We start from the raw sequence: 45,882 nt of genomic DNA, 5'->3' as shown, positions 1-45,882 counted from the left end.
GAAAGCCGTCACCAGCCGCTGGCTCGACCCCGCCAAGCACGGCGGCATCAACCTCGGCTTCCCCGAAAACGACTAACGGCCGGGGCCGCGCGGCGGCGCGGCGGGACAAAGTTGTGGCGGAGTGCACTCCGCAAGCGCGGGAGCAGCACTTCGCCACAACTGCGCGGCCCGGAATGCACGCGCATCCACTCAACCTCGTCGCGGCATGCTCGGCGACCGGCTGCGCGCGGTCGGCGTGCAGGAGGCGGGCGTGCAGGCGTCACGCGGAAAGACCAGGCAGGATGCGCTCGTGCGCATCCTCCTGAAGCTCGAACTCGACTGCCCCACCGAACTGCTCGCCGACGCCCTGCAGCGCCCTGAAGCGTTCCGCGCGGTCGCCGCACCGCTGGCCCAAGTGCGATCGCTCGAACCGGGCGGCTTCCCAGAGCGGTGGAATCCGGACAGCCCCCACCGCGTCGAAATCAGCCTCCTCGGCAAGGTGCCGTTAGGAACACAGGTCATCGACGGGCAGTACCGAGACCTCGGCGACGGGATGCACGAACTGCGCGACCGCGGTTACCCCGAGTCGGGGCTGCTTGCCGTGATGACCACGTTCGAGCACACGATGGTCGTCTCCCCGCTGCCAGGCGGACGCACGCTCTACCGCGACCAGTTGCGGCTCGGCGCCGGCCTGCTCTCCCCGTTTGTCTGGCTCGGCATGTGGGCGTTCTGGCAGAAACGAGCCCTGAGCATGCGCCAGCTGGCGGCGAAGCTCCGGGCCGAGCAGTAATCCGGTCCGGACCAGCACCTTCGGAGGGGCCGCGGCCCGGAGCCCACCAGTATCTCCGAATTCCATACCCCGAATCCCGGACCCTGCACTCCGTGGCCCGCACCGCAACCGCGCGGCCTCGCGCCACGCGGCTGCAGGTCACGCGTCGTCGAGCAGTCGCATCGCGGACCAAACCTCAGCGCGTCCCGCGAAGGTCTGCAGGTCGATGCCGAGCAGCTGCTCCGCGGTCGTGACCCGGCTGCGCAGCGTGTGTCGGTGGATGCCGAGCGATTTCGCGACCGGGTCCCAGGCGCAGTTCCCCTCAGTCCACGCGGCGAGGGTATCGAGCAGCAGACGACCCTGGTCGCCGTGCTCCAGCAGCGGCTGCAGCACGCGGCCGGCAGTGACGCGACCGTCGGCGGCCTCGAGCGCGCCGAGCATCCCGGTCGTCGCGAGTTCCTCGAACCGCACTGACGGCCGTGCCGGCGTGCTGCGTTCAGCGGCCTTCCGCGCTTCCGACAGGAGCCGCGGCAGCTCCGGCCAGTCGCCAGGTGCGGATGCGCCCGCCGAGAACCCGGCGTCCGTCAGGGCGTCGAGGAGCGCGGCGCCGCCCGCGGCCGGAACGACGGCGACGAGCTCCCCCTCGCGGGCCGCGAAGAACAGCGGCTCATCGCCCGACCCGGCGAGGCGCTCTAGGCGATCCAGCAGTGCCTGCCCGGGCTCCCCGCCGCGTGCACGCATCACTCGGATCGGAGCCACGGGCAGTTCACCCCACACTGTCTGCGCGGTCCGGGTCGCCACCTCCATCTCTCCCGCGAGCAGCAGCTCAAGCAAGCCGACCCGCAGGTACCCGCGTGCCGCATCCAGTTCCCGGTTCTGCTCGAGCGCGATCGAGGCGTGCCCGATCGCACTGGCGACGAGATCGTTGCCAGCGAGATCGAGCGGCGCCCGCCCGCCGACGGCGAGGACCCCGCGCAGCTGACCGTGCTGACCGACCGTCTGCAACGTCACATCACCGCTCACCCCGTGTAGCCGCGCGCCGGATCGGCCACCCCGCGCCAACAGGCTCTGCACCATGCGCTCGATTTCCGGGGCCTCACTCGTCGGCACCTGGATGCGCGTCTGCGCTTCCACACGCATCCCCGTCGAGTCGTACAGTGCCACCCAGCTCTCGAGCTGGCGTTCCAGCTCGACGAGAATCGCACCGAGGCCGCCGGGCCTGAGCGCCGCCCGCGCCAGCTTCCGCTGCGCCTGCAGCGACCACTCGAGCCTCGCGCGCTGCTCGAGGGCCCGCTGGTCTGCGAGGTACCGGATGATGCCGATAAACGGTGTTCGATCGGCGACTTCGATCAGCGTCAGGCCGTGACGCTCGCACGCGGCGATGAGGGCTGCCGGCACCTCGACGTGAATCACCTCGGTCGCGAAGCCCAGCGCAGCCACCCCCGCCTCGCGCAGTCGCGCCACGTACGCGTCGAAGACGCCCTCGCTGGCGAGCGCCTGGAACCGAACCGTCGCCGTCGCCGAGACCGGCGAACGCGACTCCGCCTCCTCCGGCTCGGCGCCGCCCTGGTCCGGAGCCTCCGGAACCGTGAACTGCATGCCATCCGTCAACAGCAGCTGGCCCGCCTCGAGCCACGGCGTCGGGTCGACCAGGTCAGAGCTGTGCGCCCACACCAACGCGCGGTCGAGCGCTACGCCATCCGCGGCATGCAGCACCCGCAACTTGAATTCGGTCGCCTCCACGAGCTCGCGCAACGTGACACTCACGACAGCCCCCTGTCCGCCAGACCAACCTGACGCTTTTGTCGAGTCATGCCACCCATTCTCACCGATTTGCTCACCGCCGACGCGCGGCCGGGGGCACAGAGTGGACGCATGGACGCTCCAACCCTCAGCACCGCCCCCAGCAACGCCGACATCCGCGAGCGCGACCTCGCCTCGGTGTTCCACTCCTGGTCAGCCCAGGGGAAGATCTCACCCCTGCCCATCGCACGCGGCGAGGGCGCCAAACTCTGGGACTTCGACGGCAACGAGTACCTCGACTTCTCCAGCCAGCTCGTCAACGTGACCATCGGCTATCAGCACCCAAAGGTCATCGCCGCCATCCAGGAGCAGGCTGCGCAGCTCGTCACGATCGCGCCAGCGCACGCCAACGAAACCCGAGCGCGAGCCGCAGAGCTCATCCTGTCGCACGCCCCGGCCGGCTTCTCGAAGGTGTTCTTCACAAACGGCGGAGCGGATGCGATCGAGAACGCCATCCGCATGGCGCGACTCGCAACGGGTCGCGACAAGATCGTCTCCCTGTACCGCAGCTACCACGGCAACACTGGCGCGGCGATCGTCGCGACCGGCGACTGGCGGCGCATCCCCAACGAATACGCGCGCGCCCACGTGCACGCCTTCGGCCCCTACCTGTACCGCTCGGAGTTCTGGGCCGAAACGGCCGAGCAGGAGAGCGCCCGCGCCCTGCACCACCTCGAACGCGTCATCCAAGCCGAGGGACCCGCGTCGGTAGCGGCGATCCTCATGGAAAGCATCCCGGGAACCGCCGGCGTGCTCGTACCGCCACCCGGCTACCTCGCCGGTGTGCGCGAAATCTGCGACCGCTACGGTGTGCGCCTCATCCTCGACGAAGTCATGGCCGGATTCGGCCGCACCGGCGAATGGTTCGCATTCGACGCCTTCGACGTTCGCCCCGATCTCATCACCTTCGCCAAGGGCGTCAACTCTGGCTACGTTCCCGTTGGGGGCGTCGTCATCTCCGAGGAGATCGCCGCGCACTTCGACGAGCAGGTCTTCCCCGGTGGCCTCACGTACTCGGGCCATCCGCTCGCCGCCGCTTCCATCATTGCGACCCTCGAGACCATGGAAGAGGAGGGCATCGTCGAAAACGCCGCCCGCCTCGGACGCGACGTCATCGGTCCGGCGCTGGCGGAGCTCGCCGAACGCCACGACGTCATCGGCGAAGTCCGCGGCAAGGGAGTCTTCTGGGCCATCGAGCTCGTCAGCGACCCCGAGACGCGCGCACCACTAGCCGCGGCCGACATGGCGACGATCAAGTCGCAGCTCATCGCCCACGGGCTTCTGCCGTTCATCGCCGACAACCGCATTCACGTCGTGCCGCCCGCCGTCATCACCGATGCAGATGCCCGACGCGGCATCGCCATCATCGACGAGGTGCTCGCCGGCTTCTGACCCCGGAACCGGAAGGACGGGACCGGCCCTCCGCTAGTTGTCCCTGGGCGGCGGGATGAGCGCCAGCAGCGCCGTGAGGCCACCGATGACCAGACCAGTCTTGGTGTGCGCCGCGACGACGCCGCGCTCAGCTCGCCGCTCGCCGAATCGGTAGATGCCGCGCTCGGCGGCGGCGATGGCGGCGGCCGTCCCGACCGCACCGGCGACGCCGAGGGCGCCAAACGCCACTCGCCCCGCTGAGGGCAACGCGATCCAGAAGTCCGAGAACGTCTTCTCGTTGCTCTCCCCGTCCGAGCCGAACGGCAAGTTATCGGGATGCGGCTCGTCGTTCTCGGAACTGGAGCCCCCGATGAGTTCGCCAGGCGCCTGCGCGGCAGGCTGCACGAGCAGATCAGAGTCGTCGCCCCGATTGCCGGGCTTCATGTCGTACTCGGAGAAGGCCAGCGCAGTCACGCCCGCCGCGAGCAGCGTCTTCACGACACCGCGGACGCCCCTCGACGAGATGAAGTCCGGCGTGGCGTAGTAGACGGCAGTCAACACCCCCTGGCCACCCGAGAGCATCGCGCGCTTGCGGAGGTCCGTTCCCTGAAAGCTCATGCGCGCCATTCTTCCCACCCCACCTGACCGGATGCTCCGGGCGCCAAGCACCACGGGCGGCGGTTCCGCCGGCCGTCGGCATCGCAACCAGAGTGACGTCACGACGCACACGAACTCGATACGGCCAACTCAGGCCGCCACGTCACGCTGAGTGCGCGACCGTGCGATCGAACAACGTGCGACTGCACGCACGCGACCAAGCGCCGCGCGCCACCAGTCGACGCGCGCGGCAGCGTCGAGATCGCAGCCAGAGTGACGTCACGACGCACACGAACCCGATACGGCCAAGTCAGGCCCCCACGTCACTGTGATTGTGCAACCGTGCGTCTGCGCGCACGCGGCAAACCGCCACTGCATACCGACAACGACAGCGCGGAGCGGCAACAGCGAAAGCGCGGAGCGGCGCAACGGCTGTTTGAGATGCGCGAAGGCGCGGCGCGAGCCGAGGCTGGCGCCGCGCCCGTGGAGTTGGGTGGGCTACGCGGCTCCGCCGGCGGCCATGCGCATGAGGTCGGAATTCAGCTCGATGCCGAGCTCGGTGCCACCCGCGCTGCCGAGTTCGTGCTGGTAGCCGCCCCAGTTGTCGCCGCGGATCGTCTGCTCGATACCGGCTTCCATGAGTGCAAGTAGTTCGACGGACGCGCGCTCAATGCGGGAGCCGAGGCCGGAGTCCTGCCAGTCCTCGGTCGAGGCGAAGAGCGACGTGGGCACGGTCATGCTGCGGAGGTACGCGAACATGGAGCGCATCTGCTCGTCGACGACGAGGGCGTGGCGTGCGGTGCCGGCTGTGGCGGCGAGCACGACGGGCTTCGCAATAAGGAGGTCGTTGTCGAGGGTCTGGAAGAAGGACGTGAAGAGCCCACTGGGCCCGGCCTTGTAGACGGGGGCAGCTGCGACGATGCCGTCGGCGTCACGGAGCGCCGCGACGGCGCGCTCGAACTGTGGCCCGTAGCTCTGCGAGCCGAGTGCGGCGGGTAGTTCCGGCAGCAGGAGCCGCAGGTCGATGTGGGTCGATGCGATGTCTCGGCCGCGGGTGGCGGCAGTCTTAGCGATGCCGCGCTCGATGCGGTCCGCGAGCAGCTTGGTCGACGAGGGGTCGCTGATGCCGGCGTTGACGACGACGACGCGGTAGGCGCCTTGTGCGTTGGTCATGGGGGTCCTTCGGTGCGGCGGTGACGCGCTGATGAGATGCGGTGAGGTGGTTGTCGGATGCGCGGGGCGACTGGCATGTCTCGCCCCGCGCATCCGCAGGGGGGTGCGTTATGCGACGAGCTCGGTGTCCTGGTAGGGCGAGGAGCCGGTGACGTTGTCGCCGCGGTTCTCGTTGGGGCGTGGCTGGCGCGGGGTGGCGTCGCCGTACTTGGCGAGGACAAGCGACTCGTGGGTGGGCGCGTCTGGCACCTCGGCGGGGCGGAGCGCCTCGAGCTCGCGACGCAGCACGGGCACGACTTCGGAGCCGAGCAGTTCGAGCTGGTCGAGCACCATGCCAAGCGGGAGGCCGGCGTGGTCCATGAGGAACAGCTGGCGCTGGTAGTCGCCGAAGTGCTCGCGGAAGGTCAGCGTCTTGTCGATGACTTCCTGCGGGCTGCCAACGGACAGCGGGGTCTGCTGCATGAAGTCCTCCATGCGCGGGCCGTGGCCGTAGACGGGGGCTTCGTTGAAGTAGGGACGGAACTGGTCTTTTGCGTCCTGTGAGTTCTTCGCGATGAAGGCCTGACCGCCGAGGCCGACGATCGCCTGCGATGCCTTGCCGTGGCCGTAATGCTCGTAGCGCTGGCGGTAGAAGTCGATGAGCCGCATGTAGTGCTCCTTCGGCCAGAAGATGTTGTTGGCGAAGAATCCGTCACCGTAGAACGCGGCCTGTTCGGCGATCTCCGGGGTGCGGATGGAGCCGTGCCAGACGAAGGGTGCGACGTCGTCGAGGGGGCGGGGTGTGGAGGTGAAGCCCTGGAGCGGGGTGCGGAACTTGCCTTCCCAGTCGACCACGTCTTCGCGCCAGAGGCGGTGCAGAAGGTTGTAGTTCTCGAGGGCGAGGGGGAGGCCGGAGCGGATGTCCTTGCCGAACCACGGGTAGACGGGGGCGGTGTTGCCTCGGCCGAGCATGAGGTCCATGCGCCCCTTGGAAAGGTGCTGCAGCATGGCGTATTCCTCGGCGATGCGCACGGGGTCGTTGGTCGTGATGAGTGTGGTCGAGGTGGAGACGCGCAGGGTCTTGGTGAGTGCGGCGATGTGGGAGAGCAGCACTGCGGGTGAGGAGGAGAAGAACGGCGGGTTGTGGTGCTCGCCGATGGCGAAGACGTCGAGGCCGACTTCTTCGGTCTTCTGGGCGATCTTGACGATCGCGTCGATGCGCTCGGCTTCGCTTGGCGTCTCGCCGGTGACCGGGTTCCGTGTGATGTCGCTGACGGAGAAGATTCCGAACTGCATGATCAGCCCTTTCGTTGTGGATGCACGGGGCCGGTGGGTCCGGAATGGGTGTGGATCCTGAATCCCAACTCCATGCATATGCATACAACGTACCGCGTCAGGATCTATTCCCGCACCTGGACCGACCCCTCTGAAGCCTCTCCACTGACCCTCGCGATGCGCCTCCCCCACTCCTGCAACGAACGGACAAGCTCTGGCGGGCCGACGACCTCACTCGGCGCGTCGAGCCTCGCGAGCAGGTAAACGACGTAGTCGAGCTCATCAGTGCGCATGCGCACCTCACTCCGGCCGTCCTCGAGCTCGAACACCTCACCCCACTGCCCAACTTCCGCTCGCACCTGCTCGGCATGCACCTCCACTCGCACGACAGCCTCATAGCGGGCGGGAAGGTTGCGGATGCTCGACTGCACGAACGCCTCGGCGTCGCCGCCCGGCACGGGTCGCGAACCGAAGCGTTTCGGGTGTGGCTCGACGCCGCGCATCCGATCGAGCCTGAAGGTGCGCCAGTCGCCCGCCGCCGGGTCAAAGGCAACGAGGTACCACCGCCTCGCGACGGAAACGAGCGCGTGCGGCTCTGCGAGGCGGCTCGAAACGGATCGATCGCGCTTCTCGTAGTCGAAGGCCAGCATGGTCCGATCTCGGCAGGCGGTGGCGACACTCGCGAGCACGGCGATCTCGACCTGCGGGGCACCCTCACGAGTCTGGCCGGTCGTGACCGTCGATCCGATGCCGGCAGCGAGCCTGCGCACGTGCGTGGGCAGCACCGGCACGATCTTGGCGAGCGCGCCTACCGCCGCATCCTGCACCCCCTGCACTCCGCTTGCGGTCACTGCCCTCAGTCCGAGGACGATTGCGAGCGCCTCCTCGTCGCTAACCATCAGCGGCGGCAGCGAACCGCCAGCGCTCAGCCGATAGCCACCCCCGACTCCGCGAGTGGTCTCGACTGGGTAGCCGAGCTCTCGCAACTGCTCCACGTCGCGACGCAGGGTGCGCGGGCTGACCTCGAGCTTCGCAGCGAGCTCCTCGCCAGCCCAGAATCGGTGGTTCTGGAGAAGGGTGAGCAGCTGCAGCATGCGGGAACCGGTCGACACCTTTCCATCGTACGAACATTGCGGCCAGTATTCGGCCGCAATTGCTGAGATCGTCGGAGTATCGACCGAGAGAGGCCAGCATGACCGACACAAACGACCCCACCGCTCCAGTCCAGCCCGCACCGAGTGCAGTGCCGGCCCTGCCCGTCGGCTCCAACACCATCAACCCCTTCCTCTTCACCGAGGACGCCGCGACGCTCATCTCGTTTCTGATTGAGGTCTTCGACGCTTCCGAGGTGATGGAAGCACGCACCACCGACACTGACGGACTGGTGCTCCATTCGGAGCTCCGCATTGGCGATTCCGTGCTGGTCGTCGCCGACCGCAAGCCCAACTGGCCATTCACGCCAGCTTTCACCCAGGTGTACGTCGACGACGTGGATGCCGTGCTCACGCGGGCGAAAGCGCTCGGGGCCGAGATCGTGACGAACCCAACCGAGTTCTGGGGCGACACGCTCTCGCGGTTCGCCGACCAGCAGGGGAACCTGTGGTGGGTGCAACGGCACGTGGTCAGCGGGGACGCGGTCTGGGATGCAGTGCTGCCAGAAGGCGCCGACGCGACCCCCGTGTGGAGCACCTCTGACGAGAGCGAGGAGGACGAGCGCGGCGGCGCCGAAACGTGGGAGTCATTCACGACTCCCGAGCTCGAGTACATCCACTCGACGCTCATGGAGGCGATGGCGCGGCTGCGCGACCCTCGCAGCTGAGCTGCCGACGCGGCCTCCGCTCACCACCTTCATCATTCAGGCAACCATCACCCGACAGCCTTCCGAATGTCGGTGGCCGGGTGAATGATGAGATCACCGATTCACGAGACCAGGAACACTCATGACTGATAGGTCAAGTCCGCCCACCTCAGGCGAGCGCCCCGTGGGCGTTGGTCCACTCGCGGCGAATGTGCCGACGACAGAGACCACCCTTCCCGCACTGCCGCACCAAGACGTGCCGACGCTCGCGACGTTGCGCAGCTTCTACCAGGTGCTTGTCAACACGCTCATCGCCAACGTCACCACGAGCTACCTCTGGTTCGCACTCACGTTTTGGGCGTATCTCGAGACCGGGTCGGTGTTGGCCACCTCGATCATCGGCGGCAGCTACATGTTGCTGGTCGCCGCGTTCGGCATGATCTTCGGCGCGATCGTCGACCACATGAAGAAGAAGGCCGTCATGCTCATCTCGAGCGCGGTCACTCTCATCACGTACCTGCTTGCAGGCGTCCTGTACCTAAGCTTCCCGGAAGAAACGCTGGTCAACTGGAACGGCATCTGGTTCTGGATGTTCGCGGGCGTCATTCTGGTCGGCGGCGTCGTCGAGAACCTGCGCAACATCGCGCTCTCGACGACCGTCACGCTGCTGGTCCCGGCTGACCGACGCGACAAGGCGAACGGGCTTGTCGGAACCGTGCAGGGCATCGCCTTCATGGTCACGAGCGTCTTCTCGGGACTCTCCGTCGGCCTGCTCGGCATGGGACCGACCGTGCTCATCGCCATCGTCGCAACGGCGGTCGCGTTTGCGCACCTCCTGTTCGTGTCAATCCCGGAACGCGGCATCGCGCACGACCCAGCGGCCGGAGCCGCGAAGGTCAACTTCCGCGGCGCCATCCCCGCCGTCATGCTCGTGCCGGGCCTACTGGCGCTCATCCTGTTCACGACGCTCAACAACCTGGTCGGTGGCGTCTTCATGGCACTCATGGACCCGTACGGCCTCACGCTCTTCTCGGTCGAAATGTGGGGTGTCTGGCTGGGTGTCACGAGCATCGGATTCATCGTCGGCGGCGGCTTGGTCGCGAAGTTCGGGCTCGGCAAGAACCCGGTGCGCACCCTGCTGCTAGTGAACATCGGGGTCGCCCTGCTCGGCGCGACGTTCACGATCCGCGAGTACGGCTGGCTGTTCATCATTGGCATGTTCCTCTTCATGGCGATCATGCCCATCGCCGAGGCGGCTGAGCAGACCGTCATCCAGCGGGTGGTGCCCTTCGAGAAGCAGGGGCGAGTGTTCGGCTTCGCGGCGACGGTCGAATCGGCTTCCACTCCGATCAGCGCGTTCATGATCGGCCCGATCGCCGAGTTCTGGCTGATCCCGTATATGGAGACTCGCGAGGGCCAGGAATCGCTCGGGTGGATGCTGGGCGACGGCGATGCGCGCGGCATCGCGCTCGTCTTCCTCATCGCGAGCATCCTGCTGCTCGGGCTGGTGATTGTCGCGTTCGCGTCGCCGCAGTACCGGCTGTTGTCGAAGACCTACGCAGAGACCCCACCGCCGAACTCGGAGGAGGCCGACGGGCCGCCAGCCGAGGCCGGAGCTGCCGACGAGGCCGAAGCAGTCGTCGCTGCCGAAGGCGAACAGGCCGCCGAGGCTGAGCTGCCGAGCGCGATCGCTGACGCGCCCGGAGCCGCCTCACGGGGAGGTCGCGGAGAATCCCGATTATGAGCGACCGCGTCTCCCCCAAGCAGTTCCGGCAGGCCGAGGGCACCGACGATTGGCGTGTGGTCGGCGACGGCGCCCGCGCGAACTTCACGACCGGCGACTTCGCAACGGGCGCCGCGTTCGTCGCCGAGATCGCGCGCGCCGCCGACGCCGCAGATCATCACCCCGACGTCGACCTCCGCTACGGCTCCGTCATGGTGCGCCTCATCAGCCACGACGTCGGCGACCTCAGCGAACGCGACATCGCCATGGCCTCGCGTATCTCCCAGATCGCGCGCCGCTTAGGGATCGACGCAACCCCGGGCACCGTGCAGAGCATCCAGATCGCCATCGATGCGGTCGACCTCGACGCAGTGCTGCCCTTCTGGGAGGCGGTGCTCGCGTACAAGCGACGAGGCGGCGAGGACCTCGCAGACCCCATCGCCGTCGGACCGAACGTGTGGATCCAGCAGATCGACGCACCCCGCTCCGAGCGGAACACGATGCACGCCGACGTTTACGTGCCGCGCGATCAGGTTGACGCCCGACTCGAAGCGGCCCTCACCGCGGGCGGTCGAGTCGTCAACGACGAGTACGCGCCCGACTACTGGACACTCGCGGACCCCGAGGGCAACGAGGTCGACCTCGCCCCGTGGCGAGACGACAGCCCCTGGCAACCAGACGAAGACGCAGCCACCCACTGACCAGCGGCAGGCGAGCGCATCCCGAACACCGTTCGCCCTGCGACGAAACATGCAGCCTCGAGACCTCAAGCGACGCCCGAAGACACCGACGGTGTCGCTCTCGGCGAACCGCACGTACGTTGGCCCGACCGTGCCCCGCGCCAACGATGTGAGGAGTCCCGATGTCCGCGTTACCCAAACCCACCGCCCGGATGTCGTCAGGCGTGCTGAGGCTGGTCCCTACACCCGAGCAGCGGCCCCCAGAGTCGCGCACCACGCACCCACCCACCCAGTCACCACGCGCGCTAAACGACGCACGGCTGCTCGACGAGGTCCTCACGCTCCGACGCGAGAACGCGGCCCTGTGCGATCGGCTCAACGACACCGAGTCCAAGCTCAAAGTGCTGCAGCAGAAGCTGCGCGGCCTGCAGAGAAGTTCCCGCGCAGCCGTGACGAAGAACGCCAACATCGAGTTCGCCAACGCGGAAGAGTGGGCCCGGCACCACATCCACCTCGCCTGGCTCGAGAGTTACCTTGCCGCAGACCGTGCCGCGCATCCGCTCGGCGACTACGTCGTCGGCCCTGCATTCGCGGAGTCCGTTCGGTCACTCGCGCCGCAGCTGCAAGCGAAAGCGTGGCGGGCCGCCGTCGACATCGTTACGGTCCGCGGACGCCACCTGCACTCGCGGGGCGCGCATCCGCTGCGCAGCGGCAACGGGCCGCACGCGCACGACGTCGTCCGGGCCGCGGACAACGCGAGATGCTTCCGCTACTCGGTGGGGTTCAAAGCCGCCGGCGCCAGACGGATGCACGCGTGGCACCTGCCGGACGGACGCGTGGAACTGAGCCGAGTCGTCACGCACGGCGACATGTCGCCCTAATCCATCGGGCACCCAACCATGACTGCGACGACGCGTTCGATCGGTCAGCTGACGTAGAACGGAAGTGCAGGGTCGTTGTACGAGTTGCCAGGCTGAGGGTTGTAAAAGGCGCTGTAGCCGTTGTAGCTCGGCGGCACCGCCTGGTAGGCCGGCTGGTTCAGGATCGCGCACGTGCGGTTGCGGTTCTGGCTGAGGTACCAGGCGTCCATCGTGAACATGTCGTCGGTGCCGACCGTGCGCACGGACCCGGTGCGGAGCGTGATCGTGAACGTGATGACAGTGTCTTTCGGAAGGTCCGCGGTAAGCCGGTACCGGAAGTAGTTGTTCTCGTACCAGGGGTCAGTCTGGCGGGCCACGCTGACATTCGGGGTGTCGCAGCTCACTGCGAGCACACGCGACCCAGGATTCGCCTCGATGTTCTGGAACCCAAGGTCGCCCCAGGAGTTCTGGATGCCGATGGAACCCAGGGTGAGCCGGTAGACGAACGTCACCGAGGTGTTCCGAGGGAGCGTGCGCGAGGCGCCACCGGGATACGTCGCGTGCCAGGTTCCGACACCGGTGAGTTGCGGATTCGCGGAGTCGCAGCGTTCGGACGCTGAGGCAGCTGGCGCCGCGACGGCCAACGCGATGACGGGAGCCGACCAAGCGGCCCCCTTGAGCACGGCGCGGCGTTGCGCGCCCCGGGCGAGATCTGCGGACATGGCGGCCTTTCGGAGAGAGTCTTCGCTGGATTCAAGGCGCTCGCAGATGGGAACGAGCGTGCACTTGCCCTGGCCCCCTGAGCGCCTCCACGACGCTAAGTGGGCGCTGCGACCGAAGGGTCGGGAGGCTCGAAAACGAACGCCCGATGCTCGATAACCAATCTCTGGATCGGTCCAGGTCGAGTCCCACGAATTCCGCCTGCCACGATGGGCGGGCCGCGGCACACTGACTCCTCTCGCACCGCAACCGCCGCCCACGCAGATAAGGAACATTCGTGCCCGAAGCCGGTCCAGCGACCTCGCTGGCAGATCACCGCAGCGACCGGAAAACGTCGCTGAGCGGCCAGAATGCAGTCGACTGGCTCGCCAGCATCGGCTTCACGTCGCGGTTCCTCGGCAATGCCTCGATTCACTTCGACCTCGAGCAGGACGGCCTCTTCGCCTACGCCAGGGCGCACCACGCTCCGATGGAGGTGCGTGTCGCGGAGTTCGGCGGGAGCGAGGTCGTCTTCGCGTTCGTGATCCTCAAGGGCAGCGTGCATCTGCTCGAGGATGCGACGGGTCGCGAGTACACGCTCGGGCCCGGGGACTCCTACGCCTTCCCGTCGTCGGTGCAGGTGACGCAGGTCAACCCGACGCCGATCGCGAAGATCGGTGTCTCGCTCGACAGCGAGAGCATCGCAATGTCGTCGCTCCCCGGACTCACGGTCGTCCGCTCGCACGAGAGCGACGGCCTTGCCCGCGTGGTCGTCGTGCTCGTCAACGCGCTGCTGGCGGTGAAGATGAGCGCGGATGAGGCGAGGCGGCGAAACCTGCGCGCGGCCGTCGAGCACGCGGTCATCGCGCTGTACCGGAGGATCCTGGACCATGCCGCGCTGACCGCGCGCGGCCCGGACAGGCTCGTGCGCCGAGCCCTCGACCGGATTGACCGGTTCGATCAGGTGAGGAAGTACTCGGTCGCCGAGCTCGCGGCGGATCTCAACGTGTCGGATGCGCACTTGCGGCGCGTGTTCCGGAGCGCGGGCTCGTCGCCGTCTGCGGCGCTCACCCGCGCTCGAGTCGCCAGGGCGCAGGCGTTGCTCCGCGTGGGAGCGGAGCAACGCCTCACTGCGATCGAGATCGCGGAACGCTCCGGGTTCTCGTCAGCCGCGAGCATGCGTCGCGCGCTCCGGAAGCACGTCGAGCACCCACGTGACGCCGAAGCGGTCGCGGAGCATCCCGAAGCCCGATGACCAGGCGGATGCGGCGAGCGGCTCGATGACGGTCGCTCCGGCCGCGAGCGCGCCCCAGTAGCCGTCGACTTCCTCGAGCGTGTCGCCGCTCGCCGCGACGAAGAACGGCGTGCTCGTGACGGTGGTGCCCTGCTCGCGCCGGGTATCCCCCGCGGCGCCCGCGAGCCCCGCGGCCGGTTCGCCAGGCGTGTCGTAGGCGAGCACTCGGAAGCCGTTCGGCGCATCCACTCGCCCGAAGACGACGTTGTGTGCACCGGGCAGCTCGGCGGGCATCCCGAACTGCGCGTAGGTGGCGATGGAGACCTCGCCGCCGAACACTTCTGCGTAGAACTCGAGCGCCTCCCGCGCGGTTCCGGCGAAGTTGAGGTGGGTGGTCGTGGTGATGCTCATGATGTTCCCGCTTCCTGGTTGGCGTTGCGACTGCGGCCCCGTGCCGCACCGCGAGCTTCACAGCAGTAGAGGACGTTTTCGGTCCGCTACTCGCGAGAAACTGGAGCCATGACTTCGGCAACGTCTTCACGCGTCCTCGCCCTGCTGTCGCTCCTGCAGACGCGCCGCGGATGGTCCGGCCAGGAGCTCGCCGACCGTCTGGGCGTGACCCCGCGCACCGTGCGCCGCGACATCGACCGGCTGCGCGAGCTCGAGTACCGCATCGAGGCGTGGAAGGGCCCGGCCGGCGGCTACCGCCTCGCGGCGGGGTCGGAGCTGCCGCCGCTGCGCTTCGACGACGAACAGGCCGTCGCGATCGCGGTCGCGCTTCGCGGCGCGCCCGCTCTCGGCGTCGACATCGACGAAGCAGCGGCCCGCGCCCTCGAAACGGTGCGGCAGGTGATGCCGTCTCGACTGCGGCATCGCGTCGACGGCATTCGGTTTACCGGGGCAGCGGATGCGTCGATCGCGGCCCGCGTCGAGCCGGCCGTCCTCGAGGCGGTCAGCGAGGCGGCTCGCGATCGCCGCGTCCTGCGGTTCGACTACGCCCCGGGCGACCCGGCCGAGTCTGCGCCCGCGGACGCTACGACGCCGCCCGCCCCGCGCCGGGTCGAGCCGCACGCCGTCATCGTGCGGGGCGGGCGCTGGTACCTCGTGGCGTGGAACCTCGACGGCGCCGACTGGCGTGCGTACCGTCTCGACCGTCTGACGCCCCGAACTCCCCTTGGGGCCCAGTTCGGCGAGCGGGACATTCCCGCGGGGAGCGCGGCGGCGTTTCTGGAGGCCCGCTTCAAGGGCGCACACGAGGTCAACGAGTGGCCGTGCACGGGCGAGGTGCGGCTTCGTGTGTCGGCGAGCGAGGCGGCGAAATGGCTTCCGGATGCGGTGGTCACCGGGGTCGACGACGCGTCGTGCCTCGTGCGGCTGGGCTCCTGGTCGTGGGTCGGGCTCCTCGCCTCGATTGCACGGTTCGACGCGGACTTCGAAGTGGTCGGCCCGGCCGAGCTCTCCGAGGCCGCGGCCACCCTCGCGGCGCGGTTCGCTGCGGCCAGGGCTCCTCGCTGAGCGGCGCTCCAAGGTGCACCGAGCAGAATCGCCTGGTGCCTACTCTCATCGTCACCGCGCATCCCGACCAAGATTCACTGACCCACGCGGCGGCGCAGCTGCTGCGCGAACGACTCGAAGGGGCAGGGGTCAACGTCGAGGTGGCGCACCTTGCGCAGGAGGGGTTCGACCCGCGGTTCTCGGCCAACGACCGCGCCGATTACAAGGGCGGCTCGATCACAGGGTCAGACGTCGTCGCCGAGCAGGAACGCCTCGACCGGGCCACCGATGTCGTGCTCGTGTTACCGGTCTTCTGGTGGTCGATGCCGGCGCTGCTGAAGGGATGGATCGACCGCGTCTTCATCACGGGCTGGGCGTTCGAGCTGGGCGAGGACGAGCGAGTGCTGCCGAAGCTCGGCGGGCTGACCGCGCATCTGCTGCCCGTGTCCGGTTTCTCGGAGGCTTCATTCGCGCGGCACGGCTACGCGGAGTCCTTCAGCACGCAGATCGAGCACGGCATCTTCGACTACTGCGGCATGCCTCGAGGAGCGAAGGCGCTCATCCACGAGTCGGAGGATCCGGATGCGGCGGGCCCCGCGCTCGAGGCGGCCGTTGAGCAGGTTGCCGCCGCTGTCACGGGCCCTAGCGGAGCCTGAGCCAGCCCCGCTACGCTCGCCCCATGACCGACAAGCTTGTCTTCACGGCCGCAATCGTCAACCCCGAGTGGATGCCCACCTGGTCAGTCATCGAGGTGCCCGGTTCGAAGGAGTTCTTCGGGACGGGCAAGTCGGTGAAGGCTGACACGACCGTCGATGGTGTGGTCGTGACGTCGGCGCTCATGCCTACTGGGCAGGGCGACCACTTCATCTCAGTGAGTGCCGCGCTGCGGAAGAAGCTGAAGAAGGACGTCGGCGACAGCGTCGACGTGGTGATCGGGCGGCTCCCTTCTCAGTGACGGTCAACCCGCGAGCGCGAGTTCCTCGAGCCGTTCCGTTTCCGCGTATTCCGGTGAGAGCACAAGCAGGATGATGCTCGCCGCAGTTGAAAGCCGTTTCACCCATATGCGGCCTCCGGTGCGCGCTTCCCAGCACGCTCCCGACTCTGACAATTGGTGCGGGTCACCGAGAATCGGTATGAGGCCCACCACGATGGACTGGAAGGCGTCCGCCAGATCCGACTCTTCCCAGTGGTGCAACGGATGAGTCGCGCGCACCAGAACTTCCGTGGTGTGTTCGGCCTCGCTGAGGGTCGCGATTGAGGGTAGTCGCCGCTCCACGGCGCGCTGAAGTCGGTCCCGCTCGCCAGCGACGCGCTGACACTCCAGTTGAGGTGCGCAGCGATGTGCGCGCATCGCTCGGTGGTCAGTGGCCACGCGACGCTCGTGAACGCGTCGACGACGGGGCCGAGTGTCTCTGCCCCGGCGTATCCGTGGCGGGTCATGCGGCGCCACCGATCTGCTGGACGATGATTTCTCCGAGGTCAAGGTGGAGAGGATTCAGGACAAGCTCGTTCAGGGTCACTTTTCCCTCGCTGGTGATGCTGGCGAGCACGTAGCTCACCTTCATTTCTCCGGTTTTGAGGCGGCGGCCGGTCTCTGGATGCTGCGCCAAGTACGCCTGCACGCCCGGGCTGCGCTGAAAGACCAGGTTGAAGTAGATGGTCGACCCCCGAGGCACCCGGGCTCCGTCCGCGGCCTCGATCGTTACCGCATCGAGGTTCTCGTCGCCCATGATCGCGTCGACCGCGATGAGGATCGAACCATCTGTCGTGATGCCGACCGCCCCGAAGTTTCCGGGGCCCGTGCCTTCGCCGTCGACGACAACCTGCGCGTTCGACGATCGCACAACGTCGCGGGCTGCCTGGAGCTTCACCTGCGACGTGGCTAGGTTCATCTCGGCGTTGGCGCGGCGCGTGTTCCACGCCAACATGCGCAACTCCTTGACAGAGTTCTGCGATTTTCTCTGCTGCTCTGGCGACAGCTCAATGTCGATGCGCGTGTTGCGGTCGAGAATCTCCGTCGTGTCATCCAAACGGTCTCGAGTGAGTGCGTCCGTGTCCATGTCCCCCCTGGTGTTCGTCCCGAACGCTAGCAACGAATCACCCCGCCGCTGGCGTTCTCCACAGGCCGGAGTTCGAGGAGAGGAGGAGGACCTCGTTCAGCGGTGGCGTGCGAGCAGGGCGTCGAGCTGCTGCTGGGCGGCTGAGCGGACACCAACGAGCACAAACGCGACCATGAGCGTGGCGAGACCGACGAGGAACATGACCGTGCCCCACATGGTGGGGGTCCTCGCGAGATCGAAGGTCACACCGGTGGTGCCCATCGCGGTGAGCCCGCCGAACACGATGAGCAGCGGCGACGCGATGAAGAAGGTCACGGCGAGCCAATGCAAGCGCACGCGAGGGTGCCCGGGAGCGTCTGTTTGGTGGAGCTGATTCGTCATGCGACGACCATAGTTGCGAGCCTGGCTCGGCGCCGTCGAGTCGGGACAGTCGACGGCTAGTCCCGTTTGGCCTGATATGCGGCGCCGATGACGATGCCGAGCAGCATCCCGAGGCCGGCGCCCATGGCGAGGTTGTCGAAGACGAGCATCCCGATCGCGGCCCCGAGGGGCAGGCCCAGGGCGATCCCGATGCCGACCGCGTTCGCCGACTTCTTCGATGGTTCCTCTGAGCGCTCGGGTTCGGTCATGCTCGCCACGGTACGCGGGCAGCCTGACCGGTGACGTGGTGCCGTCTGATTGCCCGTCACAGCGCGCGCCAGCGCTTTCCCACCGTCCCTCAAGCTCCGCGCCGCCCGTGATGCGAACATATGAATCTCCGGGCAACCCTGCCCCTCAGACGCAGGAGATGACCGCATGGCTTCAGCAAAGAACAGGACCCGCGAGCAGCACATCGCGGTCTTCGGCGGGAGCGGCAGCGGCAAGACGGTGCTCGTCTCGTCGTTCTATGGCCCCACACAGGAGCCGCAGTTCGCGAAGGACAATCTCTACGAGGTCGTCGCCGACGATACTGGGCAGAGCGACAAGCTGTACCAGAGCTACCTCGGCATGAAAAACGCCGCGAAAGTGCCCGCATCCACCCGCTTCACACACACGGCCTACTCGTTTCTCGTGCGCCCTAAGGCGTGGTCGGAGCAGAGCGCCAAGCAGTCGAAGCCGTTCGATGCGTTGCGCCTCGTCTGGCACGACTACCCCGGCGAGTGGTTCGAGGAATCCGCCGAGGGCGGAGAGGAAACGCGCCGACGCGTCGAGACATTCAGGGCGCTCCTCCGGTCCGATGTTGCCTTGCTGCTGGTCGACGGCCAACTGCTCCTCGAAAACGAAGGAGCCGAGGAGCTGTACCTGAAGTCGCTGCTCACGAACATTCGCTCCGAGCTGCTTCGCCTCAAGCCTGAGCTTCTCAAAGATGGCAAGCCGCTCACGCAGTTCCCGCGCATCTGGGTGCTTGCCCTGTCGAAGTCGGACCTGCTCCCGGGCACGGATGTGCACAAGTTCAAGGCCCTGCTCGTCGAGAAGGTGAGCGACGAGCTCGACCAGCTTCGCCAGGAACTGCGCGGGTTCGTCGAGGCCCCGGAGGCGATGTCGTTCGCCGAGGACTTCATGCTGCTCTCGTCAGCCAAGTTCGAGCCGGGCAAGATCGAGGTCACGCAGCGTGTGGGGGTGGATGCGGTGCTGCCGCTGGCCGCGATCCTGCCGTTCGAACGTCACGTGAGCTGGGCGAAGCGACTGCACGACGGCGGCAAGGTCGCCGAGAAGATCTTCGGCAAGGCCGGGGATGTGGCCGGCGTCGCAGCCATGGGGGCGCTGTTTGTCGTCAAGAAGGTCAAGCTGCCGGGCCCCCTCGGACTCATCGCCGGGCTCGCCGCATCCTTCATCTCAAAGGATTCCATCGAGCGTGGTGCGGCGCTCGCCGGCGAGAAACTCAAGTCCGTCAACGCGGAAGCGCTCGCCAAGCGCGACTATCTGACGGCCATGCTCACCAGATTCAAGCTCGATCTCGAGGATGCGGAACGCAAGGGGATCCTGCTGCGGAGCAAGCGATGAAGCTCATTTGGGCGACCCGCGGCCGAACGTGGGGCCACCGGTTCCTGCTCGACGGCGGCTACGCCGACCCGCTGCCCGAATACGACAGGGCGTTCGCGGGCCTCGGCGATGACCCCGAACTCTGGCGGATTGGGGCCGACCGAGGTGCGCTCCGCTTCGCTGATCCGGAGGGCAGAACCGACCGAGCGGGACGGCCCATCTGCCACGAGTTCGTGCTCTTCGCGCCTGAGTTTCGCGAGATCCCGTCGGCCGCTGCCGGGCTCTCGCTGGTCTGGCGCCAGCCGCAGGTCGCAGCCCGCTTCGCCGAGATCTGGGACCTGCCCAAGCCACCGTCGCTGCGCTGACCCGCGACCGTCCGCAGTCCGAACCGAGGAGGAACCCCCGATGCCAGGTCACGCTCTTGACCCCGAAGCAACCGGAACCGTCGGACCTGGCGCCGAGTGGATGCGCGACGCATCCGGCCTCAGGACGCAGGCGGACCCGCTCAGGTGCGAGTTCGCGGGTTGGCTCGGCGACGAGCTGGTCGGCGTGCATCCCGACTTCGTCGTCACCGGTGCGCTGGCCGATGCCTTGCGCGCGTCCGACCTCACGGGGTTCGAGCTGCGCGAGGCTGTCATCACGAAGTCGCCGGAGTTCGCGTCAACTGCCGGCAAGCTGCCGGAGCGCTGGGAGCGCCTCGTGCCGACCGGCAACGCCGACGCCGACGCCGACGCCGACGCCGACGATGCTGACGCTGACGACGCCGCACGTGGCCAGGACTTCGCGCAGCGGGACGGGGTCCTCCTGGTCAGCGAACGAGCTCTTGGGGTCCTCAACGACCATCGCGTCGTTGAAGCCCAGCTCGCCGACGCCGCGGACACGCCCGAACGGGCACGGTTCGATCGCCAGCGAGCCGAGGCCCGAGCCGCCGCCCGTGAGGGCGAACGCGCCGCCCGGGACGCGGAAGCCGGGAGTGACGCGCAGGAAGTCGCGCGCCTCACGAAACTCGTCAACGCGCTCGACGAAGCGGCGGCGACCCCGCCGACCATGCGCGTCAACAGCGACGCGAAGCGGCAGTTCGCCGGCGACCTGACGCTCGCCGCGACCGCCCTCGGGAAGGAGATCGAGCATCCGGCAGCCCTCGCCGTATTGCGCCTCATGGACGGGCCGATCGAGATCAACCGCTCCGGCGCCTACCAGTGCGCCTACCGCAACGCGGATCGGTCGCTCATCGTGGGGATGAAAGGTGGCGTCGTGCGGTGCGTGGAGTTCGTCTTCCACCCGCACCGCAACGCCCCGGATGCCCGCTACCCGCGAATGGCCCACCTCATCGACGGCGTTGCAGAGTTCACCCGCGAGGCCGTGCTCGAGCGGCTCGGTGAGCCGAAGGAAACCCAGCCCCCGAACCGCAACGCAGAGAGCCGCGACGAGTACCGCATAGGTCGGCAGCGAGCGCTGGTGTACTGGGAGGGCGAGGACTACGCCCCACGGATGGTCATGGTCGGCCGCAAGGGCTAGGTGTCTCGCGAAGACGCTTCCCCAGCTTCCTCGGCCCTCCGCAACGCCGCACGCACCTGCTCGACAAAACGCCGTGGCGTCGGCCACAGCTGGGCGGAGGTGGCCCGAATCGCGAACCAGTCGATTTCTTGCAGACGGTTGATGCGTCCGATGTCCTTCCGCCACTGCCGCTTATCAGTGCGGTGATGATCGCCTTCGTACTCGAGAGCGATCTTCTGCGCGCGGTACGCGAGGTCGACCCGCCCGACGAACTCCGACCCGTTCCAGACTTCGACGCCGACCTCCGGTTCCGGGAGCCCGCCCGCGACGATCACCAGCCGCGTCCAGGTCTCCAGGGGTGATTCGACGCCAGTGCGGATTCGCGTGACGGCCGCACGCAAGGACGCACCCCCGGCACCGTTGCCCCAGGTTCGCGCGATCTCCTCGAGCTCATCCAGCGTCGCGAGTGGCGGCGCCGTCCGCGCTCCCTCCGGTGGCTGCTCGGGCCGCACGATGCCCTCGTAGTTCGTGGACGTGGCGACCAGCGCATCCCCCAACACGACCAACTCGTTGACGTCAAGGTGCCGGGCACAGGTCGCCCAGGTCAGCGCGGGAGACGCAACAGGTACACCGTGCAGCTCGCGAGCATCCCACAGCTGCGCCCTGACGCTTCGTGACGTGACCCCCAGACCGGCCGGCCTGTTCCTCCCCGCCGGTATAAGCAGGTACACGGTCGCGTCACCGTCGAGCCGGCGCGGCACCGGCAGACCCCAGATTCTTGCCGCGGTCAGCCCACCCAGAACGCAGCGATCCCTGATCCTCGGCACGAACGCGCGCGCGATCTCCAGAGGAGACTGCGCTGCCCCTCGCATCCGCACGCCGCGGTGCGGTTTGGAGAACTCGCTGCCGTTCAGTTGCTGTCGTGTCAGGCCCGCGCGCAGCCCATCCCGAAACGCGAAGGGCTCGTTCCCCACGCCGGAGAGCATCTCCTCGGGCTCAGCCATGCGCCAAGGGTAGAGCGATGCGACGCCGCAGCTCAGAGATATCCACAGGCCAAGCTGGGTCGAGCGGATGCACGTGATGGGTTTCGCCGAGTCGTCATGGGAATCGCCCCATCACGAGTCAGAGAAACCCATCGAAGTGAAGGACCGCCGAGCCCTGCGCCAAACTTCGATGGGTTTCGCCAACCGGGGGTGGGTATCGCGCCATCACGAGTCAGAGGAACCCATCGAAGTACGCGCTGCGGCCAGGCCCAAGTCCACCGGCCGCGCTTCGAGCCGGAGCCGGAACCGGAGCCGGAGCCGACCAAGCGCCTAGCTCCCGCCCTCCACGAGGTACAGCTTCCGCAGGGGCGCGCCGGTGACGGTCCACTTGGTGCGCATCCCTTCGCCGAGGCGCACGATGGAGCCGGGTTCGAGGTCGATGGCGGGCAGCTGAGGCTCGAGGAACTCGACAGTCGCGGTGCCACTGATGACGAGGAACACCTCGTCGGCTTCCACATCGAGCATCGCCCCGGCGGACATCTCCCACAGCCCGAACTCTGCACCGGCGAAGCCACCGAGCTCAAGTGCGGCGGTGGTCGGTTCGCCGCTCACCTTCTGCCAGCCCTCGACAGGTTCGTGCGACAGGGATGCACCCCTCGCGTGCACGACGGAACCCGGTTGCATCCCGCTCACGAGTCGAACCCCAACCCGACCGCATCCATGGTCTTCAGCCACAGCCCGCGTTTGCCTTCGTTGCGGTCAGCGCGGGCCATCTCGGCGAGCGACACCTTCGCACCGAACGACGCGAACGGCTCGGGCGGGAACGGCAGCGGCTTCTTCTTCACGAAGTCCATGCGGGTGCGTTCGGTCTCTTCCCCGCCGAGCAGGTCGAGGAGCACGTTCGCGGCGTAACGGGTCGCCCCCACGCCGAGCCCAGTGAAGCCGGCGGCGTGCGCGACGCGCCCGTCGTACTCGGTGTCGAAGAACGAGAAGAAGCGCGTGCACGTGTCGATGACGCCGCCCCACTTGTGCGAGAAGCCGAGCCCCTCGAGCTGCGGGTAGGTGGCGATGAAGTGCGCCGCGAGCTTCTCGAACGTCTCGGCCCGCTGGTCGTATTCCTTCCTGATGCGCCCGCCGTAGTTGTACACCGCGTCGTAGCCGCCGTAGAGGATGCGCGTGCGGCCGTCGGCGTCCTTGACCTGTCGCGAGTAGTGGAAGCGGTTGTTCAGGTCGGTGATGCCTTGCCGGCGCTTCCAGCCGATCGACTCGAGCTGCTCGTCGGTGAGGGGATTCGTCATGAGCACGTAGTCGTACACGGGCACCGTGTAGAAGCGGTCGCGCTTGATGAGCGCGGGGAACGCGTTGGTACCGAGCGCCACCCGCTGCGCGTAGACACTGCCCTCGTCGGTTGTGACGGTGATGCCGCCCCCGTCGCCTTCGAGCGAGCGGACCGGGCTGTGCTCAAAGATCGCGACCCCCATGTCGAGGACGACGCGTCGCAGCTCCCACACGAGCTTCGCGGGGTTCACGAGCGAGGTGCCCTCGCGTTCGTAGTTCGCGGCGAGGAACAGCGGGGAGGCAACTTCCTCCCGCAGTGTCTTCCGATCAAGGAACTCGAGACCGGAGTCATCAGCCGCCGCCTGCTCAAGCTCGGCTACCTGGTGCGGCTCGGTCGCGACGTTGAGCACTCCGGTTTCCTCGTAGTCGCAGTCCATGGAGTAGCGCTTTACCGTCTCGCCGATCTGGCGCAGGTTCTCGAGGCCGAGCGCCTCGAGCTTCGGATACTCGTGCGGAAGCCGATCCTTGCCATTCGATTCGCCGTGGGTGAGGCTGGCCTCGCAGAACCCGCCGTTGCGACCGGATGCGGCCCAGCCAACTCGCTTGCCCTCGAGGAGCACGACCTTCCGCTTCGGGTCGCGCTCCTTCGCGAGCAGCGCAGTCCACAGCCCCGTGTATCCGCCGCCGACGATCACGAGGTCGGCGGTGTGGTTGCCTCGGAGCGGCGGGAGCGCCGCGGGGCGGCCGGGGTCGTCGAGCCAGTAGGTCGCCGCTTTCGCACCGGCGAGGGATGCGGCGACGCGTTCCTCGCTGATTTCGGCTTCTGCTCGATCGAACGTGGTCATGATGTCCTCCGGGTGGGGGTTTCGGCCATCTGCTGCTTCGTGTCTACCGTGCTTACCTACCGTTTGGGTGGACGCCCTGTCGGTTCGACCTGGCTCCCCTCGACGATGTGTCCGACCACCTCAGCACGATGTGCGGCGGATACGCCACCCCCGGCGCTACCCTCGTGGTCACGCGGCGCACGATCGGTGCCGCGACTTCAACCAGGGGAATCTCATGACCGACATCTCAGAACTGCTCTCGCTCATCCCGGTCGACGACATCGCGCGGCAGCTCGGCGTCGACACGCAGACCGCACAGCAGGGTATCCAGGCAGCGCTGCCGACCCTCATCGGCGGGCTCCAGGCGAACGCCGCCGACCCGGCAGGCGCCGCGTCACTCGAGCAGGCGCTCGAGAAGAAGGACACCTCGCTCGTCGACGGTCGAGTCTCGCTCGCCGACATCGACACGAACGACGGCGAGAAGATCGTCAAGAACGTGTTCGGTGAGAACACCAACCAGGTCGCAGCGGCCCTGGGGTCCGCGCCCGGTGGACAGACCTCCGGGCTCGTGCAGCAGCTGCTTCCCATCCTCGCGCCCATCGTGCTCGCGTGGCTGGCGAAGAAGTTCCTCGGCGGCCAGCAGGGCGCATCCACTCCCGCCTCCGGCAGCGCGGCGGGCGGCACCGGTGGCGGCCTCGAAGACCTCCTCGGGGGAATCCTCGGCGGCAGCGCCGGCAGTGCAGGCAAGGGCGGCGGACTCGGCGATATCCTCGGCCAGGTGCTCGGCGGCGCGGCGGGCGGATCCGGTAGCACCGCGGGAGGCGGACTCGGGGGTGGGCTCGGCGACATCCTCGGCGGGCTCCTCGGCGGCGGCAAGCGCTGACCCGTAGCGGATGCGCGTGGGAGGCCCCGGGGCCGCGTCTGCTCGCAGACACCCACGCGCAACTCCGCACGCCAGCGTCCTGATGCCCCCGCCACACTGAAACGAGTTCCATGCCCATTGCCGGTCTCGAAGATCTCTGGCCGACGATCGCGCTGGCCGCAGCTGGGCTCGTCACCTGCGCCACGATCGCCTTGCTGCTGACCAAGCTGCCGATCTGGCCCAACTCTCGCCTGCTCCTCACGCCGCTCGCCGCGCAGCACCGGCTCACCCGGCTCGACGAAGACGCCGACGGCTGGGAGACGGCCTTCGCCGGCGAACTGGCCTGGCTCGCGAGCCGCGGCGCGCTCCGCCTCCACGAGGTGGACGACAAGGGCGCGGCCACACGGATCGAGGCGGCCGGCTACCGGCCCCCGCGCTCGACCGGGTGGGAGATCGAGTGGCTGGGTGCAGACACCACGCTTCCCGCATGGTCGAACGCCGTCATCGAGGCGTACTTCCCCGGCGGCAGGCGCAGCCGCGGCAACCGCTCCCGCGTGGACCGCACTGGCGCGGACACTCCGCAGAAGCGCGCGTCCATGAAAGCAGCGATCGTCGCCGAACTCGACCGCGCGCGCGTCGACCGCACCGACCGCAGCACATGGCTGACCGGGTTCATCACCGGGGCCTACGGGCGTTCCTCGGCGATCATCCTGGTGATCCCGCTCGGGCTCACACTGCTCATACCGCCGTTGCCCCTCTGGGCGAAGGCCGCGTACCTGGCCGCGATCATCACGCTGTGCGTGCTCGCGTTCATCCGCCCGCCCCTGCAGCGACGCTGGACGAAGCTCTGGCAGCGGTACCGGACCGAAAGCCAGGAACTGCACGAGCTCCCACTCGACGAACGCGGCACCGGGGCGACGCGAGTCGTCTACCTCGACGCATTCGCCGAGAACCTCGGATTCGCCGACATCGTCGCACTGGGCGCCTCCGAAGACATGGCTCGCGGCTACGCCCAACAGGCGAACGCGATGGTGCAGGAGGGCCTCCTCGACAGCATCACGCCGGATTGGCTGGCCCCTCAGCGGCAACAGGTCACCGAGAAGCAGTTCGTCGAGCTCATCGACGGGTTCCTCTTCACCGTGCGCTGAGGGCGGAGCGCGCCGCCAGCACCGCCAGCACCGCCAGCACCGCCAGCACCGCCAGCACCGCCAGCGTCACCGATTGCGGAACCGCGCCCTCCCGCGCGGCCCCGCATCCGCTCACCTACCGGTGCGACGGGATTCGGAACACCTTCACCTTGTCGCCGGCGACGGTGACGAACGCCCGCGACGTTCCGTTGAAGCGGTTACTGCGCCAGTCGAAGAACAGCTCCGTCGTGTCGCCCTCGGTCGTCGCATCCTTCACCGTCATCTGCGCGTTCTGGCCGATGGCGTCGGTCTGCGACCAGCTCCGCACACCCTCGAGGCCATCGAGCACGCGGCCCCAGTCATCGACAGAACCGTCCTCCGTGAACGCCGCGACAAACGCATCCTCATCGCCAGCGTTGATCGCATCGACAACAGCCTGCACCGGTGCAGGCACTGTGAAATCAGTCATGGAACCCCCATCTCTCTGCGGGCGAACACCGCCCGAACGGCGACAATGTAGCAAGCCAGCCTCCGGATTCCCGGGCATGGCCGTAAGCTCGGAATCTCGGGATGCGCGGCGAACCGACCCGCGCATCCACACTGCGGCTTTGAGCAAAGCAAGCCCGGCTCGTCAAAAGCAAGCCCGTCAACCAGCAGAAGGTGAACTGAGCATGAGCGACTTCTCGCCCCTTGAAGTATTCGACCGTCGCGAGTCAGAAGTCCGCGGCTACATCCGCTCGTTCCCCGTGGTGTTCGACCGCGCCTCCGGTTCGACGCTCGTGACAGCCGACGGCGACGAGTACCTCGACTTCTTCGCTGGCGCAGGCGTGCTCAACTACGGACACAACAACCCGCTCTTCACCAAGGCGCTCGTCGAGTACATCGAGCACGGCGGCATCCTGCACGGCCTCGACATGGCGACCTCCGCGAAGCGAGCCTTCATCGAGGCGTTCGAACAGTACGTACTCGAGCCGCGCGGCTACGACTACAAGATCCAGTTCACCGGCCCCACCGGCGCCAACGCCGTCGAAGCCGCCCTCAAGGTCGCGCGCCAGGCGACCGGCCGCACCAACGTGGTCGCCTTCACGAACGGTTTCCACGGCCTCAGCCTCGGCGCCGTGGCCGTCACCGGCAACAAGAAGTATCGGGATGCGGCCGGGACGACGCTCGGCGACGTCACGCGCATGCCGTTCGACGGGTACCTGGGCGACAAGCTCGACACGCTCGACCTGTTCGAGAAGATGCTCGACGACACGGGCAGCGGACTCGACCTGCCCGCCGCAGTCATCGTTGAGGCCCTCCAGGGCGAGGGCGGCATCAACGTCGCCAGCCCCGAGTGGCTGCGACGCCTCCGCACGATCACCGAGGAGCGCGGCATCCTGCTCATCCTCGACGAAATCCAAGCCGGTGTGGGCCGCAGCGGATCCTTCTTCGCCTTCGAGGAGTCCGGCATCGTTCCCGACCTGGTGACCGTGTCGAAGTCGATCTCCGCATCCGGCCTCCCGATGTCGCTTGTGCTGCTCCGCCCCGCAGTGGACGTGTGGAAGCCGGGTGCGCACACCGGGACGTTCCGCGGCAACAACCTCGCCTTCGTCACGGCTCGCATCGCCCTCGAGAGCTACTGGGCGGACGACGCGTTCATGGCGCAGGTCGCCGAGCGCTCCGCCGAGCTGCGCGAGGGACTCGAGTCGATCGCCGCCGCCTACCCGCAGCTTGGACTCACGGTCCGCGGTCGCGGCCTCATGTACGGCATCGTCAGCCTCGGCGACCGTGACCTGCCCTCGCGGGTTTCCGCCGAAGCGTTCCAGCGTGGCCTCGTCATCGAGACCGCCGGCGCGTTCGAAGAGGTCCTGAAATTCCTCCCCGCACTCACCCTCACCAGTGAGGAGCTGCAGACCGGCCTCGGCATCGTGCGCGAGAGCTTCGACGCGGTCCTCGCCGGCGACGACTCCGAGGCAGCACACGCGGTCGAAGACCACGTCGCGTCGCACGCTTAGTCGATCCGGCGCCTCTGGCTGGAAGTGCCCGAACCGAGCACATCCACACGAAGAATGCAGGTTCAAGCGCAAACGAACATGCACGTTCCGTGTGTCTGTGCGCGTCCCGGACCGAGACGGGTGCGCCACACGGGAGACGTCAGGTCAGCTCTGCGCGCCTCCGGCCCGAAGTACCCCGAATCGAGAGCATCCACACGAAGAATGCAGGTTCACGCGCAAAGGAACATGCACGTCCCGTGTGTCTGTGCGCGCCCCGCCTCGAGACGGGTGCGCCACCCGGCAGACGTTAGGGCAGCTCTGCGCGCCTCCGACCCGAAGCACCTCCAACCGAGCACATCCACACGGAGAATGCAGGTTCACGCGCAAAGGAACATGCATGTCCCGTGTGTCTGTGCGCATCCCGCGTCGAGACGGGTGCGCCACCCGGCAGACGTGAGGGCAGCCCTGCGCGCCTCCGACCCGAAGCGCCCGCAACCGAGCACATCCACACGAAGAATGCAGGTTCACGCGCACAGGAACATGCACGTCCCGTGTGTCTGTGCACATCCCGCCTCGAGACGGGTGCGCCACCCGGCAGACGTGAGGGCAGCCCTGCGCGCCTCCGACCCGAAGCACCTCCAACCGAGCACATCCACACGAAGAATGCAGGTTCACACGCACAGGAACATGCACGCCCCGTGTGTCTGTGCGCGTCCCGCCTCGAGACGGGTGCGCCACACGGGAGACGTCAGGTCAGCTCTCCGCCGTACCGCCACCAGAGAACGTAGACCCATAGCGATGCGGAGCAGGCGCATGGCCGCCGAGCTGCCCGGACGGTGACGGCTCAACCCACTCTTGTGTGGACGGCGACGGCTTAACCCACTCTTGTGCGGACGGTGACGGCTCAGGTCGTTGCTGCCCGGACGGCGATGGCTCGACGCGATCCCGTGCTGTCACCGGCGGAGTCGTAGCCTGCGGACGCAGCCCAGGAGTTCGCGCTGCCGCAGGCAGTCTCGGCGCGTGCGCGCCCGAGGCCTGCTGCACCGATGCCGACAGCCACGCTGCCCGCTCGGGCGGGCGCGGCGCGGGCGCCCAGGGCGACGCCCCGCCGGACTCACCAGCACCGCCGGCCCAACCGGCCCAACCGGCCCTACCGGCCCCGCCGGACCCGCTCGGGGGCGCATCCGGTACCGCCTCCTGCACAGACAACCCGAGCAGCGAGATGCCGCCGCTGGTCTCAGTGTCTTCGTGCAGGCCGGCGACGCCCGCCGCCGCGGCTCGGCGCCGCTCCTCGCGGCGAAGCTCGGCCGCGGCCTTCAGCCGCTTCGCGCGGCGCCGTTGCACGAGGATCGCCACGAGCAGGCCGAGGCCCAAGACGAGCACGACCAGCAGCGCGAACGCGACGATGGTGAAGATCTGGTTGACACCGGCCATGGGGGATCCTTCAGCTCAGCGCATCGGGCGGATCTTGAGCTCGTCGACCGCACCACCGACGGGGGTATCGACGGCGAGGCGCACGGCCTGAGCAACAGCCTGCGGGGTCAGGTAGCGCTCCTGCTCGTAGTCACCCCGCTCGAGCTGGCGTAGCTCGCGCTGCATGTCGGTGTCGACGCGACCCGGGTGGATGCTCGACACGCGCACGCCGTGCTCGCGCTCCTCCTCGCGCAACGCATCCGTCAACGCGCGCAAGGCGAACTTCGTGCCGCTGTACACGCTGGTGCCTGCGCCGCTCGCGTACCCCGACCCCGAGTTGATCATGACGATCGTGCCTTCGCTGGTGCGGATTAGTGGCAGCAGCAGGCGCGTGAGGTCGGCAACTGCGAACACATTCAATTCGAAGGCTCGGCGGAAACGCTCACGTGAGCTCTCCGCGATCGCGTCGTGGCCGCCGAGCACCGCAGCTGAATGCACGAGCACGTCGAGGCGGCGGATGCTGCGGGTCGCTTCGGCCAGCTGGCGCTCGTCGGTGAGGTCGGCCACGAAGGGGGTAGCGCCCGGGATGCGCGCAGCCGCCTCAGCGACGGCTCGCGGCTCGCGGCCACCCACGAGGACGTGGTGGGTGCGGCCGAGCTCCTGCGCGATGGCTTCGCCGATACCCCGGGTCGCGCCGGTCACGAGCGCGACGGGGCGGCGACGCTCACCCTCGGCCGAGGCGGACGAGGTGTCGTGCGCGGCATCAGTCATGGTTGTTCCCCCGGGGAGCTCAGCGGTCTGGCCGCGGTCAGCGGCGGCCCCCACATTCTGCCACCGCGCGCCCCGCGCACCCTCCGAGCGAGCCCGGCACGGACTGGCCGCCAGCGGAGGCCCGCTTCGCTCGACGTTCGACCCCTGTGGCAGTCTTGTGCGGCAGACCCGCTCGAGAAAGTTCCAAGTGCTTCCCACCTCTTCCGCCCACGCCGCCGCTCGACGCCCCGGCCGCCGACTGCTCGCGACGCTCGCGATCCTCGGCGCCGCCAGCCTGCTCGCAGGGTGCACGCCCCTCACGACACCGACGGGCTCGTCGGACTCGGGGTCAACGTCGTCGACCGGTTCGGCGACGACCGACGCGAACCAGCTGGTGGCTCTCTCGGGCGAGGTCGAGGCGGCGACGACCGACGGCGCCGACGGCACCTCGACGTCGTTCGCCTCGGACGCCCTCGACGTGCTCGGCAAGCTCGACATCGCGCCCCGCGACGAGTGGGAGGAGTTCGACCGTGAGGGCTCGTTCGGCGAAGGCTGGCAGGATCCCGACGGCAACGGGTGCGATGCGCGCAACGACGCGCTGGCCGCATCCATGACCGACGTTGACCTGAACCGCGACGGTTGCCGCGTCGACGCCGGCGTGTTCGTTGATCCGTACTCGGGCGACGAGGTCGACTTCGAGCGCGGCCCAGACACGAGCCCGCTCGTGCAGATCGACCACGTCGTCGCGCTTGCGAACGCGTGGCGCACCGGCGCGAAGGACCTGTCGTTCGAAGAGCGAGTGGAGTTGTCGAACGACCCCATGAATTTGCAGGCCACCGCGGGCTGGGTGAACGACGACAAGAAGAGCCAGGATGCGGCGAACTGGCTGCCCCCGCTCGAGTCGTACCACTGCACGTACGTCGCGAGGCAGATCGTGGTGAAGGCCACCTACAACCTGTGGGTCACTCAGGCCGAGCACGATGCGATGCGGGACGTACTCGAAGACTGCGCGTAAGCACAGCCTGCAGCATCCGAGCATCCGAGCATCCGAGCATCCGCGTGAGGTTCTCGGCGGCGGCCCCAGTCGTCGCGCCTCGGGATCACACCACCAGCAGCGTTGACACGAGGATCGCGAGCACCACCGCCAGTCCGACCCAGCTGAGCCAAGCCCACTTCTTCGGCTGGAAGCGCAGCGTCGGCGAGCGCAGCACCCCGACGGCCACGGCCGCGAGCGCTGGCGCGAGCGCGAGCCCGTAGGCCCAGCCGCCGACGCTCGCCCAGGGGCCGGAGACCCAGAGGCTGACGAGTCCGGATGCGGCCAGCAGCAGCCAGTTGACGATGGGCAGCGCGGACTTCGAGCGGAACGCGAAGAGCAGCGCCAGCCCCGAGGCGATGAGAGCGAAACCGAACGTCACCCACAGCAGCAGCGAACTCTGCGCACCCAAGTCGGGCACCTCGGCATCGGTGAGCAGCGCGATGGCGATCGGGTCGACAATCTGCTGGGTGTTGCCGAGTACCACGACGGCCCGCTCGGTCTCAGGGTCGAGTACGACGACCGAGGCGAAGCCGCCCGTGCCGCCGCTGTGCCAGGTGAGCGTGGGGTTGGAGGTCGCGGTCGGGTTCGTCACCTGCGTCGTCTGCCAAACCCAGCCGATCTGCGAGCCCTCGCCGAACGAGGCCGTCGGTTCGAGGGCCGCGACCCCTGGGGCCGTGCCGTCGAGGTTCGCGGCAGCCCACGTCGCGAGGTCATCGATCGTTGTGGTCGTCGAGGATCCGGTCGGCGCGTACCCTTCGCCCCACCAGCTGTCGGTGGCCGTGCCGTTGGCGAGGAAGCCGGGCACCGCATCCGTCGGCACCTCAGACTCGGTGGTCGCAATGCTCGTCGATTCCATGCCGACCGGGCCGAACACGCGCTCATCGACGAGCGCCGAGTAGTTCTCGGCGCCGGCGGCATGAGCGAGTGCCGTGCCGAGGAGCGCAACGCCCAGGTTCGAGTAGAGCGGTCCCTGTGCGGGGTCGACCGGCGCGGCGGCCGCGTCGCTGATCATGACCTCCGTCGTCTGCGGCCCGTACGGGTTGCCACCCGAGAGCGAGGCCGCGAGCGACTCGATTGCGAACGACGGCCCGAGCCGCGGAAGCCCCGAGCTGTGCTGCGCGAGACTCGCGAGCGTCACCTCACCAGCCGGGGTGCCCTCAAGCTCGGGAACGTGCTCCGACAGGAGGTCGTCGGCCGCGACCTCGCCCCGATCGATGGCATCGGCGAACAGCGCCGCCGTGAAGGTCTTCGTGACCGAACCGAGCTCGTAGGGCGTCTCGTCGGTCGGCGCTGGCCCGTCACGGCCATCGCCCGTTTTGCCCACGCCGGCCCACGTCGTGCCCTCCGGCGTGACTTCGGCGACGACAACCGAGCGGTAGCCGCCATGGTTGCCCACCGCATCCACAACTCGCGCCGCGAGCGCCTCATCGCCGGAGGTCTGCACGCCGAGCGCCTGGCGCTGCGGCCCCACCAGCATCCCGAGCACAACGGCGACGAGCCCGGCCACGATGGCCGCGACGGCGAGCACGCGCTTCGCCGGACCACGCGGGGTGCTGTTGTTCGGTTCGGTGCCCGCGGCATGCGTGCTCGAGACTTGGGGCGGCGACTGCGGGTACGCGGCCTCCGCCGGGTGCTGCTGGCGTTCGTGTGACATGCGCTTCCCCTTGCTCTCGGTGCTGTGCGTCGTTCCGTGCTTCAACGCTACGAGCGACCACCGACACTGGCCTCGGCCGTGGGCGGGAGATGCCTCCACCCCACGCCGGAGATGACAGCGGATGCGCGTCTCCGTCGCACGGCGTCGCCCGGCTGCGCAGTCGAGCGGGGCGTGGGAAGATCGGAGGATGAAGATCCTGTCGATCCAGTCGTCGGTCGCCTACGGGCACGTGGGCAACTCGGCTGCGGTGTTCCCGCTGCAGCGCCTTGGCCACGAGGTGTGGCCCGTCTCGACGGTCGTGTTCTCGAACCACACCGGCTACGGCGCATGGCGCGGCCCGCTGCTGCCAGCCTCCGACGTCCGCGACGTGATCCTCGGCGTCGAAGAGCGCGGTGCCCTCGCCCAAGTGGATGCGGTGCTCTCGGGATACCTGGGCGGCGAGGAGATCGTCGACGTCGTCGTCGACGCGGTCAAGCGCACCAAGGAGCTCAACCCGGCCGCCACCTACACGTGCGACCCCGTCATGGGGAACGCGAAGTCGGGCTGCTTCGTCGCGCCCGCCATTCCCGAGCTCATCCGCGAGCGCGTCGTGCCGGTGGCCGACATCCTCACGCCCAATCAGTTCGAGCTTGGCTTCCTCACACGCACGACGCCAGCATCGATCGACGAGACCCTCGACTCCGTCGACCTCGCCCGCGAGCTCGGCTCGCGCACCGTGCTCGTCACGAGCGTGGAGCGGCCCGACCGCCCAGAAGGAACCATCGAGATGATGGCCGTCGACGACTCCGGTGCCTGGATCGTGCAGACGCCGTACCTTCCGTTTAAGGCGAACGGCTCCGGCGACGTCACCTCGGCCCTCTTCACGGCGCACTACCGCACGTCGGGGTCGGCCGCCGAGGCGCTCGCCGCGACGGTCTCGAGCGTCTTCGACCTGCTGCAGACGACGCTCGACTCGGGCGAGCGCGAGTTGCAGATCGTCGCGGCGCAGGACGCGTTCGCGAACCCGCGCATGCAGTTCGAGGTGCGCCAGCTCCGCTAGGAACCGCGCTGCGCCGGCCCTGCGCGTCCGCTCCGTCCTCCGCGCGCAAAGTTATGGCGAAGTGCACCCGGCCGACGCTCAAACTGCACTTCGCCACAACTTTCGAGCCCAGGGACCGCCGGGCCGGCCCCGGGCCAGCCCAGCCCCGACCCGCACCCCTCCTACACGAGCTTCCCGCCCTGCATGACCCAGTCGAGACGTGACTCGGCGAGCACGCTGACGTCGGCGAGCGGGTCGGCGGATGCGGCGATCAGGTCCGCGTGCGCGCCGGGTGCGATGACGCCGAGTTCCCCTTCGCGCTGGAGGAGGCGGGCCGCGGTGGTTGTCGCGCTGCGGACGATGTCGATGATGGGCATGAACTCGGCGCGCACCTCGAACTCGCGGGCCTGGTGGCGCTGCATCCCGCCGAGCAGGTCGCTGCCGTAGCAGAGGTTCACGCCGCCCTTGTGGGCTTTCTCGAGCGCGACCTTGCCGCCTTCGAGCACATCCGACACCTTTTCCCAGTTGTCCTGCGGCAGGCCGTGCTCGCGCCCTTCTTCCATGAGTGCCCAGTAGGTGACGAGGTTCATGGTGAGGAACGCGTCGTGCTCGAGGAAGAGCTCGATCGATTCGTCGTCGAGCAGGTTGCCGTGCTCGATGCCGCGGACGCCGGCCCGGAGTGCCCGGTTGATGGCGCGTGCCGTGTAGGCGTGGGCGGTCACGTAGCGGTTCGCGGCGGTGGCCTCCTCGACGACCGCCTCGATCTCCGAGGTCGAGAACTGCGTCGAGTCGACCCGGTCGGTGGGCGAGGCGACCCCGCCTCCGGCCATGATCTTGATGTGGTGCGCGCCGCGGCGGATCTCGTCGCGGGCCGCGTGGCGAACGGCGGAGATGCCGTCCACGACCCGGCCGATGTGGGAGCACGTGTACTCGCCGTCGTGGCTGTCGCGGCCGCGCGAGCGGGGGTCGCCGTGGCCGCCGGTCTGCGACAGCGCCTTGCCCCCGAAGAAGAGGCGCGGGCCGCGTACGAGGCCGTCGACCTGGGCGTCGTGCAGGCCGAAGTCGGCGCCGGCGACGTCTCGCACCGTGGTGAAGCCGCGGTCGAGCATGTCGCCCATGAGCTTCGCCGCCTGCAACGCCACGTAGTTCGGCGACTCCTCGCCGATGGACGCGAGGTCGGCGGTGTGCGCCGTGACGTGCACGTGGCAGTCGATGAGGCCGGGCAGCAGGTAGTGACCGGATGCGTTGAGCTCCTCCACCCCGTCGGCCGCCTGGACCTCGCCGCCGACCTGCTCGAAGCGCCCGTCGCGGATGGAGAGGTCGCCCGTCCGGTACTCCCCCGCCTCGACGTCGAGCCACGTGGCGTCGCGGATGATGAGGTTCGAGGTCATTCGGATGCTCCCTGCTGTTCGGCGCTCTGCACGCCGGTGTCGATGATCTGCACGGCTCGCTCCTGCGCCGTCGGGGTGTAGGTGCCCTCGGGGGCGCACATATTGACGGTCGCGAGCGGCACGCCGTCTGGGCCAGGGATGGGCACGTTGAGGATCGACCCGCAGCCGAGCGCTTTGATCGTGGTGGCGTCGTCGAAGATGCGGTCGAGGTCGGCCGGGGTGGCGCCGAGGAACGGCTCGCCGGAGTCGCGGCAGGCGGCAACCCAGTCGGGTGAGACCTGCGTCGCGACCTGCTTCGTGCCTCCGACCGGGTACTCCTCGGCGTGCGAGCTGTAGATGCGCTCCATGACCGCGCCGCCCTCGGTGAAGCGCAGCACCGTGAAGAGCACGACCCCAACTTCGGCCTCGATCGTATGGTGGAGGCTCGCCCAGTCGACCGCATCCAGTGCCGTCGCGCCGCCCTGGCCGTGTGTGCCGTTTCGCACTCGTTCTCCGTTCGGTGTCATGCGTTGCTGCCTTCCTTGTCTGTCGTCGTCACCGCGCCCTTGCCGCTGTTCGTGATGTCCTCGAGCGAGCGACCCGCCGTGCGCACCGCGAAGAGGAGCGTGCAGGCGACGCCGATGACGAGCACCGTGGTGGTCATGCCGAAGACTCCGACGAAGCCCCACTGCGCGGCGAACGCGCCGATGATGATGGGGGCGGTGATCGAACCGATGCGGCCGAACGACGAGCTCATACCGACGCCGGTGGCGCGCAGCCAAGTCGGGAAGACCTCGGGCGTGTAGGCGTAGACGCCCGCATAGGTGCCGTTGAGGAAGAAGGAGAGCACGATGCCGGCGACGGTGACCATGATCGGGTCGTTCGCCTGGCTCATCCACAGCGCCGCCCCGGCGGAGCCGATCAGGTAGAGCGCGATCGTGAACTTGCGGTCGAGCTTCTCGTTGAGCCAGGCCGCGCTGAAGTAGCCGGGGATCTGCGCGAGATAGATGTAGAGGGAGTACGTGAAGCTCGTCGTGACATCGATGCCGCGGTCGACGAGCAGCGTCGGGATCCAGGTGAAGAAGCCGTAGTACGAGAACGTGATGACGAACCAGATGAGCCAGGTTGTCGCCGTGATCCGCCACATCGTTCGGCCCCACAGGAACTTGACGGCCTTGATGAAGCCGAATTTGACGGGCGCTTCCTCTTCCGGCGCGTTCGGGTCGACGGGCGGCAGATCGGTGCCCATCGCGGTTCGCACTCGGCTCTCGAAGCTCGCCACGACCTCTTCGGCCTCCGCGTGCCTGCCGACGCTCGCGAGGTATCGCGGCGATTCCGGGAGCGAGCGCCGCCACCAGAGCAGCATCACGATGGGCAGGAAGGTGAGCACCTGGGCCCACCGCCAGCCGTCTTCCGACGCGGGGACGACGAAGCGGCCGATGAGGGCGGCGAGCACGAAGCCGAAGGAGAAGAACCCGGCGAGCGTGCCGACGAACCAGCCGCGGCGGTGCTTGGGCACGAACTCCGAGAGGAACGGCGCGATGATGGCGCTCTCCGCGCCAGCCCCCATGCCGGCGAGGATGCGCATGAAGAGGAAGATCTCGAAGTTCCACGAGAGCGCGGCGACGAGCGAGGCGACTGCGTAGAGCACGAGCGACCACATCATCACCTTCTTGCGGCCGATCTTGTCGCCGAGGTAGCCGGCGAGCAGCGCCCCGAAGAGGAACCCGAAGGGGGCGGCCGAGCCGACGAGGCCGAGCTGTGCTGCCTCGAGGCCGAAGACGTCGCGCACGCTCGGCATGAGGAAGGCGACGATCGCGCCGTCCATGCCGTCGAAGGTGTAGCCGAGCCCGCCGATGAGCAGGAGCGCGTAGTGGGGTTTGCTGATCGGCAGGCGATCGAGCCGTGCGGTGAGTGACAACGGAGTCTCCTGGGGGATCGGAACGTCGGTGTTCGTGAAAGCTTGATCCAGCGAATCCCATCATGCAATAGGAATTGCAGAAATGTAACCCCCGCGAAATCTCTTGCACGAGTGCGCCGCGTCACGCCCGGCCACGAGCATCCACCAGCCGATCCGTGCTGAAATGAGGGCATGTCCGCCGCCGAGCCGCCCACCGCAGACGAGACGAGACTCTCCCCCGAGGCCTGGCTGCGCGGGATGCTCGCGGCCAGGAACCTAGGCCCGACCAGCCAGAAGCTCGCCAACTACCTCGTGACCAACATCACTTCGGTCAGCTACGCGCAGGCCTCCGAGATCTCCGCATCCGCCCAGGTCAGCGCATCCACCACCACCCGCCTCGCGCAGCAGCTCGGCTTCAAAGGCTGGCCCGACCTGCAGCAGGCGCTGCGCACCCGCTACCTCGCGCAGCTTTCGATGGTCGACATCGCCGAGATCCACGGGCTCACCGACACCCCGTTCCAGAACGCGCTGCGCAACGACTCCGAGCTGCTCGCCGCCACCATGCGCGACGTCGACGACGTGGCCATCGCGCGCGTCGCCGCGGCCGTGAAGTCCGCGAAACGCGTGCACGTGACCGCCATGGGAAGCTTCGCGGCCGTCGGCCAGGCCCTCGTACACAACCTGCAGATCGCCGGCTACCATGTGCACGCGCTGCTCGACCGCGACAGCGCCCTGTCGAACAGCGTCGCGCAGATGGGCGCTGGCGACCTGCTCATCGTCTGCAGCTACTGGCGCCACTATCGCACGATCGTCGCGGCCGCGAACGCCGCGCACCGACAGGGCGCGACGGTCGTCGCGCTCACCGACTACCTGCCGCCGCAGCTCGAAGGTGCCGTCGACGACCTCATCATGATCCCCGCGGAGGGCACGTCGTTCTTCCCGTCGCTTACCGTGCCCATGGCCGTGCAGCAGGGGCTCGTCGCGACGCTCGCGCAGCTCGACCCCGAAGCGACGAAGGTGCGCATCGACGCGGCCGAGCGGCTGTGGAACGAGCTCGACATCCTCATCGACCCGCGCGCGGCGGAGTAGCCCGGCCCCAGTCAGGCGACTGTGCGTCAGCAGCGTCAGAACACCGTGCGTCAGAACATGGGGTGGGCGTGCACGCTCGTGGCGGGCACCGGCTGCAGCACGTCCCAGTGCTCGACGATACGGCCGCCCTCGAACCGGTAGATGTCGGCGACCGCGGCATCAGGTGCCCCGGGCCGGGATGCGCGCACGTGCACCATCGCGAGGTCGCCGTCGACGAGGATGCGCTCGACGCTGAAGGTCGCGTCGGGCGACCCGTCGAACTTGGGTGTGAGCGCCTCGACCGCCGCGGCGGGCCCGTCGGCGATGTTCGGGTTGTGCTGCCGGTAGTCGTCGGCGACGAGGAACGCAAACGCCTCGGCGACCCGCTTACGGGTGTAGAACAGCTCGACGAAGTGCTCGAACGCGGCGCGGTTGTCGATCATCGGTGGGTCACGGCCTTCGGTCGGTGTGGGATCGGGCGGGGAGTGCGCCGGTGCCGACGCTGGCCCCTCCAGCTTGGCCGTGCGCATCCCGAAACGCACATCACGAGTGCGGATGCGGGGCATCAGCCAGCGGGGCGAGCACGGGGTTTGGGACGGGGCTTTAGCCAGCGTGGGCGGAATTAGGGCGCCGGGGCGGGGTGTCCGCGGTGCGCGGGGGGACCGCTCACGGCAGACCTGCCCAGCCGAGAGTTGTGGAAAAACGCTGCCCGCGCAGCATCCGAAGCGCACTTCGCCACAACTTCGTCGCACGAAAGACGCTGTAGCGCCGACGCAGCCGCGACGCGCCGCGGGCGGCTTCCGAGCACAGCGTTTTGGCAAAACGCTGCTCACGCGCATCCAGGGCGCACTTCGCCACAACTTTGTCGCGGGAGGTTCTGAGTACTGCGCGACCCTTCGCGGCGCCGCGCACAGGGCACGCGGCGCCAGACCGCACGCGACGTCAGACCGCACACGGTGCCGGAGCGCGCGCGGCACTAGACGGCGCGGCACCGGACCGCGCGGCGCCAGACCGCGCGGCGCCAGACCGCGCGGCGCCAGACCGCGCGGCGCCAGACCGCGCGGCGCCAGACGGCGCGGCGCCAGCTACTGCTCCCTGGCCTTCCGGCGTCGGGAAAGGACCGGTGTTCCGACTCCCGCGGCGATCACGAGGGCGCCGACCATCATCCCGAGTGCCGGGGATGCGTCGGCTCCGGTGGATGCGAGGTGCTTGTCATCCGATCCAGCGACCGGCGCCGAGGGCGTCGGTGAGATCGTCTCCACTCCGGGCACAGGAACACCCGTCGGGGTGACGGGAATGCCCGTCGGCGTCGGAGTCGGCTCCACGGTCGGCGTCGGCTCCACCGTCGGCGTCGGCGTCGGAGTCGGAGTCGGAGTCGGCGTCGGCGTCGGCGTCGATCCCGGCAGCGAGGCGAGGAACGCGGCGGCGTTGGCGAGTCCGGCACCCGCCGAATCTGCAACGGAGACCGACTCGTGGATGCTGTCGATGGGCTCCGCGGTCTTCGTGAGCGCCGCCCGCAGTTCCTGCTCGGTGACGCCTGGCCGGAGCTGCATCCCGAGCGCCGCAACGGCGGCCGCAGACGGGGCCGCCGCCGAGGTGCCCGTGAACGAGTAGGCACCCGCTTGGTCGGCGACGGGGCTGCCGAAGAAGTTGGTCCAGCCGCCGTCGAGCGAGGTCAGGGTGGGGGCTCCCGCGATGGGTGACGGGAGCGCGGAGGTGCTCGGGAACGGCTCGAAGTAGAGCGTCATGGGTCCGGTTCCGCTGAAGTCCTCAAGCCGCGTCGGCGTCGCGGCGTTGGCGGCGACGACGCTGACGGCGGCCGGCGTGCCAGCGTGCCCGTAGATCGACGGCCCGACGATGTCGCCGCCCGCGCTCTCCGAGTACTCGGCGGCCAGCAGGTAGCTGCTCGGGAAGATCGTCTTCACGCGGGGGTTGAGCGCCGGCACTCCATCGCTCGTGTCACGCACGATCGTGTAGTTGTAGTCGCCGCCCGTTGGCTGGAAACCTGCGAGCTGCACGGGTGAGCCGGATGCGGCCAGCGGGCTGCCTGCGACGAGCTCGCCCCCGGAGTCCGTCACGGCAACGACGAGGCTGTTGGTCGCGGCTCCCGCCGGCTCGGCCCACTGCAGCATGAAGAGCGCGTTGACGTCGTACGACGCGAGGTCCGGGTACGTCAGCGTGTTGGTCGGGTCGCTGCCAGCGCCGGGATCGAAGTCCATGCAGTCGGCGGTTGTGATGTCGAACTGGTCGAGGTTCGCGGCCACGGCTGCAGGGCACTCTGTCGGCCGGTACGCAGGCGCTTCCCACGAGGAGATCACTCGGCCGTCGCTCGCACCGACGCTACCGACGATGGTGTCGTTGCCGGCAGCGGTGAAGAAGGGTATGCCGAGCGCGACTGCGTCGCTCACGGAGTTCGCGGCGACTCCATCCTGGAACATCGTCTCGTCATAGTAGCCGAGGTCGTCGACGATGATGTCGGCTCCGGCTTCGGTTAGACGCTCAACCGCGTTCGCGAAGCCAGCCTGCCCTCCCCCGCCGGAGGCGAAGAGGAGCGTGGATGCGGGCGCGATCGAGTGCACGAGCTGCGCCATCGCGCGGCCCTCGTCAGTGCTCGGCGACGAGCTCTCGACGACGACCTCGACGGGTTGCGTGTATCCGCACGGGTTCCCGGCGCCGGGGAGCATGCCCGCCAGCACGTCCTCGTCGGCCGTAGTCGGCAGGGGGCCAGCGGCGTTCGCGAACGAGTCCGAGATGATGCCGATGCGGACGCCTTCGCCGTCGACGCCGTACAGCTCGCGCGCGAGCGGAACATTCAGGGGTTCCGCGAGATTCGCCGGCACGGCGCGGCACGTGTCGCCCTCGGCCGCGGCGCTCGGGGAAGCGTCCGTGTCGGACCCAGCTGTCGGCTCGGTCGTCGGCTCGGTGATGGTCAGCGCGTGTGCTGCCTCCCAGGCGGATCCGCTGGACGTCGGCGCGAGCGTCTCCTGCACCGATTGCACGTTCTCGAGGGCCGCGACCGCCGCGAGGTTGCCGGAAGGAACCGTCGCGCCGATGACGAGGTACTTCGCGGCGACCGCGTCGACGGTGCCGAGCGCGGCAAGCGCGTCGACGTCGGCCTGCAGCGGCGGCGTCGAGTAGTAGACGGTGACCGCGACACTGTCTCCGCTCAGCTGCAGACTGGCTGGTCCGGAGTCAGGGAGCGCGAGCTGTGTCGGCGAAGCGGCCGCCAGCTGCTGCTCCGCGACGGCCGGGTTCGAGGAAACGTCGACGGCCGCGATGGCGCTCAGGCGCCCCGAGAGCTTGTCGCTGTCGTCGGTCGACGGTGCGGCGTTCGCCGACCCCGCCCCGAAGGCGACGACAACGACGGCGGCGGCCACTGCGGCGGCGGAGACGCGGGAGAGGGTTTGAACGAGATTCACCAAGTCACCTCAGGGGTAGGCACTGAAACAGGAGCGGGGGCTGGAACAGGAACTGATGGTGCTGATGGAGCGTGGAGCCAGAATGGCAGAACCTGCAGCCCCTGCGCTACTGCCGAGAACAAGCGCGCGCCGCTGGCCGCAACTTGACACGATCGCCCGCACCAGCAAAAGTACAACTGGTACAGACCAGTGGGCGTGGCCCCCGAGAAGACGGAGCGAGCAGAATGATCGTCAGCGCCGCCAACGTCATCACGCCGGAGCGTCAGCTCTCCCCCGGCTGGGTTGAGATCGAAGGCCCGGTTGTGCGCAGCGTCAACTGCGGCCTGCCACCTGCAGACGCACACAACGTGGTCGACCTGGGTGCCGCGACGATCGTTCCCGGTTTCGTGGATGCGCACGTGCACGGGGGCGGTGGCGCGGGCTTCGACGCCGCCGCGGTCGCTGACGGCGCCGGTCGGCGTGCCGCGGAGACGGCGGCCCGCACGCATCTCGAGCACGGCACGACCTCGATCGTGGCGAGCCTCGTCACCGACGAGCTCGGCGCGATGCGCGAGTCGATCTCGGCGCTCGCGACCCTCGCCGAAGAGGGCACGCTCGCAGGCATCCACCTCGAAGGCCCCTGGCTCAGCCCCGCGCATCCCGGCGCTCACGCGCAGCAGCACCTGCTCGAACCGAACGGCGAGGACCTCGCCGCCCTCCTGGAGGCCGGGCGTGGCCAGGTGCGCATGGTCACGCTCGCGCCCGAGCTGCCCGGCGGCCTCGACGCCATCGCGGCGCTCACCGACGCCGGCGTCGTCGCTGCGATCGGACACACGGATGCGAGCTACGACGTTGCCCGCGACGCGCTCGACCAGGGTGCGACGGTGGGCACGCACCTGTTCAACGCCATGCGCGCACTCCACCACCGCGAGCCGGGCCCCGCGGCGGCGTTGCTCGAGCATCCGGATGCGGTGATCGAGCTCATCGCCGACGGCACGCACGTGCATCCCGCCGCCCTCCGCCTTGCCGCGGTCGCGAAGCCGCGTCAGTTCATGCTCGTCACTGACGCCATGTCGGCCGCGTGCATGCACGACGGCGACTACGCGCTGGGGTCGCTCGACGTCGTCGTGCGCGGCGGTGTGGCCCGCCTCGCCGAGGGTGGCGCTATCGCGGGTTCAACCCTCACGATGGCGCAGGCAGTCCAGTACGCGGTCGGCGTCGTTGGCCTGCCGCTCGTCGATGTCGTGCGCGCCGCATCCACGACCCCCGCCCAGACCCTCGGACTCAACCGGGTCGGGGCGCTCACACCCGACAACTCTGCGGACCTCGTGGTGCTGGATGCGTCGCTTGGTGTGCAGCGCGTCATGCGGCGCGGCGAGTGGGTGCGCTGAGCGCTCCACTCGTCAGGAGAATCCGGTACGCGGTGGGCGCGACCGTGTCACCGTGATGAGTTTCGCCGACCGGTGATGGGTTTTTACCCATCATCGGTCAGCGAAACCCATCACGAGTATTCGAGAAAGCCATCAGCGTCGAGGAAACCCCGCACGATGAGCCACGAATGCGGTGATCGGGGGATCGTCGAGCGACCAGAGGCGGCCGGGAGCGTCTCGGAACGACCGGGGATGCGCCCCGCCCTACGCCTCCGGCTGCACGCCCGCCCGGTGCGCGACCGTGTAGCGGTAGTAGTCGGCCATGGTCAGCTCGGCGGCTGCCGCCTCGTCGACCACGATCGTGGCGCGGCGGTGCAGCTGCAGCACCGATGCGGGCCACATCGAGGAGACCGGCCCTTCGACCATTGCGGCGACGGCGCGGGCTTTGGATGCGCCCTGCGCGACGAGGACGACGCTCCTGGCGTCGAGGATGGTGCCGAGGCCCTGCGTGAGGCAATGCACGGGCACGTCCTCAGGCTTGTCGAAGAAGCGAGCGTTGTCGTCGCGCGTCTTGGGCGCGAGGGTCTTCACTCGGGTGCGCGACGAAAGTGAAGAGGTGGGCTCGTTGAATCCGATGTGTCCGTTGGCGCCAATGCCAAGCAGTTGCACGTCGACGCCGCCTGCCGCGAGGATCTTCGCCTCGTAGTCGGCGCAGGCAGCGTCGAGGTCTTCCGCAAGCCCATCCGGCACGTGCACGCGCGAAGGGTCGATGCCGAGGGGCTCCACGACTTCGCGACCCACGACGGCGTGGTAGGACTCCGGATGCGCGTGGTCGATGCCGACGTACTCGTCGAGTGCGAAGGCGGTGACGCGGCTGAAGTCGAGACCGGCGTCGCGGCGGGCGGCCAGCGCACGGTAGGTCTCGAGGGGGCTCGACCCGGTGGCAACTCCGAGCACTGCCTCGGGGTTGGATTCGACGACGTCTGCGATGCGTCCGCCCGCCAAGGCGCCGACCTCTGCCGGCCCGGCCATGATGACAACTTCCATGCACTGCTCCTTGAGGTCCAAGACGATCGGGGCGCCTCGGTCCAGTCTCATGGAGTTGCCGCCTGATCGGCGAGGCGTGATGCCCCTCACATTACCGACAAACCCCTGTGTGGTCTAGTCCACTGTGAGTAACGGGCGCCGGATGCACGTGGCGCGGGCGTGGATGCACGAGGGGGCGGGCCGCCGAGACCGACAGCCCGCCCGTGGAACCGTTCGAGTGGTCAGACCTCGCGCAGCTTCAGCTCCACATCTGTGCCACCGAGCACGATGACGGGCGTCACGGCAGGGTGGCCGGCCGCGCGGATCGCGTCGAGGTTGAACCGCAGGAGCGGCGCACCCTCGACAACCTCGTCACCGACGGCGACGAGGGTCTCGAACCCTTCGCCCTTCATCTCCACGGTGTCCACGCCGACGTGGACCAGGATTGCGGTGCCATCGTTGAGCTTCAACGCAACCGCGTGGCTCGTGGGGAAGATGTGCGCGACCGTGCCGTCGGCCGGAGCCCACACCGTGTCACCCGTGGGTTCGATCGCGACGCCGGGACCCATGATGCCCTCGGAGAACGTCGCATCCGGCACCTCGGAGAGGGGGACGACGCGCCCCGCAACCGGCTGGCGCACGGTGAGCACCGTCTTCGTGGCGACGCCTCCCTGCGTGACCCCGGCCGGGGCAGCATCCGCGGCCGCATCCGCTGCGACGGCCGGCGCGGCGGGCGCGGCCGGCGAGACGGGCGCCTCAACGCGGCCGGCGATGAGGTCCTCCATCGCGTCCTTCACGAACTGCACCTCGAGGCCGTAGATGACCTGCACAGACTTCCCGCCTGGCTTCATGATGCCTGCGGCGCCGGCCCGACGGATCGCGGCGTCGTCGACCTTCGACACGTCCGCGACCTCCATGCGCAGGCGCGTCGCGCAGTTGTCGAGCTCGAGCACGTTCTCCTTGCCGCCGAGCCCCTTGAGGATCGCGGAGGCCTGGGTGAGGAACTTCGACGACCCTGTCGAGGCCTCATCCGCTTCCACCTCTTCGTCTTCACGGCCCGGCGTCTTCAGGTCGAAGCGCTTGATGATGAAGTAGAACGCGGCGAAGTAGACGACGAACCAGACGGCGCCGGCCAGGAAGATCATCCAGGGGTTCTGCGCGAGGGGGTTGACCCAGCCGAGCAGAAGGTCGATGAACCCGCCTGAGAAGCCGAAGCCCATGCGCACCGGCAGCAGGGCCATGATGAACATCGAGATGCCCGTGAAGATCGCGTGGACCACGTACAGCGCAGGCGCGAGGAACATGAACGCGAACTCGAGCGGCTCGGTGACGCCGACGAAGAACGACGCGAAGGCGCCGGAGAGCAGGATGCCCGCGGTGATCTTGCGGCGGTTCGTCTTGGCGGTGAGGTACATGGCCAGGGCGGCGCCGGGGAGGCCGAACATCATGATCGGGAAGTAGCCGGTCATGTACTGGCCAGTGACGCCCGGGGTGCCGGTGCCGTTGAGGAAGTTGCCGAGGTCGTTGATGCCGGCGACGTCGAACCAGAACACCGCGTTGAGGGCGTGGTGAAGGCCGAGCGGGATGAGAAGACGGTTGAAGAAGCCGTAGAGGCCGGCGCCGACCGGGCCGAGTCCGAGCATCCACTCACCGAACGACACGAGGCCGTCGAAGACCACGGGCCACACGAAGTAGAGCACAAGCGCGAGCACGAGGGATGCACCGGTCGTGACAATCGCGACGGAGCGCTTGCCGGAGAAGAAGGAGAGCGCGGCGGGCAGCTTGACGTCCTTGAACTTGTCGTAGCAGTAGGCGCCGACGAGGCCGCAGAGGATGCCGACGAACGCGTTCTCGATGCTGGCGAAGCCGAGGTCAA

General features: G+C 68.4%; 45 protein-coding genes (1 of these 45 only partly in view). 20 read left to right on the top strand and 25 right to left on the bottom strand.

Annotated features, from left to right (window positions below):
* Positions 1-205: 205 nt before the first annotated feature.
* Entirely contained in the window at positions 206-769 is a 564-nt protein-coding gene (locus ACPYN9_RS13100) for a hypothetical protein (protein WP_424466980.1), read from the top strand.
* A gap of 138 nt (positions 770-907) precedes the next feature.
* On the opposite strand, the gene ACPYN9_RS13095 is transcribed toward ACPYN9_RS13100, so the two are convergent.
* Positions 908-2,515, bottom strand: coding sequence for a PucR family transcriptional regulator (locus ACPYN9_RS13095; RefSeq protein WP_424466979.1), 1,608 nt, complete (start codon positions 2,513-2,515; stop codon positions 908-910).
* A gap of 108 nt (positions 2,516-2,623) precedes the next feature.
* Between ACPYN9_RS13095 and ACPYN9_RS13090 the strand changes: the two genes are divergently transcribed.
* Positions 2,624-3,943 (top strand): aspartate aminotransferase family protein, encoded by a 1,320-nt coding sequence (locus ACPYN9_RS13090; protein WP_424466978.1) that lies wholly within the window; start codon positions 2,624-2,626, stop codon positions 3,941-3,943.
* A 33-nt stretch (positions 3,944-3,976) separates the two neighbouring features.
* Here ACPYN9_RS13090 and ACPYN9_RS13085 read toward each other — a convergent pair whose 3' ends face one another.
* The 4 genes from ACPYN9_RS13085 to ACPYN9_RS13070 all read right to left on the bottom strand — a co-directional run bounded on the left by ACPYN9_RS13085 (position 3,977) and on the right by ACPYN9_RS13070 (position 8,058).
* On the bottom strand, positions 3,977-4,540 hold the full coding sequence (locus ACPYN9_RS13085) for a hypothetical protein (RefSeq protein WP_424466977.1): 564 nt from the start codon (positions 4,538-4,540) through the stop codon (positions 3,977-3,979).
* Between the two features lie 477 nt (positions 4,541-5,017).
* On the bottom strand, positions 5,018-5,692 hold the full coding sequence (locus ACPYN9_RS13080; protein ID WP_424466976.1) for a CE1759 family FMN reductase: 675 nt from the start codon (positions 5,690-5,692) through the stop codon (positions 5,018-5,020).
* A 108-nt stretch (positions 5,693-5,800) separates the two neighbouring features.
* On the bottom strand, positions 5,801-6,967 hold the full coding sequence (locus ACPYN9_RS13075) for an LLM class flavin-dependent oxidoreductase (RefSeq protein ID WP_424466975.1): 1,167 nt from the start codon (positions 6,965-6,967) through the stop codon (positions 5,801-5,803).
* A gap of 104 nt (positions 6,968-7,071) precedes the next feature.
* The gene (locus ACPYN9_RS13070) at positions 7,072-8,058 is read right to left on the bottom strand and encodes a helix-turn-helix transcriptional regulator (RefSeq protein WP_424466974.1); all 987 of its coding nucleotides are present in this window, start codon (positions 8,056-8,058) and stop codon (positions 7,072-7,074) included.
* Between the two features lie 80 nt (positions 8,059-8,138).
* Between ACPYN9_RS13070 and ACPYN9_RS13065 the strand changes: the two genes are divergently transcribed.
* The 4 genes from ACPYN9_RS13065 (at position 8,139) to ACPYN9_RS13050 (ending at position 12,028) form a co-directional block, all read left to right on the top strand.
* Positions 8,139-8,765: a VOC family protein gene (locus ACPYN9_RS13065; protein WP_424466973.1), complete on the top strand. Its 627-nt coding sequence runs from the start codon at positions 8,139-8,141 to the stop codon at positions 8,763-8,765.
* Between the two features lie 121 nt (positions 8,766-8,886).
* Positions 8,887-10,488: an MFS transporter gene (locus ACPYN9_RS13060; RefSeq protein ID WP_424466972.1), complete on the top strand. Its 1,602-nt coding sequence runs from the start codon at positions 8,887-8,889 to the stop codon at positions 10,486-10,488.
* Positions 10,485-11,168, top strand: a complete 684-nt coding sequence (locus tag ACPYN9_RS13055; protein ID WP_424466971.1) for a 4a-hydroxytetrahydrobiopterin dehydratase — start codon at positions 10,485-10,487, stop codon at positions 11,166-11,168. The genes ACPYN9_RS13060 and ACPYN9_RS13055 overlap by 4 nt, the downstream gene beginning before the upstream one ends.
* A 161-nt stretch (positions 11,169-11,329) precedes the next feature.
* Positions 11,330-12,028: a hypothetical protein gene (locus ACPYN9_RS13050; RefSeq protein WP_424466970.1), complete on the top strand. Its 699-nt coding sequence runs from the start codon at positions 11,330-11,332 to the stop codon at positions 12,026-12,028.
* A 44-nt stretch (positions 12,029-12,072) separates the two neighbouring features.
* Here ACPYN9_RS13050 and ACPYN9_RS13045 read toward each other — a convergent pair whose 3' ends face one another.
* Positions 12,073-12,729, bottom strand: coding sequence for a hypothetical protein (locus tag ACPYN9_RS13045; protein WP_424466969.1), 657 nt, complete (start codon positions 12,727-12,729; stop codon positions 12,073-12,075).
* 275 nt (positions 12,730-13,004) lie between these two features.
* On the opposite strand from ACPYN9_RS13045, the gene ACPYN9_RS13040 reads away from it, so the two are divergent.
* A complete protein-coding gene (locus tag ACPYN9_RS13040; protein WP_424466968.1) occupies positions 13,005-13,961 on the top strand; it encodes a helix-turn-helix domain-containing protein in 957 nt (318 codons plus the stop codon).
* Here the strand turns inward: ACPYN9_RS13040 and ACPYN9_RS13035 are convergent.
* Positions 13,872-14,351 (bottom strand): VOC family protein, encoded by a 480-nt coding sequence (locus ACPYN9_RS13035; protein ID WP_424466967.1) that lies wholly within the window; start codon positions 14,349-14,351, stop codon positions 13,872-13,874. The two genes, ACPYN9_RS13040 and ACPYN9_RS13035, sit on opposite strands and share 90 nt — an antisense overlap.
* A gap of 108 nt (positions 14,352-14,459) precedes the next feature.
* On the opposite strand from ACPYN9_RS13035, the gene ACPYN9_RS13030 reads away from it, so the two are divergent.
* From ACPYN9_RS13030 to ACPYN9_RS13020, 3 genes are read left to right on the top strand one after another with little or no spacing between them, the layout of a single operon-like run.
* Entirely contained in the window at positions 14,460-15,455 is a 996-nt protein-coding gene (locus ACPYN9_RS13030; RefSeq protein ID WP_424466966.1) for a helix-turn-helix transcriptional regulator, read from the top strand.
* Between the two features lie 35 nt (positions 15,456-15,490).
* A complete protein-coding gene (locus ACPYN9_RS13025) occupies positions 15,491-16,090 on the top strand; it encodes an NAD(P)H-dependent oxidoreductase (RefSeq protein WP_424466965.1) in 600 nt (199 codons plus the stop codon).
* 23 nt (positions 16,091-16,113) lie between these two features.
* On the top strand, positions 16,114-16,389 hold the full coding sequence (locus ACPYN9_RS13020; protein ID WP_424466964.1) for a DUF1905 domain-containing protein: 276 nt from the start codon (positions 16,114-16,116) through the stop codon (positions 16,387-16,389).
* 3 nt (positions 16,390-16,392) lie between these two features.
* Here ACPYN9_RS13020 and ACPYN9_RS13015 read toward each other — a convergent pair whose 3' ends face one another.
* The 4 genes from ACPYN9_RS13015 to ACPYN9_RS13000 all read right to left on the bottom strand — a co-directional run bounded on the left by ACPYN9_RS13015 (position 16,393) and on the right by ACPYN9_RS13000 (position 18,123).
* Positions 16,393-16,806, bottom strand: a complete 414-nt coding sequence (locus ACPYN9_RS13015) for a hypothetical protein (protein ID WP_424466963.1) — start codon at positions 16,804-16,806, stop codon at positions 16,393-16,395.
* 64 nt (positions 16,807-16,870) lie between these two features.
* Positions 16,871-17,494: a hypothetical protein gene (locus ACPYN9_RS13010; protein ID WP_424466962.1), complete on the bottom strand. Its 624-nt coding sequence runs from the start codon at positions 17,492-17,494 to the stop codon at positions 16,871-16,873.
* A gap of 96 nt (positions 17,495-17,590) precedes the next feature.
* On the bottom strand, positions 17,591-17,875 hold the full coding sequence (locus ACPYN9_RS13005; protein ID WP_424466961.1) for a hypothetical protein: 285 nt from the start codon (positions 17,873-17,875) through the stop codon (positions 17,591-17,593).
* Positions 17,876-17,931: 56 nt separating this feature from the next.
* A complete protein-coding gene (locus ACPYN9_RS13000) occupies positions 17,932-18,123 on the bottom strand; it encodes a hypothetical protein (RefSeq protein WP_424466960.1) in 192 nt (63 codons plus the stop codon).
* Between the two features lie 166 nt (positions 18,124-18,289).
* On the opposite strand from ACPYN9_RS13000, the gene ACPYN9_RS12995 reads away from it, so the two are divergent.
* From ACPYN9_RS12995 to ACPYN9_RS12985, 3 genes are read left to right on the top strand one after another with little or no spacing between them, the layout of a single operon-like run.
* Positions 18,290-19,477 (top strand): ATP/GTP-binding protein, encoded by a 1,188-nt coding sequence (locus ACPYN9_RS12995; RefSeq protein ID WP_424466959.1) that lies wholly within the window; start codon positions 18,290-18,292, stop codon positions 19,475-19,477.
* Positions 19,474-19,821 (top strand): hypothetical protein, encoded by a 348-nt coding sequence (locus tag ACPYN9_RS12990; RefSeq protein ID WP_424466958.1) that lies wholly within the window; start codon positions 19,474-19,476, stop codon positions 19,819-19,821. Before ACPYN9_RS12995 ends, ACPYN9_RS12990 begins: the two co-directional genes overlap by 4 nt.
* A gap of 40 nt (positions 19,822-19,861) precedes the next feature.
* Entirely contained in the window at positions 19,862-20,974 is a 1,113-nt protein-coding gene (locus ACPYN9_RS12985) for a hypothetical protein (RefSeq protein WP_424466957.1), read from the top strand.
* On the opposite strand, the gene ACPYN9_RS12980 is transcribed toward ACPYN9_RS12985, so the two are convergent.
* The 3 genes from ACPYN9_RS12980 to ACPYN9_RS12970 form a co-directional block, all read right to left on the bottom strand.
* Complete coding sequence (locus ACPYN9_RS12980; RefSeq protein ID WP_424466956.1) at positions 20,971-21,957, bottom strand: hypothetical protein; 987 nt, start codon at positions 21,955-21,957, stop codon at positions 20,971-20,973. The two genes, ACPYN9_RS12985 and ACPYN9_RS12980, sit on opposite strands and share 4 nt — an antisense overlap.
* A 309-nt stretch (positions 21,958-22,266) precedes the next feature.
* Positions 22,267-22,620: a cupin domain-containing protein gene (locus ACPYN9_RS12975; protein WP_424466981.1), complete on the bottom strand. Its 354-nt coding sequence runs from the start codon at positions 22,618-22,620 to the stop codon at positions 22,267-22,269.
* A 5-nt stretch (positions 22,621-22,625) separates the two neighbouring features.
* A complete protein-coding gene (locus tag ACPYN9_RS12970) occupies positions 22,626-24,059 on the bottom strand; it encodes an NAD(P)/FAD-dependent oxidoreductase (RefSeq protein ID WP_424466955.1) in 1,434 nt (477 codons plus the stop codon).
* Positions 24,060-24,273: 214 nt separating this feature from the next.
* On the opposite strand from ACPYN9_RS12970, the gene ACPYN9_RS12965 reads away from it, so the two are divergent.
* Together ACPYN9_RS12965 and ACPYN9_RS12960 are read left to right on the top strand one after the other, a co-directional pair.
* On the top strand, positions 24,274-24,921 hold the full coding sequence (locus ACPYN9_RS12965; protein WP_424466954.1) for a DUF937 domain-containing protein: 648 nt from the start codon (positions 24,274-24,276) through the stop codon (positions 24,919-24,921).
* A 110-nt stretch (positions 24,922-25,031) separates the two neighbouring features.
* Complete coding sequence (locus ACPYN9_RS12960) at positions 25,032-26,048, top strand: hypothetical protein (RefSeq protein ID WP_424466953.1); 1,017 nt, start codon at positions 25,032-25,034, stop codon at positions 26,046-26,048.
* 115 nt (positions 26,049-26,163) lie between these two features.
* On the opposite strand, the gene ACPYN9_RS12955 is transcribed toward ACPYN9_RS12960, so the two are convergent.
* A complete protein-coding gene (locus ACPYN9_RS12955) occupies positions 26,164-26,496 on the bottom strand; it encodes a nuclear transport factor 2 family protein (protein ID WP_424466952.1) in 333 nt (110 codons plus the stop codon).
* A gap of 202 nt (positions 26,497-26,698) precedes the next feature.
* Between ACPYN9_RS12955 and ectB the strand changes: the two genes are divergently transcribed.
* Positions 26,699-28,024 (top strand): diaminobutyrate--2-oxoglutarate transaminase, encoded by a 1,326-nt coding sequence (ectB, locus tag ACPYN9_RS12950; protein ID WP_424466951.1) that lies wholly within the window; start codon positions 26,699-26,701, stop codon positions 28,022-28,024.
* A 732-nt stretch (positions 28,025-28,756) separates the two neighbouring features.
* Here the strand turns inward: ectB and ACPYN9_RS12945 are convergent.
* Both ACPYN9_RS12945 and ACPYN9_RS12940 read right to left on the bottom strand, forming a co-directional pair.
* Positions 28,757-29,437 (bottom strand): hypothetical protein, encoded by a 681-nt coding sequence (locus ACPYN9_RS12945; RefSeq protein ID WP_424466950.1) that lies wholly within the window; start codon positions 29,435-29,437, stop codon positions 28,757-28,759.
* A gap of 15 nt (positions 29,438-29,452) precedes the next feature.
* On the bottom strand, positions 29,453-30,187 hold the full coding sequence (locus ACPYN9_RS12940; protein WP_424466949.1) for an SDR family oxidoreductase: 735 nt from the start codon (positions 30,185-30,187) through the stop codon (positions 29,453-29,455).
* A 187-nt stretch (positions 30,188-30,374) separates the two neighbouring features.
* Here ACPYN9_RS12940 and ACPYN9_RS12935 point away from each other — a divergent pair, with 187 nt between their 5' ends.
* Entirely contained in the window at positions 30,375-31,181 is an 807-nt protein-coding gene (locus tag ACPYN9_RS12935; protein ID WP_424466948.1) for an HNH endonuclease family protein, read from the top strand.
* Between the two features lie 85 nt (positions 31,182-31,266).
* Here the strand turns inward: ACPYN9_RS12935 and ACPYN9_RS12930 are convergent, their stop codons facing one another.
* On the bottom strand, positions 31,267-32,856 hold the full coding sequence (locus ACPYN9_RS12930) for a serine hydrolase domain-containing protein (protein ID WP_424466947.1): 1,590 nt from the start codon (positions 32,854-32,856) through the stop codon (positions 31,267-31,269).
* Positions 32,857-33,043: 187 nt separating this feature from the next.
* Here ACPYN9_RS12930 and pdxY point away from each other — a divergent pair, with 187 nt between their 5' ends.
* Entirely contained in the window at positions 33,044-33,895 is an 852-nt protein-coding gene (gene pdxY / locus ACPYN9_RS12925) for a pyridoxal kinase PdxY (RefSeq protein ID WP_424466946.1), read from the top strand.
* Positions 33,896-34,056: 161 nt separating this feature from the next.
* Here pdxY and ACPYN9_RS12920 read toward each other — a convergent pair whose 3' ends face one another.
* The 3 genes from ACPYN9_RS12920 to ACPYN9_RS12910 are packed head-to-tail and all read right to left on the bottom strand — an operon-like array spanning position 34,057 to position 37,165.
* Positions 34,057-35,265, bottom strand: a complete 1,209-nt coding sequence (locus ACPYN9_RS12920) for an amidohydrolase family protein (protein ID WP_424466945.1) — start codon at positions 35,263-35,265, stop codon at positions 34,057-34,059.
* Positions 35,262-35,771 (bottom strand): hypothetical protein, encoded by a 510-nt coding sequence (locus ACPYN9_RS12915; RefSeq protein ID WP_424466944.1) that lies wholly within the window; start codon positions 35,769-35,771, stop codon positions 35,262-35,264. The genes ACPYN9_RS12920 and ACPYN9_RS12915 overlap by 4 nt, the downstream gene beginning before the upstream one ends.
* Positions 35,768-37,165, bottom strand: coding sequence for an MFS transporter (locus tag ACPYN9_RS12910; protein ID WP_424466943.1), 1,398 nt, complete (start codon positions 37,163-37,165; stop codon positions 35,768-35,770). Before ACPYN9_RS12910 ends, ACPYN9_RS12915 begins: the two co-directional genes overlap by 4 nt.
* Positions 37,166-37,336: 171 nt before the next feature.
* On the opposite strand from ACPYN9_RS12910, the gene ACPYN9_RS12905 reads away from it, so the two are divergent.
* Positions 37,337-38,233 carry a MurR/RpiR family transcriptional regulator gene (locus tag ACPYN9_RS12905; protein ID WP_424466942.1) on the top strand — a complete coding sequence of 299 codons (897 nt, stop codon included), beginning with the start codon at positions 37,337-37,339 and terminating at the stop codon, positions 38,231-38,233.
* A 50-nt stretch (positions 38,234-38,283) separates the two neighbouring features.
* Here ACPYN9_RS12905 and ACPYN9_RS12900 read toward each other — a convergent pair whose 3' ends face one another.
* The gene (locus ACPYN9_RS12900; protein ID WP_424466941.1) at positions 38,284-38,655 is read right to left on the bottom strand and encodes a nuclear transport factor 2 family protein; all 372 of its coding nucleotides are present in this window, start codon (positions 38,653-38,655) and stop codon (positions 38,284-38,286) included.
* Between the two features lie 642 nt (positions 38,656-39,297).
* Positions 39,298-41,631 carry a S8 family serine peptidase gene (locus tag ACPYN9_RS12895; protein WP_424466940.1) on the bottom strand — a complete coding sequence of 778 codons (2,334 nt, stop codon included), beginning with the start codon at positions 41,629-41,631 and terminating at the stop codon, positions 39,298-39,300.
* A gap of 224 nt (positions 41,632-41,855) precedes the next feature.
* On the opposite strand from ACPYN9_RS12895, the gene nagA reads away from it, so the two are divergent.
* Complete coding sequence (gene nagA, locus ACPYN9_RS12890; RefSeq protein WP_424466939.1) at positions 41,856-43,001, top strand: N-acetylglucosamine-6-phosphate deacetylase; 1,146 nt, start codon at positions 41,856-41,858, stop codon at positions 42,999-43,001.
* A 243-nt stretch (positions 43,002-43,244) separates the two neighbouring features.
* Here nagA and nagB read toward each other — a convergent pair whose 3' ends face one another.
* Both nagB and nagE read right to left on the bottom strand, forming a co-directional pair.
* Positions 43,245-44,027 carry a glucosamine-6-phosphate deaminase gene (nagB, locus tag ACPYN9_RS12885; protein WP_424466938.1) on the bottom strand — a complete coding sequence of 261 codons (783 nt, stop codon included), beginning with the start codon at positions 44,025-44,027 and terminating at the stop codon, positions 43,245-43,247.
* A gap of 221 nt (positions 44,028-44,248) precedes the next feature.
* Positions 44,249-45,882: the 3' portion of an N-acetylglucosamine-specific PTS transporter subunit IIBC gene (gene nagE / locus ACPYN9_RS12880; protein ID WP_424466937.1), read on the bottom strand. Its footprint extends 316 nt past the window's final position; 1,634 of the gene's 1,950 nt are visible here — the last part of the coding sequence; its start codon lies off the right edge, out of view; its stop codon occupies positions 44,249-44,251.

It is taken from the genome of Pseudoclavibacter helvolus (assembly GCF_049707175.1).
Taxonomy (GTDB): domain Bacteria; phylum Actinomycetota; class Actinomycetes; order Actinomycetales; family Microbacteriaceae; genus Pseudoclavibacter; species Pseudoclavibacter helvolus_A.
Note: the sequence above shows the minus strand (reverse complement) of the source record. Positions and strands in the feature narration are given on the sequence as shown.

Coding starts and splice junctions, on each gene's coding strand:
- ACPYN9_RS13100 (WP_424466980.1), top strand. CDS start 206: ATGCTCGGCGACCGGCTGCGCGCGGTCGGCGTGCAGGAGGCGGGCGTG.
- ACPYN9_RS13090 (WP_424466978.1), top strand. CDS start 2,624: ATGGACGCTCCAACCCTCAGCACCGCCCCCAGCAACGCCGACATCCGC.
- ACPYN9_RS13085 (WP_424466977.1), bottom strand. CDS start 4,540: ATGAGCTTTCAGGGAACGGACCTCCGCAAGCGCGCGATGCTCTCGGGT.
- ACPYN9_RS13080 (WP_424466976.1), bottom strand. CDS start 5,692: ATGACCAACGCACAAGGCGCCTACCGCGTCGTCGTCGTCAACGCCGGC.
- ACPYN9_RS13075 (WP_424466975.1), bottom strand. CDS start 6,967: ATGCAGTTCGGAATCTTCTCCGTCAGCGACATCACACGGAACCCGGTC.
- ACPYN9_RS13065 (WP_424466973.1), top strand. CDS start 8,139: ATGACCGACACAAACGACCCCACCGCTCCAGTCCAGCCCGCACCGAGT.
- ACPYN9_RS13060 (WP_424466972.1), top strand. CDS start 8,887: ATGACTGATAGGTCAAGTCCGCCCACCTCAGGCGAGCGCCCCGTGGGC.
- ACPYN9_RS13055 (WP_424466971.1), top strand. CDS start 10,485: ATGAGCGACCGCGTCTCCCCCAAGCAGTTCCGGCAGGCCGAGGGCACC.
- ACPYN9_RS13050 (WP_424466970.1), top strand. CDS start 11,330: ATGTCCGCGTTACCCAAACCCACCGCCCGGATGTCGTCAGGCGTGCTG.
- ACPYN9_RS13045 (WP_424466969.1), bottom strand. CDS start 12,729: ATGTCCGCAGATCTCGCCCGGGGCGCGCAACGCCGCGCCGTGCTCAAG.
- ACPYN9_RS13035 (WP_424466967.1), bottom strand. CDS start 14,351: ATGAGCATCACCACGACCACCCACCTCAACTTCGCCGGAACCGCGCGG.
- ACPYN9_RS13030 (WP_424466966.1), top strand. CDS start 14,460: ATGACTTCGGCAACGTCTTCACGCGTCCTCGCCCTGCTGTCGCTCCTG.
- ACPYN9_RS13020 (WP_424466964.1), top strand. CDS start 16,114: ATGACCGACAAGCTTGTCTTCACGGCCGCAATCGTCAACCCCGAGTGG.
- ACPYN9_RS13010 (WP_424466962.1), bottom strand. CDS start 17,494: ATGGACACGGACGCACTCACTCGAGACCGTTTGGATGACACGACGGAG.
- ACPYN9_RS13005 (WP_424466961.1), bottom strand. CDS start 17,875: ATGACGAATCAGCTCCACCAAACAGACGCTCCCGGGCACCCTCGCGTG.
- ACPYN9_RS13000 (WP_424466960.1), bottom strand. CDS start 18,123: ATGACCGAACCCGAGCGCTCAGAGGAACCATCGAAGAAGTCGGCGAAC.
- ACPYN9_RS12995 (WP_424466959.1), top strand. CDS start 18,290: ATGGCTTCAGCAAAGAACAGGACCCGCGAGCAGCACATCGCGGTCTTC.
- ACPYN9_RS12990 (WP_424466958.1), top strand. CDS start 19,474: ATGAAGCTCATTTGGGCGACCCGCGGCCGAACGTGGGGCCACCGGTTC.
- ACPYN9_RS12985 (WP_424466957.1), top strand. CDS start 19,862: ATGCCAGGTCACGCTCTTGACCCCGAAGCAACCGGAACCGTCGGACCT.
- ACPYN9_RS12980 (WP_424466956.1), bottom strand. CDS start 21,957: ATGGCTGAGCCCGAGGAGATGCTCTCCGGCGTGGGGAACGAGCCCTTC.
- ACPYN9_RS12975 (WP_424466981.1), bottom strand. CDS start 22,620: ATGCAACCGGGTTCCGTCGTGCACGCGAGGGGTGCATCCCTGTCGCAC.
- ACPYN9_RS12970 (WP_424466955.1), bottom strand. CDS start 24,059: ATGACCACGTTCGATCGAGCAGAAGCCGAAATCAGCGAGGAACGCGTC.
- ACPYN9_RS12965 (WP_424466954.1), top strand. CDS start 24,274: ATGACCGACATCTCAGAACTGCTCTCGCTCATCCCGGTCGACGACATC.
- ACPYN9_RS12960 (WP_424466953.1), top strand. CDS start 25,032: ATGCCCATTGCCGGTCTCGAAGATCTCTGGCCGACGATCGCGCTGGCC.
- ACPYN9_RS12955 (WP_424466952.1), bottom strand. CDS start 26,496: ATGACTGATTTCACAGTGCCTGCACCGGTGCAGGCTGTTGTCGATGCG.
- ectB (WP_424466951.1), top strand. CDS start 26,699: ATGAGCGACTTCTCGCCCCTTGAAGTATTCGACCGTCGCGAGTCAGAA.
- ACPYN9_RS12945 (WP_424466950.1), bottom strand. CDS start 29,437: ATGGCCGGTGTCAACCAGATCTTCACCATCGTCGCGTTCGCGCTGCTG.
- ACPYN9_RS12940 (WP_424466949.1), bottom strand. CDS start 30,187: ATGACTGATGCCGCGCACGACACCTCGTCCGCCTCGGCCGAGGGTGAG.
- ACPYN9_RS12930 (WP_424466947.1), bottom strand. CDS start 32,856: ATGTCACACGAACGCCAGCAGCACCCGGCGGAGGCCGCGTACCCGCAG.
- pdxY (WP_424466946.1), top strand. CDS start 33,044: ATGAAGATCCTGTCGATCCAGTCGTCGGTCGCCTACGGGCACGTGGGC.
- ACPYN9_RS12920 (WP_424466945.1), bottom strand. CDS start 35,265: ATGACCTCGAACCTCATCATCCGCGACGCCACGTGGCTCGACGTCGAG.
- ACPYN9_RS12915 (WP_424466944.1), bottom strand. CDS start 35,771: ATGACACCGAACGGAGAACGAGTGCGAAACGGCACACACGGCCAGGGC.
- ACPYN9_RS12905 (WP_424466942.1), top strand. CDS start 37,337: ATGTCCGCCGCCGAGCCGCCCACCGCAGACGAGACGAGACTCTCCCCC.
- ACPYN9_RS12900 (WP_424466941.1), bottom strand. CDS start 38,655: ATGATCGACAACCGCGCCGCGTTCGAGCACTTCGTCGAGCTGTTCTAC.
- nagA (WP_424466939.1), top strand. CDS start 41,856: ATGATCGTCAGCGCCGCCAACGTCATCACGCCGGAGCGTCAGCTCTCC.
- nagB (WP_424466938.1), bottom strand. CDS start 44,027: ATGGAAGTTGTCATCATGGCCGGGCCGGCAGAGGTCGGCGCCTTGGCG.